Origin of the sequence: Scopulibacillus darangshiensis (genome assembly GCF_004341035.1) — a bacterium.
GTDB classification, from domain to species: Bacteria; Bacillota; Bacilli; order Bacillales; family Sporolactobacillaceae; genus Scopulibacillus; species Scopulibacillus darangshiensis.
In genome coordinates this window covers 57672-107567 of record NZ_SLXK01000012.1, presented here as the reverse complement: position 1 = coordinate 107567, position 49896 = coordinate 57672, and the positions used below count along the sequence as shown (strand labels likewise).

The following is a 49896-nucleotide window of genomic DNA, read 5'->3' as shown; positions in this document are numbered from 1 at the left end:
ACAGCACGTGTCTGAAGACCCCGCAGGAAGTGGTTTTCTTCCGAGGAGGCTGAAGCCGTGCCCGCGGAAAGCGAGTGCCAGTAGCGTAAATCACCCAACAATGTCATACATAACTTCAGAAGGCAAATAGACAACAACAGTCTTTAAAATTCAATTTGGAACCAAGGGGGTAGTATACCCAAAAACAGGTGATTTCAGGGTGCCTAATTATTGTATTCCTTCACCGCAGTGAATTTCGCAATCCTTTTCCCAATAGAGGAACGAAAAGTATGGTTTCGGACTTAAATCTCGTTTCATCTCGTAGGTATGAATAAATCAGGGGAATGATTATAACAAGACAAAGTTTTATTATTTTTATAGATATTTTATTTTCCATAATGCCACCTTGCTTTTTTAAGGGTTGATGGTTAATTAATAAGAGGGAAGGATATTGCCGCCAGTTCATCCATTCTTTTGTTATCCCTCTTTCTCTCATCCTTTTTGTACTCTAGCCATGCATGATCCTTCAGCTTTTCATATTTTTTGAGCTGAATGGTTTTCTCTGTCAGAGTCAATTGAAATTGTTCGAGGCGTTCCCTTGCTTGGGCATATTCTATCCTTTGTTCATCAATCATTCGTTCAAGTCTGCTGATGTCGTTTAATTGATTTTGGACGGCATCAATAGAAAGTGATGATTTAAGATTCTCCCGAAATGCCGCTTGGATTGATTCCTTTTGTTCCATTAATGAATACAATCGATTTGAAAGCGTTTCGTAGAATCCGAAGACAACTTGATATTCCGACTCCAGCTGTTTTTTTTCTTTATCAGCAATGTGTAAAATTTTCTGAAAGGAAAATTGAAAAGACATTTAACCACCACCCTTCCCAAACTGTTGAATTAGCTGCCTGACAGCATCCTCCTGTGTCACCACTTCGTCCTCACCCTGCTTTAAGTAGGCCTGAATAAGAGGATAATAGTGAATGGCATCATCAATGTCCTTTGACGTCCCCTTCTTATAAGCACCGATATGAATTAAATCTTCAGAATCCATGTATTTAGATAAATAAGTCCTGAATTTGACTGCTGCTTTTTGATGCTCCGGTGTGACGATGCTATTCATCACACGGCTCACACTCTTCAATACATTGACAGCAGGGTATTGGCCCTTTTGGGCAAGCTCCCTGTCAAGTACAATATGACCATCTAGTATTCCCCTCGCTGTATCTGAAATCGGCTCATCCAAATCATCACCATCAACCAGAACTGTATAAAATGCCGTTATAGTTCCAAATTCATCGGTTCCTGCCCGCTCCAAAAGCTGCGACAATAAGGAAAAGACTGAAGGGGGGTACCCTTTTGTTGTCGGGGGTTCACCCACTGCCAGACCAATTTCCCTTTGTGCCATGGCTACCCTTGTTAAGGAATCCATCATCAGCAGCACATCTTTTCCTATGGAGCGAAAATGTTCAGCTATAGCTGTCGCAGCCAATGCACCTTTGATTCGCATTAATGCCGGCTGATCCGATGTTGCCACGACAATGATCGACCTTGCAAGTCCTTCAGGTCCAAGACCCTTTTCCAAAAATTCCTTGACTTCGCGCCCTCGCTCGCCAATGAGTGCAATCACATTTAAATCAGCTGAAGTATGACGGGCGACCATTCCCATTAATGTACTTTTTCCCACACCGCTTCCAGCAAAGATCCCTACACGCTGACCTTTGCCAACTGTTAATAACCCATCGATCGATCTAATGCCAAGTTCAACAGCCTCTTGTATCCTTGGTCGGCTTAACGGATTTGGCGGCATCCCCGCTGCCTGAACCGCTGACAATCCTTTTGAAAAAATCGTTCCTGTCATTGGCTGGCCAAGGCTGTCACAGACCTTTCCCAACAATTCTGTACCGACTTTTATTTGCAATGGTTTCCCAGTTGTTTCGACCAAGCACCCGGGAGAAATGTGATTGACAGTTGTAAAAGGCATCAGCAGCACATGCTCATTTCGAAATCCGACAACTTCGGCCTTAACTGTGCAGGATTGTTTTTCCAAATGAATATGACACACATCACCAATTGACGTTGAGGGACCTTTCGATTCTATCAGCAAGCCGACAACTCTAACGATTTTCCCATACCGCTTATAAGTGTCGATGGTATTCATCCGTTTCAAAAGTTGGATTGCCTTCATTTAGTTTCCTCCAATAATTCAAGAAGCTTGGCTTTAAGCACTCTAAGTTGACTGTCTATACTGGCATCAATCTTTCCAAACGGTGTTTCAATATAGCACTTGTTTTCATTTAAATCTCCATCGACGAAGACAAGCAGCTGAGCCCCTTGAGCATAGGCTGCTAATTCCTCTCTTTGGTCATTGACGACAGGAAACCATACAGGGGGAACGATAATTTTTATCGTTTCCATTTCCCTCACTTCGCCTAATACCTTTTTTATTATTGGCAGCCATTGTTCTGGCTCCGAAGAAAGCGTCGTGTTCATAATCGTTTCGGCCGCCATGATAGCTAGGGACAGAATTTGCGGCTCAGCCTGCTGAAGATATTCCTTATAAGCTGTCTCAGCACGTCTAACGATACTGTTAGCCTCTTTAAGCTTATCGCAGCAGGAAGCAAGCCCTTCATCTTGGCCTTTTTTGAAACCATCTTGATAACCTAATGCGTGTTGTTCTTTATAAATGACGTCACTTTTCTCTATCAATTGTTCTTCTTGTCTTTTGATATCCTGCTGTTTGCGTTCATAATCAGCCTGTGCGCCTGCGATAATATCGTTCGCTTCATTCCGAGCCATCCTCACTCTCTCTGACAAAGTCAATTCAAGCCGGTCCGTCATGTTGTTATGTTCTTCTGCTCCATAAAGATGACGGGGATTGACGGAATGGATGTCTAACACCCTTTTTCTATACATTGACGCAGGTGCTTTAATAACGTTAGACAACGATATCATCCCCACCGCCGCGGGCAATCACAATTTCACCGGCATCTTCAAGATTCCTAATCGCGTTGACAATTCGGGATTGAGCTTCCTCCACATCACGAAGCCGAACAGGCCCCATAAACTCCATTTCCTCCTTTAATGTCTCGGCCATGCGCTCTGACATATTCCCAAATAACACGTCCCTGACTTCTTCGCTCGCTGTCTTTAATGACAACAGCAGATCTTCATTGTCCACCTCACGGATGACACGTTGTATCGCCCGGTTATCAAGGACAATAATATCTTCAAAGACAAACATACGTTTCTTAATTTCATTGGCAAGATCAGGGTCCTGGACAGCCAATTCATCCAGAATGGTTCGTTCTGTTGTTCGATCTACACCGTTAAGAACGCCAACAACCGCTTCAATACCGCCGGTTTGTGTATAATCCTGAGTAACAGTGGCAGACAGTTTTTTTTCGAGGATTCGTTCAACCTGATTAATAATTTCAGGTGATGTCCTATCCATAATAGCGATGCGTCTCGCCACATCTGACTGCAAATCATGCTGTAAGGCTGACAAAATTTGTGCTGACTGCTCTGAATCAAGATAAGATAGGACAAGAGCAATCGTTTGCGGGTGTTCATGCTGAATAAAATTTAAGATTTGCTGCGGATCTGTCCTTCTCATAAAATCAAAAGGTTTTACCTGCAGTGTTGATGTTAACCGGCCGATCACCTCTTTGGCTGTTTCGGTACCCAGTGCTTTTTCTAAAATCTGCTTTGCGTAGCCAATTCCGCCTTGTGAAATATATTCCTGAGCGAGTGCTGTCTGAAAAAACTCATCCACTACCCGGCCTTTTACATGTTTGTCTATTTTCCTGACATTTGAAATTTCTAGTGTCAGTTCCTCAATTTCATGCTCCGTTAAATGCTTGTACACCTCGGCCGAGACATCTGATCCAAGAGCAATTAATAATACAGCGGCCTTTTCTTTACCCGTTAACTTATTCGTTTGCATGACCATTACAAGCCCTCCCTAATCCTCAGAAAGCCACGACCGCAGTAACTTGACAAATTTGTCTGGCTTTTGTTTCGCCAGTTTTTCTAGCTGCTTGTATTTTTGCACTTCTGGTGATTTATTTTCCATTTCGTCTTCCAAGTCAGTTACACGTTGCGCTGACTGGTGGTATGTTATCTCAGACAAGAGATCTTCATTTGCTGCCTTTCGCCTTCTTAATAGCAACATAACTAAAACAATAATGATCAATAGAATTAAACCGCCGCCAATATACAACCATAACCGGGATGTTTTCTTCGATGTTGTTATTGCTTTAGGCTTTCCGTTAAATTTCTCAACGGTGACAATCGCTTTTTGATCGATTTCATTAGAACTTAACTGCTTACCCCCATTATCCGAGAGGGTCGTCCGAATAATTGTGTTAAGTATTTGTTTGATGTCGCTGATTCTTTGCGGCGACAACGATGCCCGCTTATTAGGATTAGGCGGTTCAACCATAACCTGAATGCCCAAATCTTTAATATCATAAGGGCTATTAACTATGTCTTTGTGAATCCGATTGAACTCATTGTTGATACGATCCTCAATATGCTTGTAAGACCCATCATTGTTGTCTGTGCTGGGATATTCGGGAATATCTGTATTTCCGGTACCAACTTTGCCTCCTGGGCCTCTACCTGAATAGGTTTCAGTTATATGTTCTGCACTTACCTGGAGCCCTTCCATAGTTTCTTTATCTACGGGTTTAACAAGATCTTCTTTTGATTTTTCCTTTGTAAAATCGATATCCGTTGTGACATTAACCATTACTTTCTCTTGCCCCATCATCATACCAAGCATTTGTTGAACTTTTCTTTGCAAATCCTTTTCAATATCTTGCTTGATTCCCTTTTGCTGTTCATAAACGGATAATGCCGAATCATTAGAACTGCTTTTTTTGTCATAGTAGTTAAAATACTGATCCATTATGACGATATTATCTTCAGGAAGATTCGGAACACTTTTAGAAATAAGATGATATAGCCCTTGAACCTGTGCATTATTTAATTGATAACCCGGCTCAAGCTCTAATACAACAGAGGCTGATGCGTCATTTTGCTTAGAATCGTCACTGACCCAGACGCTTCTTTCTGGTAAATTCAGCATGACTTTAGCGGATCTAACACCTTTAATTTGAGTTACCAGATTGGAAAGCTCCGTCTGCATGGCAGCACGTTCTAATACAGCAAATTCTTTGTCAGTCATACCGAAGCTGGCATTTTCACCAAAAAAAGAATAGTCAATTTGGCCGCTTTTGGGTACGCCTTCAGCCGCTAATTCAACTTTTAGCTGATCGACCTGTGCTTTAGGAACACTAATCGTTGACCCGTCATCTGATAATTTATAGACAATATTCTTCTTGTCTAACGTTTCTTTGATTTGCCCTGCTTCACTTGCGGACAAATGGCTATAAAGCGGCGTGAAATGCTTTATTGATGACAATGTTGTCATCAAAATGATAAGACAGACAGCAGCAGCGCTTAAGAAAATGATCCAACCCCTTTTTTTCTTGCTTAAACCTAACCACATGCCTTTTATTCTTTTATAACCGTTTGATAGCTTTTCTTTCATGATATCCTCCAATCGGTGCCGTTACGCTTTCTGTCTAAACCTGCATTCTCATAATTTCTTGATAGGCATCGATCACCTTGTTTCTTACCTCTACCGTCGTTTGCAGGAGAATATCCGATTTTTCCATTGCTATCATCACATTATGTAAATTTCCCGCCTTACCTGCGGCCATATCGGTTACCATTTGATTGGCTGTTTCCTCAGAAACATTCACATTGTCCAGGGCTTTTCCAAGCATATTCGAAAAGGAAACTTTTGATTTTGGTGACAAGTGCTTCATTTCCATTGCGGGCTTTAACCCCTGTAGGTCAATAGCTAAAGCTTTCATGCGTAACAACTCCTACCTTCCGATTTCTAAAGCTTTCATAAGCATATTTTTATTTGCATTAATCACTGTGACATTTGCTTCATATGACCTTGTGACACTCATTAAATCCACCATTTCCTTCAAAGGATCAACATTCGGCAATTTAACATAGCCCTCTTGATTGGCCTCAGGATTGTCAGGTTCATAGACCAGTTTAAAAGGTGTCTGGTCCTGGACAACTCTAGTCACCTTTACACCGCCTGCCTTCTGCGCTAGCGCCTGATCAAAATGAGTTTTAAAGCCGCCGTTCATTGGCGCCATCTCGACAATCTTTCTACGATATGGCTGCCATTCGCCATTAACCTTTTTTGCTCTAGTTGTATCGGCGTTAGCCATGTTGGCTGAGATGACATCCATTCGCAAGCGCCCTGCCGTTAGCGCTGATGCGGAAATATTAAGACCATCAAAAATCCCCAAACTAACGCCCTCCCCTTAAAACAAGCTTATATTGCTGAAATTTGTGGTTTAATGCACTGACAAGCGTTTGATATTCGATTTGGCTTTTCGCGAGTTTTGACATTTCTTTATCGATGTCAACGCTATTCCCATTGTTCTGCATTGCTGCTTCGTCGGTTTCGGTAACTCTATAACCGCTTTCTCCACCGAATGACATATGTCTGGACTCGGTCCTATGAGCTGAAATCGCCTGGTCTAGAGCGTCTCTGAATACAACCTTTTTTGCCTTGTAATGAGGTGTATCTACATTCGCAATGTTTTGGGATATTATCTTTTGGTTAAGCGAAGCGCCATTAAGCGCTTTTTCCAGTAATGGTACCGTTGTACGATTAAAAATGTCCATATAACCCCTCTTTAAATAAAATAGTTGAATTTCAATGCACATAGGAGTTTTTTACTAAAATTTCAGCACCAAAAACTTAAGTGATGCTATTTTACCAATCTTTCGACCTTTATCTATGCATTACTTTGCATAAAATCATAATTCGACAAGTAGATCCGATTTGCCTTTAGGTCTTTATTACTATTTTATTACACGTGGTTAAGAGTCTTTTTTACCATTAACACAGTCCATTAAATAGATTATCATAACAGCAGCCATCTTTCATCATAAATATTATAAAAATGTAAAAAATTTAAAAAGCCCCGCAGCAAATGCTGCGGGGCCCTATTATTTTAAGTATGTTATTCAGCTTTAAGACGATTCAATTCGTATAGGAACTTGTCGTTAAGAACCTTGATGTACGTCCCTTTCATACCAAGTGAACGGGATTCGATGACACCGGCACTTTCAAGCTTCCTCAGCGCGTTAACGATAACGGACCTGGTAATGCCGACACGGTCAGCAATTTTGCTTGCAACAAGAAGCCCTTCCTTGCCGTCAAGCTCTTCAAAAATATGCTCAATCGCTTCAAGTTCACTATAGGACAGAGAACTGATCGCCATTTGGACGACGGCCTTTTCCCGAGCCTCTTCCTCAATTTCCTCTGTTTTTTCTCGGAGAATTTCCATACCAACGACCGTTGCGCCATATTCGGCAAGCACAAGATCTTCATCGGCAAAAGTATCGTTCATTCTGGAAAGGACAAGTGTTCCCAAGCGCTCACCGCCGCCAACGATCGGTACGACAGTTGTCAATCCGCCGGTAAATAGTTCTTTATTTTCCACAGGAAAAATGGTAAAAGGACTGTTCACATCCAAATTAGGCGATGTTTCGGTAACAGTAAATAATCCTTGGGTATATTCTTCTGGAAGTTGTCTTTCTTCAAACATTTGCTTCATGCGTTGATTTTCAAATTCAAGCTTTAAAGCCATCCCCAAAAGTTTCCCGCGGCGGCTGACAACAAAAGTATTTGTCTCAATCACATCGCGTAGTGTTTCAGCCATTTCATTGAAGTTAACCGGTGTCTTTGCACCTTGAAGCATATTATTAATTTTCCTCGTTTTTTCCAAAAGTTTCATAAGGTCTAATTCCTCCTAAAATTTACTTTATAAAATGTATTGACTTAAATCTCTGTTTTTAACAATGTTTTCTAATTTCTCTTCAACGTATTCCGGTGTAATCGTGATGGTTTCCAAAGTGACTTCAGGTGCTTCAAATGATAGATCTTCCAAAAGCCTCTCCAAAATGGTATGTAGGCGTCTGGCCCCGATATTGTCGGTTTCCTGATTAACCTCGTACGCGATTGAAGCAATTTTACGAATAGCTTCGTCAGAAAATTCCACATTTATACCTTCAGTTTTTAACAAAGCTTGATATTGCTTAAGCAAAGCGTTGCTCGGCTCGACGAGTATATTTACAAAATCATCAACGGAAAGGCTGGATAATTCTACCCGAATCGGAAATCGCCCTTGCAGCTCTGGAATCAGATCAGATGGTTTCGCCATATGAAATGCACCCGCTGCAATAAACAAAACATGGTCGGTCTTCACTGATCCGTATTTCGTCATAATAGTTGACCCTTCAACGATTGGCAAAATATCCCTCTGGACACCTTCCCTTGAAACCTCTCCGGATTGTTGATTCTTGCCGGCGATTTTATCAATTTCATCAATAAAAATTATACCCGATTGCTCCGCTCTTGAAACAGCTTCCTGGGTCACTTCATCCATATCAATCAATTTTTGAGCTTCATCCTGTGTAAGAATCTTTCTTGCCTCATTAACTGTGAGCTTTCGCTTTTTTTTCTTTTTGGGTACCATGTTCCCTAAAAGGTCCTGCATATTCATGCCGAGCTGTTCCATTCCGGCACCCTGTAGCATATCAAACATACCGCTCTGCTGTTGTTCTTCCACCTCGACGGTAACCATGTGGTCTTCCAATTCACCCATATCAAGAAGGTGCCGGGTTTTTTTGCGTTGATCCTTTAAAGATTGCTCCTCATCTTCGGTGTCACCTGAATCTTGCTGCGGTTGATTTTGTCCTCCAAACAGCATTTCAAAGGGATTCTTAGATGGAGCTGACTTCTTTTTGGATGGGACCAAGAGTGAAACAAGCCGGTCATTGGCCAGTTCTTCTGCCTTAACTTGAACACTTGCCATTTTCTCCTCTTTAACAAGCCGAATCGATGTTTCCACCAGGTCACGGACCATTGATTCCACATCCCGGCCTACATAGCCGACTTCTGTGAATTTGGTTGCCTCAAGTTTAATAAAGGGTGCTCCAACAAGTTTTGCCAGACGGCGGGCAATTTCAGTTTTCCCCACGCCGGTCGGTCCAATCATCAATATATTTTTTGGGACGATTTCGTCGCGGATCTTCTCGTCTAACAACGAGCGGCGGTAACGATTACGAAGGGCAATTGCCACTGATTTCTTTGCCTTTTCTTGACCGATAATATATTGATTAAGCCTCTCGACAATTTGTCTTGGTGTCAACGCATTTGTCATTTAGACAGCCTCCCTTTCACCTTTACAGCTCTTCAACAGCAATATGGTCATTGGTAAACACACATATTTCACCTGCAATGCCTAAAGCCTTTTCAGCAATCTCCTTCGCTGACAATTCATGGCCGAATCGCTTAAGGGCCCTGCCTGCCGCAAGCGCATAATTGCCGCCGGAGCCGATCGCAAGAATCCCGTCATCCGGTTCAATCACCTCACCGGTTCCTGATACAAGCAATAAATGCGATTCATTCATGACTATGAGCATGGCTTCAAGTTGTCTGAGCATTTTATCGCTCCGCCACTCTTTGGCAAGCTCTACCGCCGCTCTTTGCAAATTCCCATTAAATTCTTCCAATCTGCCTTCGAACTTCTCATATAAAGTGAAGGCATCCGCAACCGATCCTGCAAACCCCGCAATGACCTTGCCATCATATAGTTTACGAACTTTCCGGGCAGAATGTTTCATTACAACGGATTGCCCTAGAGTAACCTGACCGTCTCCAGCCATGGCGCTATGGCCATTATGCTGCACTGCAAAAATTGTTGTCGCATGGAATTGGCCCATGTCATTCACTCCTTCCCTTTGCACGAGGATGGTGGTTCATATATGTTTCTCGAAGTCTTTCCTTAGTTACGTGGGTATATATTTGTGTTGTTGAAAGCTCAGCATGCCCTAATAACTCTTGAACTGTGCGCAAATCAGCACCTGCATTGATTAAATGGGTGGCAAAAGTATGCCGAAGGACGTGCGGGCTGATTTTTACGGTCAGCGAAGCCTTTTCAATCTGCCTATTTAGTATGGTTCGAACGCTTCTGTCCGAAAGCTGTCCGCCGCGATAGTTCAAAAACAAAGAGTTTTGTTTATTGTCACTTTTGACAAGCTTATGCCTGCCATCATTTATATATCGATCTAGTGCGTCATGAGCGTAACTTCCAATAGGTATGTATCTTTCTTTCCTGCCTTTTCCCTTAACTAACACAACATCCAAATCAAGATCCAAATTATCCATGGTCATACCAACACATTCACTTACCCTGACTCCCGATCCATAAAGGACTTCCAAAATCGCCTGATTTCTTTGTCCTAGCGGCGTCGTTATATCCTCCACATCAAACAGTTTCCCCAATTCCTCTTCATATAAAAACTTTGGCAGCCGATATTCTTGTTTTGGAAGACTCGCAAGCGCAAAAGGATTCTCGGTGGCAAGTTCTTCTCTAATACAATATCGGAAAAAACTACGCAGACTGGAAATTTTGCGTGCTAATGTCCGGCGCGAATGACCCTTATTAAGCTGTTCGGTCAAGAACACCCTGACAGAGGCATAAGAAACAGCAGCAATGTCATTTAATGCTTGCTGCTTCATGAAGATAAAGAAATCCTCAATATCTTTGGTGTAATTCAAAATGGTATGTTCTGAAACGTGCTTCTCAATCTCTAAATAGCGAAGAAACATCTCTAAATATTGTCCCATCATGATCACCTACAACTAACAAGGCTTCTAAATGTTATCACAGTTCAGAAGCCTTGACAATAGATTTTACAATTTTGTAACAAAATTCTGAATTGTTTTCAATGCTCGTTCAGCATACTTTTCGTTGCGTTCTTTTTTATTCTTAATTTTCTTGTCAAGAGGCGGCAGCAAACCGAAATTCGCATTCATCGGCTGAAAATTATCTTGATTGGCTGTTGTAATGTAATGAGCCATACTGCCGATAGCTGTTTCCTCAGGAAAGACGACGGGCTCTTTCCCTTCAGCAAGCCTTGCAGCATTAATACCAGCTATAAGACCTGCTGCTGCAGATTCCACATAACCTTCAACACCTGTCATCTGCCCGGCAAAAAACAAATCATCCCGCTCCTTGTATTGATAAGTCGGCTTTATTAACTTAGGGGAGTTGACGAAAGTGTTTCGATGCATGACGCCATAGCGGACAACCTCTGCGTTTTCCAAGCCAGGGATCATCCGTATGACTTCTTTTTGGGCTCCCCACTTTAAGTGGGTTTGGAAACCGACGATGTTAAATAAAGTGCCCGACGTGTTGTCCTGCCGGAGCTGAACAACAGCATAGGGACGCAGACCGGTTTTGGGGTCTTCTAGCCCAACCGGTTTCATCGGTCCGAAGAGCATCGTTTTCTTCCCTCTTTTTGCCATGACTTCAATCGGCATACAGCCTTCAAAAAAAATTTCTTTTTCAAAATCCTTTAATGTTACCGTTTCAGCATTAACGAGTGCCTCATAAAACCGGTCAAATTGTTCCTCAGTCATCGGGCAATTTAAATAAGCAGCCTCACCCTTGTCATAACGTGACTTCAGATAAACTTTGTCACGGTCTATGCTGTCGGTTTCTATAATCGGTGCCGCAGCATCATAAAAGTATAAATAATCCTCACCCGTTAATGATTGAAGCGCTTGTGACAGGCTGTCTGAAGTAAGCGGCCCTGTCGCAATAATTACCGGACCTTCAGGTATGCCTTCAACCTCTTCAGTTACCACTTCCACTAAGGGGTGCCCTTTAACCCTCTCGGTTACATTTGCGGCAAACTCATGACGGTCTACGGCGAGGGCACCTCCTGCTGGAACCGAAGAAGCGTCAGCAGCAGAAATAATCACCGAATCTAACCTTCGCATTTCTTCTTTTAAAACCCCCACTGCATTCGTCAGAGCGTTTGAACGAAGTGAATTCGTACAGACAAGCTCGGCAAATTTATCAGTATGATGCGCCGGGGTTTGTTTTACAGGTCTCATTTCATATAATCTCACTGGAATGCCGCGTTTGGCCAATTGCCAAGCTGCCTCGCTTCCTGCTAACCCCGCCCCAACGACGGTAACCGCTTGTGTTGCCATGTTCTTTACCTCCGTTATTGCTGTTCTTCTTTATACATATCTTAATTAATTTTCTCTCGATGATAGTATAAGTGCGACTAAGCTTCTGGCTTCGCTTTCAGCTCGCCAATCAGCTAGTCTTCTTTATACATATCTTAATTAATTTTCTCTCGATGATAGTATAAGTGCGACTAAGCTTCTGGCTTCGCTTTCAGCTCGCCAATCAGCTAGTCTTCTTTAAAATCACAATTCGAGCATTGGACGACCTTGCCCTTTTTCGTTTTCTTTTCAACAAGGTATTCGCCGCATTTCGGACAATTTCTAGGGATCGGTTTATCCCATGATACAAAATCACAATCAGGGTACCGGTCACACCCATAGAAAATTCGGCGCTTTTTGCTGCGGCGTTCGACGATGTCACCCTTTTCACACTTTGGACAGGTCACACCAACTTTTTTCAAAATTGGTTTGGTGTTTCGGCAGTCTGGGAAATTTGAACAAGCTAGGAACTTGCCGTATCTTCCCATTTTATATACCATTTCATGACCGCACTTATCACAGTCAATGCCTGCTGGTTCATCCTTTATTTCGACTTCTTTCATTTCAATTTCAGCTTTTTCTAGGTGCTTTTCAAAATCCTTGTAGAAGTCCGCAATGATTTTTACCCAATCCACATCGCCTTCTTCCACTGAATCCAAGTCACCTTCCATTTTCGCGGTAAAATCAACATCAATGATTTCCGGGAAAAATTCAACGATTAATTCAAGCACCACTTCACCGAGTTCCGTCGGCACAAACTTTTTATCGTCAATGACGACATAGCCGCGTCTCTGGATCGTATCCAATGTCGGCGCATAAGTCGACGGCCGTCCGATGCCTATTTCCTCCATTGTCCGAACGAGGCGGGCTTCGGAATACCGCGGCGGCGGCTGGGTAAAATGTTGTTTTGGATCGAGCTTTTCCTTTTTGACAGTCATGCCCTCTTCAAGTTCAGGAAGGAAGTTCTCGTCATCTTTCTTTTTGCTGTCGTCGCTGCCTTCGGTATAAACTTTCATAAAGCCAGGGAATTTAATTTTTGAACCGGTTGCACGGAACGTCACGCCAGCTTGAACGAGATCGGCTCTTACAGTATCCATGACAGCTGGAGCCATTTGGCTGGCTACAAACCGTTCCCAAATCAACTTGTATAAGCGGAATTGGTCGCGGCTCAAATATTGTTTCATTTCTTTTGGCTGACGGATGACCGATGTCGGTCTGATCGCTTCGTGAGCATCTTGAGTATTATCATTTTGTTTTTTCTTTTTTGGCTTGTATTGACCGGCATAAGAAGAGCCATAAGCTTGTGTAATATGATCCTTCGCTTCCGCTTTGGCCACATCAGATATTCGAGTTGAATCCGTTCTCATGTAAGTGATCAGACCTGTCGTTCCTTGCTTGCCTATTTCAATACCTTCATATAACTGCTGAGCGACCATCATCGTCTTCTTTGCCCTAAAATTCAGCTTTCGGGCGGCTTCTTGTTGCAATGATGATGTAATAAATGGTGCAACAGGGTATCTGAGCCGTTCTTTCTTTTGAACCTGTTTTACCTCAAACTGATTATTTTCCAGCTTTCCCAGGACCCCATCGACATCCTCTTTATTTTTCAATTCTGTTTTTTTGTTGTCGATCCCGTAAAAAGCAGCTTCAAATGTTTCTTCCCGAACTTTAAATATACCTTTAATTGACCAGTACTCTTCGGGGATAAATTCTTTAATTTCTTTTTCCCGTTCAATAATCAGTTTTAGGGCAACCGATTGAACACGGCCGGCACTTAAGCCCTTTTTTACTTTTTTCCAAAGCAATGGGCTGATATTGTAACCAACTAACCGGTCCAATATCCGGCGCGCCTGCTGTGCATCCACAAGATTCATATTTATTTCACGGGGGGTTTTAAAGGCATCTTTAATCGCCTGTTTGGTAATTTCATTAAAAACAACCCGGCATTTGGATGATTCATCAATATCCAAACTATGAGCTAAATGCCATGCAATTGCTTCCCCTTCTCGGTCGGGGTCAGCTGCGAGATAGACTTTTTTTGCCTTTTTTGCGGCGCTTTTAAGCTCCTTAAGAACAGGACCTTTGCCGCGAATTGTTATATATCTTGGTTCAAAATGATTGTCTACATCAACGCCCATTTGACTCTTCGGCAAGTCACGGACGTGTCCCATAGAGGCCTTTACGTCATATTTCTTTCCGAGATACCTCTTAATTGTCTTGGCTTTAGCGGGAGATTCAACGATAACAAGATATTCTTCCATACTTGTTCTCCCCTTTTCTAGGTAATAATCAAATCCTCACTAATATTAATGATAGAATAAGGCTTTGTCAAACAAGAAGGGTAACATTTTTTCGTATTTTTAATGTTTTTTCAGTTGAATGATGCTTATATCAGGGCATTTCTATTCAGCTCATTTAGTATATCATTAGCGTCAATCACAAGCTTTGCCCCTTGCTGGATCAGACGATTTGTCCCAGCAGCATTTGGTTCCAGAATCATACCAGGAACGGCAAAAACCTCCCGCCCTTGGTCAAGAGCCTGATCGGCTGTAATGAGCGAGCCGCTTCTTTCTTTGGCTTCCACAACAATGGTCCCCTGAGATAGCCCGCTTATGATTCGATTCCTTTCAGGGAATTGCCATTTTTGCGGAGGGATATTTGGGGGATATTCGCTGATCACTAGATGGTTCGCAATCATTCGCTGGAATAAATCATGATGTTTCCTCGGATAAGGATGGTAAAGACCCGATGCTAAGACAGCTATAGTTTGGAACTTGAGCGCAATGTGATGGGCATAACCATCGATGCCAAGAGCCATTCCGCTGACAATCGTCCACCCATCTTCTATAAGGGGCAATAACAGCTTTTCCATGCTAAGCCGAGCGGTTTGAGTTGGCTGCCTGGTTCCAACGACACTAATCAACTTGGAACTATTTAACAATGACTTGTCACCTTTTCCAAATAAGACCCAAGGCGGATCATAGATATTTCTTAATTGAGATGGATACGCGGCATCATCAATCGTCATGACAAAAATATTATTTTTATTATAAGAATGAATGTATTTTTCGAGGGCAAAGCTATGTAGGTCATAATAAAAGCGATTAGCATGTTCGCGTTTCATTTTCAGATAATGACAAAGATCGTTCGCTGACATGTCATCGATGTGCTTTAATTCAGGATCTAAATCCAATAACTTTTTGACAGTTTTCCATCCCGCTCCCCGACAATGGTGAATACGAATCAGCTTATCCCGTTTTTCCAACGATCATAACCCTCATTCCATCTAATTTTTTGAAAAAAAGCCCCCGCGAGCACGGGAGCTTTTCGCCATTATCTTATTTAATTAGACATTTTTCGTATAAACCCTTTTCTTTGAGGACAGAAATTAATGTTTCACCCATAACAGCCGGCGTTTCAGCAACTTTAACACCACAAGCATTCAGTGTCTTGATTTTCTCATCAGCTGTTCCTTTGCCTCCGGAAATAATAGCACCGGCATGACCCATGCGTTTCCCTGGAGGGGCTGTTTGACCGCCAATAAAGCCGACAACTGGTTTCGACATATTCGCTTTGATCCACTCTGCCGCTTCTTCCTCTGCTGTACCGCCAATTTCACCGATCATAATGACAGCATATGTTTCATCATCTTCGTTAAATGCTTTAAGAACATCAATGAAATCTGTGCCATTGACAGGGTCTCCGCCGATACCGACAGCGGTTGTTTGACCGATGTCTGCTTGTGAGAGCTGATGAACAGCTTCATATGTCAAGGTGCCGGAGCGGGAGACAACGCCGACATGGCCTTTACGGTGAATGTAGCCAGGCATGATGCCAATCTTACATTCGTCAGGTGTGATCACGCCGGGACAGTTTGGCCCAACCAAGCGGGTTTTCTTACCTTTCATGTAACGTTTCACCTTGATCATATCAATTACTGGAATATGCTCAGTGATCGTAATGACAAGGTCAAGTTCAGCATCGACTGCTTCCACTATAGCGTCCGCAGCAAATGCAGGAGGAACATATACAACCGATGCATTCGCCCCTGTTGCTTTAACCGCTTCTTCAACCGTATTGAATACAGGTACACCTTCAACTTCTTGTCCGGCTTTACCTGGTGTGACACCGGCGACAATTTTCGTGCCGTATTCAAGCATTTGCTTTGTATGGAAGAGAGCGGTTGAACCTGTAATCCCTTGTACGATTACTTTTGTATCTTTATTTACAAATACGCTCATCTTAATTGCCCACCTTTCCTATTTTACTAATGAAACGATTTTCTCTGCACCATCTGCCATGGATTCTGCAGCGACGATATTCAATCCTGATTCATTCAGCATTTTCTTGCCGATTTCGACATTTGTTCCTTCAAGACGAACAACGAGAGGAAGCTTTAAGCCGACTTGCTTAGTCGCTTCGATGACACCTTCAGCGATAACATCACATTTCATAATCCCGCCGAAAATATTGACAAAGATGCCTTGTACATTTTTATCGGAAAGAATAATTTTAAAGGCTTCTGTAACCTTTTCGGCTGTCGCACCGCCCCCAACATCAAGAAAGTTGGCCGGGTCGCCGCCATAATGCTTAATAATGTCCATTGTTGACATCGCAAGACCAGCACCATTAACCATACAGCCGATGTTGCCGTCTAGAGCAATATAGCTGAGGTCGTACTTAGATGCTTCGATTTCTTTTTCATCTTCTTCATCAAGATCGCGAAGCTCTAAGATGTCTTTATGACGGTAAAGCGCATTATCATCAAAATTCAGTTTTGCATCGAGCGCCATAACTTGTCCGTCTCCAGTTGTTACAAGAGGGTTAATTTCGGCAATTGAGCAATCATTTTCGACAAACACATTGTAAAGACCGATCATGAATTTTACCGCTTTATTGACAAGGTTCACCGGAATGTTGATATTAAATGCCAGACGTCTTGCTTGATATGGCATAAGACCAACAACAGGATCGACTGTTTCCCTGAAAATCTTTTCAGGAGTGTTAGCCGCAACTTCTTCAATTTCGGTTCCGCCTTCTTCGGACCCCATCATCACTATACGTGACGTCGCACGGTCCAATACAAGACCGATGTAAAACTCGCTCTGGATATCGCTTCCTTCTTCAATGAGTAAGCGCTTTACTTCTTTTCCTTCAGGGCCGGTTTGGTGTGTGACAAGGGTTTTGCCAAGTAATTCTTCAGCATATGTACGCACCTCATCAAGCGACTTTGCAAGTTTAACGCCGCCAGCTTTTCCTCGGCCGCCCGCGTGGATTTGAGCTTTAACAACTTTTACTGTTGAATTTAAAGTTTCGGCTGCTTTAACTGCTTCTTCAGGTGTAAATGCCACTTTACCATCCGGAACAGCAACGCCGTACTTTCTCAAGAGTTCTTTACCTTGATACTCATGAATATTCACTATTGCAACCTCCTATCGTTAGTTAAGTGAAAGCAACTGCCTTACCTATTGTATAAAAAACCGACTTAATTTGTCTACTATGAAAACTAAGGCTTTGTCGAAATAACACCAAACCTGAGGAATGGCGTTGGTTTTGATCTAAAAGATAAATAAATGTAAATATTTCGACTAAAAGACTAACCAAGCTGGTTCCTCATAAATTGGTATATTATGAGCATTTGCCATTTCAATCGTAATTATTTATGCAGCGGAGCAAATGACATCCGATGCTCTGGACATGGACCATGTTCATCCAATGCTTGAAGATGCGCCTTTGTCCCGTAACCCATATGACTGGAAAATTGGTATTCTGGGTATGTTTGGCCAAGCTCTGTCATGATCCGGTCTCTTGTTTCCTTGGCGATGATTGATGCTGCGGCTATAGATATACTTCTCGTGTCACCCTTAATTAAGGAGGTCTGGGGGACTTCAAGTGGCAGCTTCATTGCATCGATGAGCAGGTGATCAGGTTCAATGTCTAACTCTTGTACGGCCTTAATCATGGCCTGCTTTGCAGCCTGATAGATATTCACCTCATCTATTATCTTGGCATGGACAATCCCGACACCAATAGCCACAGCCTTTTGGTGAATGACCTTAAAAAATTGTTCGCGTCTTGATTTCGACAACTGTTTGGAATCATTTATGCCATAAAGGGCTGCATCCGGCTTGAGGATGACTGCAGCCGCTACAACGGGACCGGCAATTGGTCCGCGCCCGGCTTCATCTATCCCTGCAATATATAAATCACCTTTTTTATAGAGCCCGTGCTCATACTGACTCATTTGAAGATATTTCTCGACAATCGCTTGCTTTTTGGCATGGCGTTCATCCCATCGTTTAAGAAGGGCTTGAACCCCCTTACGCGAATCGTCTTCAAGCTGATGCCTCACTTCCGAGGATATATTTTCCAATTGAAAAAGGCTTTGTTCAATCTCTTTAATAGATTTGTCTCGCATGTTATGTATGTCTCGCTTTCAGGGGGTCTGACCCCAAAGGGTCAGACCCCCTTTTTTTGATTAAGGTCTTTCCAATGTCAAACGGCCGAGCTTTTGGCTGCGGTAATCACGAACAATAATTTCAGCCGTCCTATCATAATCGATATGGCCGCCTCCTGCGACACAGCCGCGCCTTTTGCCGATTACATCGAACAATTCAACAATTTCTTCTATGGCAGGTTCTGCTTCAATTGGCGGCAAATCCGATATCCCATACCTGTCACTTAAAGTCTCGGGGTATGACATCCATAGCGTCTTCAATAGAAAAACAGCGATATCCTGGAAGTCAACCAATTCATCTTTAATGGCACCCGTAGCCGCAAGTCTCAACCCAACATCGGGATCCTCGAATTTCGGCCAGAGGATTCCGGGGGTATCCAGAAGCTCCATTGTTTTACCGACTTTGATCCATTGTTGCGCTTTCGTCACACCTGGCCGGTCGCCGATTTTAGCGATCTTTTTGTTTGCTAACCGATTGATCAATGTCGACTTACCAACATTTGGAATACCTAAAATAAGAGCTCGATCGGCCCGGGCATTAAAACCTTTACTTTCCAGCTTTTCTCTCTTTTTTAAGGTCAACTGATGAACCAAATCTGGAATAGCCTTTGTTCCTTCTCCAGTTTGGGAGTTAACAGAATGTACACTGTATCCCTTTTGCTTAAATGTATCCTTCCAGGCTGAGGTAACATGGGGATCAGCCATATCCGCTTTATTAAGAATCAATAACCTTGGCTTATCAGCAGCAATCTCGTCAACAAGCGGGTTTCTTGAGGATTCAGGGATACGTGAGTCTACCAGTTCAATCACAACATCGATCAGTTTAATTTTTTCGATCATTTGGCGTTTCGCTTTAGCCATATGACCCGGATACCATTGAATTGTCAATAAAGTCACCTACTTTACAACTTGAAAATCGGAAAACGGCCAAAATGTTACTTCAGCCTTCCCGGTAATTTTTGTTAAAGGAATGGGGCCGATGATCCGGCTGTCTCGGCTGTTACGCCGATTGTCCCCCATAACGAAGACCGTTCCTTGGGGGACCTCGGCAATAAAGTTATATGTCAACCAGCCCTTGACTGACCTCTTTTTATCATCCAGAAATGGCTCATCAACCTTTTGACCATCAACATATAATGTGTCATTTTCATACTTAATCGTTTCACCCGGAAGCCCAATCACTCGTTTGATATAGTCAGATTCTTTCGTTGCGTGAAAAATAACAATATCAAACCGGTGAGGCTTGCCAATATCATAACTCAGTTTATTTACTATCATATGGTCATGGTCATGCAATGTCGGCATCATAGAGTGCCCATCAACAACAATATGCCCGAATATAAAATAGCGTATGAGAACAGCTAATACAACCGCAATGATTAAAGGCTTCAGGATCCCCAACGATTTATGCTGTTTTGCCATCACCTTTAGCCCTCCGTAAGTAGAAAAATAATAAAATTTGGCGTTTTAAAGTTAAAGAAAACTTGCCGATTGGCAAGCCTTTAATGGGCGCAGCCAGAGGCTTAGTTGCACTTATGTGCGTAAGAAAGTTTATACTTTCTTATTAACTAAAAAAGGAGCTTGTATAACAAGCTCCTTTTTTCGGACATTTATCGGCTTTTAATACGAGCTGCTTTACCGCGTAGGTTGCGTAGATAGTAAAGTTTCGCACGACGAACTTTACCGCGGCGTACAACATCGATCTTTTCAATCTTTGGTGAGTGAACCGGGAACGCTCTTTCAACACCTACACCGTAAGATATCTTGCGAACCGTAAATGTTTCGCTGATACCGCCGCCGTGGCGCTTGATAACAACACCTTCAAAGATCTGAATACGCTCACGTGAACCTTCAACAACCTTAACGTGTACTTTTACCGTATCACCTGCGCGAAATTCTGGCAGATCAGTTTTCAACTGTTCTTTTGTAATTTCAGCTAAAATATTTTGCATAAATGCCCCTCCTTCCCTACAAATGCTCTTACAACCCTAGGTTGAAGCGGAACATCGTATTCACTTCACTGGCATTTGCCACAAAATTTATCATACCACAACACCACCCGCCATGCAATATAAGACTCCCTCTCATTAAATGGTTATCAAGGAATAATGATTGACCTAGTAGTACAAATTAAAAACTATAAGAATAATAAAAGGTGGTTTAACATGAATAAACAGCGCGCACAAGAGATTGCTTCTTCACCGGTAATGGCAAATGTATCTTATAAAGGAGATGCAATCTATATTCAGCATGTAGATGACAAAAATGAGACAGCCAGAATTTATGCCCTTGATCAACCGGAGAATGAACAAGAGGTTTCCTTGAACGACCTAAAAGAAGATTATCGCTAGCCGCCAATAAATCGGGCCTTCTAAAAATTCTTTTTAGCGGGCCCTTTTTATAATCCCACCATGGCGCATGCGGAACATCATTAATTTCTTTTGGCACGGCCGGCCAATGCCACGGTTGTTGCCAAGGGATGTTTTGTTCCGTACTTCTTGCTTTACCTTTGATGAAAGGTTATTTACGAAATTGCTCCATAAGCTAATCATTCTACCTTTTCTATTCAAACCCTTCTATTTCGTCTAAAATATACCACTTTTTACCATAAAGCCTAAATATAGAAAAAGACACGAAAGCCTTTGTTAACCGGGGATATTCCCCTATTCAAAACCTTTCTGATCTTCATAGGATGTATAAGATGCACATTTCACAAACAGGGGAGGGTAAAAAATGTCAGGACAAAATTTTTATGAACTCTGTCAGAAATACATGAATCAATCCGTTGAAATCCGCTGTCAGGATGGCACCGTGCATCGGGGGACTATAACAAAAGTTGACGGCTCACATGTATACCTTCAACCCATAGATGGCGGGGATGGGGTAGATGGCCCGGGTGTCTATTATTTTGGCTACGGATTCGGCTTTCCGATCGCGTTAGCGGCCATTGCCTCCATCGCCCTTTGGCCATTTTTCTTTTGGTAAAATAATTTGTATTTAATAAGCTAACCTTCTCTAAGGTTAGCTTATTATTATTATTATTATTCGATTTTCCCCGTGAAAAAAGGACACAGTAATGTGCCCTTTTAGTATGCTTACATTTAATTTTAAATTCTAGTATACATAAGCTGCTCCAACGATAATCAATAGAATGAAAAGGACGACAATTAACGCAAAGTTATTGCCGTAGCCACCACCGTAACTCATTTATCAATCACCACCTTATCTTGATTCTTTATATTCTATGAAGCGGCAAGGAATTATGATAGGGACAACTGATAAATCAAACGATTGCTGAGTTCAAATCTAGTTTTCCTACGGGTCCGCTGTTGAATCGTCAAATGGGTGGCTTCCAATGACATCTCATTTGCTGCCTGGCGCGGTATAGCCGTGATTTCACAGTGCCTTTGGATAATCCCAGTTTGGCGGCGATTTCATTTTCCTTTAAGCCCTTAAAGCACTTCAATAGGATAATTTCCCGAAATTCTGGCTTTAGCTGATTAATATCTGCCTGTACCTCTTGTTCAAACAATAATGATTCAACATCCCTTTCGACATCGCAAGCTTCCATAAGCATGTCCTTCTTGAACATTGCAATGCTATCCAATGACAAGGCACGTTTCCTCTTTTCTTTCCTAAGCGTATCAATTGCCGTTCTGGAAGCTATCGTTAAGAGCCACGGGCCGATCTTTTGGTGATCAGCAAGGGTGTCTAGTTTTTTTATAGCTTTAATAAATGTTTCTTGAATAATATCTTCCGCGAGGTACGGATCCCGGCAAATCACCATGGCTGCCCTATATACCCTTTGATAAAACGTCTGATACAATTCTTCCAGATCCGTTTCACTTGCCTTTCTCTTGTGTAAAGCTAAAGACATCGCATGCCACCTCATTTCCCATTAAAATATTGCTCGACAAAGGCGGGAGTGTGTTTCCCATCAAAAATACCTGAATCCATGTTCCCGTTTTTATAGTTAAAAACAACGTCATATCGACTTTTCACCGATCCCCAGCTAAAGTTATCAAGGCACATTTCGATTTTATCTTTATTGGTCACTTTAAGCGCCTGGCCTTTATTTAGCATTTTTTTGATCCATGCTTTATTCGTAAGTGACGTTTTATAAGAGCTATGATTATTTTTCCTGATGACAATAGCTGAGCTGATATCATTGGCGTTAACCACGGCATTTTTAAGTTGGCCTTTTGCCTTTAACCATTTTTTTAAATTAGAATAGGATGGTTTAAAATCTAGGTGCATCCTTTTATCATTTTTCAATAAAATTTCAACATTTGAATCAGCACCATGTTCAAACGTCATATCCTCATATGTTTCATTTTCGATATCATCCTTAAGGTTGCTGATCGCGGCAATAATATCCTTAGGATCAACGAAAGAAACACTTCTTGTGACACGACCATTTGTGGAAATGGTGATTTTATCTACCATATCCACATTTACACTCAATAATTTGTAATGGGCTTGTTTGTATTCATTCGATTCATACAACGGTTTTAAATAGGCAATGTACCTGTCTTTGTCCTGCAAGCGATACTCACGCATTACCTTATCGCCATTTTTTAATTTATAGACAAAGAATAACGGGTCCCCATATTTGCTCGTTTTTCCTGCTGTCCCCTGACTTCCTATTATTTTTTCATGCAAATTGCGAACGAGCTCGATGTTTTGCGGTTCTTCAAAAAACTTCTTCCCTCTAGGATGATTATTTAAATAGACACTTTCTATATTGGCAACTTTCGGGACACGCTTTTCATAGCCTGTTATGTCAAATTGGAATAATCCGAAGACTACCGCAAAAATGACCGCGTAAATGACATATCCTTTTAACCGGGTTAATACCCTCCAGGTCTTGTGCAAAATCATTTCTGCAATAAGATAACCAATAAGTGACCCTATGATATAGCCGAAGATGATCCAAAAGAAGCCGCCCTGGAATCCCCCAAAGTAAAAACCGCCAAGCAGCATGAAGCAAAATGTCATACTGTATTTAAATACCGGTCTTAATTGTGAAAAGGCAATGGCCTGTGACACAGCTTCGAGCTTTCGTTTTTTATAGATCATTATTGAACCAAAGTAAAAAACGACTGCCAAAATTAGATAGATAATGATTTCTATCACCGACATTGGACTTTTCATATTAGGAAAATTTAGCGCCTGCGATATCGGTGAGATCTTGTCAAAACTTTTATCCGTAAAATAATCATAGGGAAAACCTGTTAACAAAAATTTTAAGTTATATGAAATAAGAACACCTATCCCAGCCGGAAACAACAGCAAGACATAGGTTAATCCTCCTTGTACAGCTGAAAGGCCTGTTATCATGGCAACCAGCACACCGGACATGAAAATCAAAAGATCGGTTATTATAGTGTCAAGCAGCCAATATAGTACATCTTTTAAGGAATAATAATCGGTCACATCCATCACTGAATGCAAGATTAATAGGGTGATGCCAGTCAAAACCACTGGAATAATTAACATGAGGATACCCATGATGAGATATTGGTTAAAAATTCTTGTCCGCTTAATCGGCAGACTATGGATGAGGTCTGACGCGTTCTTGACTTGCAGGTAGCGAAATAAAAAAATGCTTAATAAAACCGGGATCACGCAGGTCAAAAACCATTGCAAATCAGCATTGAAGGAAAAGAGATTCTCAAATCTTACAAAATATTGGTTATCATCGGTAGCAAGCATGATAATTTTCAGTGGAACAGCAAAAAGCAACCCTGCCAAATAAACAAAGCCGACCCAGCCTACTGTTCTGAGGTTTTGAAATGCTATCTCTTTACTAAACCAAGATGTTTTTGATGGCATAGCCCGCATCCCCCATTTCATAAATAAATATTTCCTCAAGTGTGAGTGGCAGCATGTCATAAATTACAGGGTTGGACCTCGTAAAATGCTCGGTTAACATCTCCTGATCTCCAGCCACAATACACAACAGAACACTTCCTCTTTCCTCTTTATAAAGAACCCTAAGATTACCGAATAAATTTTCTGGTGTTTTACCTTTAAAAGCGACTTGAATCTTATGGATATCCGATTTCAAATCATCCAAATCCTTTTCAAGGATCATCTCACCCTTATGTAAAATCCCAATATGATCACAGATGTCTTCAATTTCCCTAAGGTTATGAGAGGATATTAGTACGGTCATACCCCTGTCCGCCACATCTTGGACAATTAAATTCTTTATCTTTCTCCTCATCACTGGATCCAAACCGTCAATCGGTTCATCTAAAACAAGAATCTCAGGCATAGCTGAGAATGACAGCCAAAAGGCGACTTGTCTTTGCATCCCTTTTGAGAACTTTTGCACTTTTTTACTTTCATCAATTTCAAAAACATCTTTCAATTTTTCATAGCGCTTTTCATCCCAGGTTGAGTAAACACTTCTATAAAAATTGGCCATTTGTTTGACCGTGTATTGAGGGAAGTAATATAGTGTATCAGCGATAAAAACGATACGGTTTTTCACCGGCGGATTTTCGAACACTGACTGGTGAGAAATTAAGATGTCTCCCTCATCCTGAAGCAGGATCCCCGTTACCAATTTTAATAATGTGGTTTTGCCGGCACCGTTTGAACCAAGCAGCCCATAGATCGACCCTCTTTTAACTGCAAAATTGACATTAGTTAAAACATCCATATTGTCTAAAGTTTTACTGACATTCTTGACTTCAATCATCTATATGACCTCCCCCAACAGACTTTTCTATCTCCAAAATGAATGCGTGCAATTCCTTAACTGTCATCCCTAAATACAAAGCCTCTGATAACAATTTTTCCAAATCCTTTTTTATCCTTTTAAGTTTTTCGGAATTGGCCGCATCCGGTGATTCATTCACAAAACTTCCTTTGCCTTTTATAGAATAGATATATCCTTGCATTTCTAACTCCCTGTACGCTTTTTGGATGGTATTGGGGTTTATTGTCAGCTGCCCGGCAAGTGTCCTGACAGAAGGAAGCTGCTCACCAATTTGCAGCACATCATTAATGATTAGTTCTTTAAACTTATCTACTAGTTGTTCATAAATAGGCTTTCTGCTTCTAAGATCCAGATCAAACATTTTTAACCTCCAATCCGTATTAACTGTATTATTATTATTAGTACAGTTATGATTATATACCGATAATGAACAATTTGAAATGATTTTATTTAAAATACCTGTAAATAAAAAAATAAGAGAAGCGAAATCTCTTATTTTACACACCATATTTAGTTCAAGGAATTATCGATTTGCTCAAATTCCACACAAAAGACCTCTTGAATGACTGAATAACGGAACCACAGTCCAATACGCTCATAAAACATAGCATTTTGTCACAGATAGAGGAACGACAGTCCGATAAAAATCCTAACAATATGAAATGTCTACTTCTTGGCGAGGCGCAAGGTGGTCGGGTCCATTTTGTAAGAGGTGTAATTCCCTATTTGGGTAAAAGTAAAAAATTACGGACAAAGCCCCGAAAGTAACAATATGTTATACACAAGGCGACTATTTTATTAGTTTACATAACATCATTATTGTAAATTTAAATCACCGACTTTTCCAGATAACTTTTAAAATCAGCAACACTGCCAAACTGATGATCAGGTTCAACCGTAAATTCCGGTGCTTGATAATTAGGAAGCCATTGGACCCCAATAGTCGTTACATCTGCGTCCTTACCAGCCTTTATATCTGCATCACTGTCACCGATAAAAAAAAGCCCAGTTCCTTCATGGAAATGGACTTTCGAATGATGCATATATCCCGTGGGCGCGCATAACCTAGCCACCCGCTGTTATTCCTCAGATTCCCTCTTAAATTCCTCCAGCCACTTGGCTTCTTGCTCAGTTATATCTCGATCGCTTAACAAATCCGGGCGGCGGAGATATGTTCTACGCAGTGATTCCTTATGACGCCATTCGTCTACCAACGCGTGATTCCCTGAAATTAATGCATCGGGCACCTTCAAACCGCGGAAGTCGGCGGGTCTGGTATACTGGGGATGCTCTAATAAACCGTTAGAAAAGGAATCCGTGTGTGCGCTTGTCTCGTTCCCCAACACACCTGGCAGCAGACGGACAACACTGTCGATGACCACCATCGATGCCAGCTCACCGCCGGTCAAGACGTAGTCCCCTATAGAAATTTCATCAGTGACTAATTGTTCCCGGATCCGCTCATCAAAGCCTTCATAATGACCGCAAAGGAAAATCAGATGATCTTCTTTTGCGAGGTTTTCCGCATGCCGCTGCTGATACCGTTCTCCCTGTGGTGTCATCATAACGATTCTTGGTTTACTATCGCTTCTCTTCCGCAGTGCAGCGACCGCATCAAAGATCGGCTGGGCCATGAGTAACATGCCTGCTCCGCCGCCATAAAGATAATCATCGACGCGCTGGTGTTTATTTTCGGCGTAGTCCCTGAAATTGGTGACATCATAGGAAACCGAACCGCTGTCCGCTGCTTTTTTCAATATCGATTGTTCGAATACAGCTTTGAACATTTCCGGAAACAACGACAAGACATCAATTCTCATCATCAACCAGCCCGGCCATCAAGTGTACAGTCACCTTTTTATCCGCGATATCCACATGCTTCACCACGTCTTCAATGTATGGAAGCAGAATATCTTTTCCTTTTGTTTTCACGACCCAGACATCATTCGCTCCAGGCGATAAAATTTCTTTAATCTTTCCAAGGGAATTCCCGTCCTCAGTAACGACCTCACAGCCTATAATTTCATGGTAATAGAAAGCATTGTCTTCCAAGGGAGAGAGCTGCTCTTTCGGAATGAATAAAAATGAGCCTTTAAAAGCCTCAACATCATTTATATTGTTCAGCCCTTCGAATTTTAAAAGGTCGAATTGTTTGTGCCTTCGATAACTCTCTACAATCAGCGGCTCATATCTGCTTCCCTTCAATCGGCTGAGATAAAGCTTTTCTCCCGAAGCATACCGGTCCTCCGTAAAATCCGTATCACTAATAACCCGTACTTCGCCTTTTATGCCATGAGTATTAACAATTTTTCCAACGTAAAACCATTCGGTCATGCGCTTCATTCCTTTATCTTTAATTATGTAAAAAAAGAGAGGAAACAAATGCTCCCCTCCCCTTTTTATTCACGTATAGACAATTGAACGTCTTGATGCTGAGCTCTACCTGCTGCATGAACGATTGTCCTTATCGCACCGGCAATCCGGCCCTTTTTGCCAATGACCTTGCCCATATCTTCCTTGTTAACGGTAAGAATGTAAGTTATGCCGTCTTCGCTGTTTTCACTGGATACTTGAATATCTTCAGGAAAATTGACTAGTGGCTTAACAATGGCTGCAATCAGCTCATCCATACAGACTTCACCCTCTATTATTTTTGGTTTTTGGCGTTATGAAATTTCTCCATAAGACCTTCTTTTGAGAAAAGGTTGCGTACAGTATCAGACGGCTGTGCACCTTTTGTCAACCAGTCAAGAGCTTTGTTTTCGTCAATGTTGACGATTGCTGGGTTTGCAACCGGATTATAAGTGCCGATCTCCTCGATAAAACGGCCGTCACGCGGTGAACGGGAATCAGCTACAACAACACGGTAAAATGGGTGTTTCTTTGCTCCCATACGCTTCAAACGAATTTTTACTGCCATAATTAAACACCTTCCTAATATAAAATATATGTTTTTTAAATTTATGATAAGAGTCATCCGATGAGGTGACGCCTGATCACATAAAAGGTAAATTAAACGGATTCTTTTTCTTCTTTCCTTTGCCTGAACCCATCATCTGCTTCATCATCTTCTTCATATCCTTAAACTGCTTAAGCAGTCTGTTAACTTCCTGAATCGATGTGCCGCTCCCAACCGCAATCCGTTTCTTTCGGCTGGCATTAATGATATCCGGTTCCGCCTTTTCCTTAGGTGTCATCGATCGGATGATGGCCTCAATTTGACCGATTTTTTTATCGTCAACTTGAAGGTTCTTCATCCCTTTCATCTTGTTCGCGCCGGGCATCATGGCAAGCAAATCCTCCAATGGGCCCATCGTGCGGACTTGACCAAGCTGTTCAAGAAAGTCATCGAACGTAAAGCTCATTGTCCGCATTTTCTTTTCCATTTCTTTAGCTTTATCCTCATCAACAGTTGCCTGCGCTTTCTCAATCAGAGTAAGCACATCGCCCATACCAAGAATCCGGGAAGCCATCCGTTCTGGATGAAAAGCTTCGAGAGCATCAAGCTTCTCGCCAAGACCAACGAATTTAATTGGCGTCCCGGTCACCGCCTTAACAGACAGTGCCGCACCGCCTCGGGTGTCCCCGTCAAGCTTCGTTAGAATCACACCTGTTAAACCTAAGTGCTCATTAAAGCTTTCAGCCACATTGACAGCATCTTGACCTGTCATGGCGTCAACGACCAGGAAGATTTCATCAGGCTTGGTCACAGATTTGATCTGTTCCAGCTCTTCCATAAGATTCTCGTCAACATGAAGACGGCCGGCCGTATCGATGAAGACGATGTCATTGTGATCTTCCTTCGCCTTGGCCACAGCCTCTTTAGCAATCGTCACTGGGCTTTCTTTGTCACCCATTGAGAAAACCGGCATGGTGAGCTGCTGACCAAGTGTTTCGAGCTGTTTGATCGCAGCGGGACGGTATACGTCACCTGCAACCAGAAGCGGACATTTGTTATGTTGTTTACGAACAAAGTTGGCCAGTTTTCCCGTTGTTGTTGTTTTACCGGCGCCTTGAAGACCGACAAGCATCACAACGGTTGGTGGCTTAGGAGATAAATTGATTTTACTCTGTTCACCGCCCATTAGCTCAGTCAGTTCTTCTTGCACAACTTTGATAACCTGTTGCCCAGGTGTCAGGCTTTTTAACACTTCCTGGCCAATAGCACGTTCCTTAATGCGATTAATTAAGTCTTTAACAACTTTAAAGTTAACGTCGGCTTCCAGTAAAGCGAGACGGACTTCTCTTGTCATTTGTTTGACATCTGCTTCAGAAACTTTACCTTTACCGCGTATTTTCTTAATTGTTTCTTGGAGCCTGTCGGCTAAACTTTCGAATGCCATGCTCATGCCCCCTAATCTAAATTCTCAAGCTTCTTAAGAATGCCGGCCGTTTCCCCGTTCGGATCCGCCAGTTGAATGGCCGACTTCAGCTCGGAAAACAGCTTGAGCCGCTCTTGATATTTCTTAAATAACGCCAATTTATCTTCAAAAGCCTCAAGCATGACTTCGGTCCGCTTTAAGTTATCATAGACAGCCTGCCTGCTAACGTCACAAACTTCCGCAATTTCTCCCAATGAATAATCATTAAGATAGTAGAGCGTCATATACTCTTGCTGTTTTGGCGTTAGCAATAATTGATAAAAATCATATAAGGCATTGACCCTCATTGTTTTTTCCAACATAAAAGATCCCCTTGTAAAGTCTTTAACCTTTACACAATGTAATATTAAAGGCAATCAACCCGCTTGTCAAGTTTTTTTCTTAACAGCTAATCCGCTTCCTCTTCCTGAGGCTGGAACATTTCTGCAAAAAGGCCATAGACGAATGCATCAGAATCAAACGGTTGAAGGTCGTGGATGCCTTCGCCTAATCCGATAAACTTCACCGGCAAATCAAGTTCATGGCGGATTGCAAGAACAATCCCTCCTTTAGCGGTCCCATCAAGTTTGGTTAAAATAATGCCGGTGACATCTGTCGCATCCCGAAAGATCTTGGCTTGATTTAATGCGTTTTGACCTGTTGTCGCATCAAGGACTAACAGCACCTCATGAGGAGCATCCGGCAGTTCCCTCGTTATCACACGTTTGACTTTTTCAAGCTCTTTCATTAAATTAACTTTATTCTGCAGCCGTCCCGCCGTATCACAAATCAACACATCCGCTTTTCTTGATTTTGCTGATGTGATGGCATCATATACAACAGCTGCCGGGTCAGATCCTTCGCTGTGTTTGATGACATCTACACTCGCTCGCTCTCCCCAAACTTCCAGCTGATCTATTGCCCCGGCGCGGAATGTATCACCTGCGGCAAGCATAACTGACTTGCCTTCTTCCTTAAATTTATAAGCTAATTTACCGATTGTTGTCGTTTTCCCCACACCATTAACGCCGACGACTAGAATAACAGTCATGCCATTGTCATTCATTCGAAGAGCAGTGTCACCTTCCGATGCTGTCAGCATCCCCGATAGAACTTCGACAATGACCTCCTTAAGGTCTTCTGTTTCTTTAATGTTCCTTGTCCTGGCTTCATCCTTTAACCTTTCAATTAGATCCATGACAGTATTGACACCAACGTCAGCGCCGATAAGGATCTCTTCAAGCTCTTCGAAAAAGTCCTCATCTACTTTGCGATATCTTTTCACAAGATTGTTGACTTTGCTTGAAAAGGATTGCCTTGTCTTTGACAGGCCATCCCGGAATTTCCCTGTTACGCTGTCTGTTTGACCCGTGATTTTTGTTTTTAACTTTTTAAAAAAGCTCATCCCATTAACTCCTTTATCTTGTTTCAACAAGCTCTTTTGTTTCTTCCAGTCTGACAGAAACGAGCTTGGATACCCCTGATTCCTGCATGGTGACACCATAAAGGACATCGGCGTTCTCCATCGTTCCTTTTCGATGTGTCACAACAATGAATTGCGTTTCCTTGCTAAATGCCTTAAGGTAGCCCGCATACCTGTCAACATTGGCGTCATCAAGAGCCGCTTCCACCTCATCAAGGACACAAAATGGTACAGGGCGCACTTTCAAAATCGCAAACAATAATGCAATGGCTGTGAGAGCACGCTCCCCTCCGGACAATAAAGATAAATGCTGCAGTTTCTTACCCGGCGGCTGTGCAAGAATCTCAACACCGCTGTATAGCAAATCCTCCGGATCCGTCAGGCATAGATCTGCTTTTCCCCCGCCAAACAATGCTTTGAAAATATCCTGAAAATGCTCCCTAACGCTATAAAACGTCTCGGTAAACCTTTTGCGCACCTCTTCATCCATTTCGTTCATTACGTTAACTAATGTTGCTTTTGCATTAAGCAAATCTTGACGCTGCTCTGTTAAAAAGTTTAGTCTGCTTGAAACTCTTTCATACTCATCAATTGATCCAATATTAACCGTCCCAAGCTCATCAATGGCCTTCTTGATTAATTTCACTTGCTTTCTAGCCACATCCGGTGCCATTGTAAGCGGAAAATGTTCTTTTGCATATTCAAAGCTCATTTCGTAGTCAGCTCTTAGGGCATTTAATAAATTGTCAAGCTCGACATCAAGCCTGCCAAGGGCAATTTCATGAGTCCTGAGTTCTTCAGAAAGCGCCTGGAGCTTGCGTTTTTCTGCTTTAATAGCGGTTTCTTCGCAAGATATATCCTCCTGAAGCACAATGCGGCGGTCCTTTCTCTCCTTTAGCCATAATGTGAGTGCCTGCTTGTCCTTACGACAGCTATTGATTTTATCATCGATTGTATCCTGATCCAAAGCCTGATTTGTCAAACTATCTCCCAAATGTTCCACAGCCCGCTTCGCTTCATTCAAATCACTATTAATCGAATCAAGCTGCTCCTTCATTCGTTCAGTTTTGTCCTTTTGATGGCTCACAATTTGTTGATGCCTGGCGGTTTTAACTTTAAGCTCGGTCACTTCGGACTGCAGTTCATCTTTGGACACTTCCTGATGTTTTTTTTGCTTTGCCATGCTTTCAATTTCTTTGTTTAACTCTACTTCTTTTTCTTTATTTAATTTTTGCTGTTTGCCAAGCTCCTGAATGCGTTTCGTGATACCTTCTAATTCCTGATTAAAATCCGACTTTTCGCGTTTAAGCAGCTGGCCGCGCTCCATGATATTTTTCTCTTCTATGACGATTTCCCTTAATGAACTTTCGCGTTTCTGATTGTCAATGGAAAGTTCCTGTATGGATTCGCGCAAGGCATCTATTTCCAGCTCCAGATCAATGATCACCGCTTTTAGTTCGGATACGGCTTTATCTAATTCGTGCTTTTTATCCTTCATTTCCTCGATTTGAGAGGCTAATTGATCAATCTCGCGCTGCCGGCCCAGCAAACTCGTGCTTTTTTGCTTTTGGCTTCCACCGGACATCGCACCGCCTGGACTGACAACATCACCTTCCAAAGTTACGATGCGGTAACGATAGCCCAGCTGTTTGGCAAGCTCGTTTGCTCCCTTCAGATCCTTCGCAACGATGATTGACCCAAGCAAATGGTGAATAATAGGTTTATATACATCATTAGATTCTACAAGAGAGGCAGCCGCTCCAACCAATGACGGGTGCTGTGAAACCCTGTTGATATCCCGCTGCGGGATCACCTTGGGTTTGACAACGGACAACGGCAAGAAAGTTGCCCGGCCAGCCTGCTGTTGTTTCAAGAAATGAATAGCCTGGCGAGCATGCCGTTCTTCTGATACGACAACATGCTGCATGGCGCCCCCTAAAGCTGTTTCTATGGCTGTTTCGTAAGATCTCTTGACATGAGCCAATTCGGCTACAGCACCATGAATGCCGTCAAGTCCCTTTCCTCTCGCCTTTAATACTTTTTTGACACCGTGGAAAAATCCGGCGTAATCATCATTCAACGCTTCCAACATGTCTTTTCGTGAGAGGGCTTGCTGTATAAATTGGGAAATTTTATTTAGTGCATCTATTTGTTTTTTATAATCTTGTTGCTTGGCTTCTATCGTATGTTTCAATTCTTTGTATGATGTCTTTTGAGAATTGAGCTCTTCTATCTTTTGTTTTCGTTCAGATTCTGCAGCCTTTTTCCGATTCGTCACATCGTCAATCATCTGCTGAATATCATTTGCAGAGTGGAGCAAACGATCGGATTTTCGTTCAATTTGTGCCTTTTGCTCTTTAAGGTAACGACACTCATTGCCAATCGATGTTTGCTCATTAAGAACATCAAAATAATCCGATTTTAACCGATCAATCATCTGATCTAAATCCTGATTGTAGTAGTTGTATTGTTTGACCTTCTCGCCAAGTTGTCTTTGAAGATTCTTCCAAGTATTGTTTTCTTCTTTCAAAAGCTTATTTTCAGCTTTTAAAGCCTCGGCACCATCACGGCTCTTCTTTTCTAGCATGTCCATCCGCTTTTCTATATCATCGGCATTTTCCCTGGCATGCTTTTGCCGTTCATGGAGAACATTTTTTTGGCCTTCATATTTTTCAAGCATTTCGCTTGATAGCATTAATGCTTCCTGAAGTTCTTCAATCGATTCATCAAGTGCCTTAAGTTCGGAACGCTTGACATCATGGACAGCATCCTTGTTCCGAATGCCTTCAGACCACTCATTTTGCTCATCTGTCAAATTTTCTACTGATTTAGAGCGTTTTTCCCATTCGTCATGCGCCTCTTCTATATCATGGGCAAGCAAAGCCACTTCAACCTGTTCAAGCAGTTCCTTTTTTTCCAAAAAGTCTTTGGCAATTGATGCTTGTTCTTCGAGAGGACCTGCCTGTTCACCAAGCTCGTGAAGGATATCCTCGACACGATTTAAATGATCCTCTGATTCATTAAGCTTTTTTTCTGCCGATTGCTTTCTTGTTTTATACTTTAATACCCCAGCTGCCTCTTCGAAAATTTTCCTTTTATCATCCGCTTTGCTATTTAGAATGTCATCTATTTTTCCTTGGCTGATAATTGAATAGGCTTCACGGCCCAAACCGGAATCCATAAACAATTCAACAATATCCTTTAGCCGGCATGTTTGACCATTAAGCAAATATTCACTGTCACCTGACCGAAAAACCCGTCTCGTCACACTAATTTCACTGAAATCATAGGCCAAATATTGGTCGTTATTATCCAATGTTAACGTAACCTCAGCCATATTAAGCGGCTTACTGCCGTCACTGCCAGCAAAAATAATATCTTCCATTTTGGACCCACGCAGCGTTTTTGCCGATTGCTCGCCAAGCACCCATTTGATCGCATCGGTTATATTGCTCTTTCCGCTGCCGTTTGGACCGACAACAGCCGTCACCCCAGGTACGAATTCGACCGATACCTTTTTGGCAAACGATTTAAAACCGATGACCTCTAATTGTTTGAGGAACATCCTTCATCCTCCCTGTTTCTAATAACCTTTAACTTATTTATTTTAACATATATTTCACGCGAAAAAGACAGGTATTATCAGCTTTTTGGCAGCTTTTCAATTGATATTGTTTATTTTAAAAAAATGATTTCAGTCTGCTTCGGAATTTTGTTAAAATAAATAAGGACATGTCTAGCATTTAGGGAGGAAAGCGATGGATTTAACTGTTAAAAGCAACGAAAACATTGAATACATGCTTGATGTTATTAAGAAAAAATTACAGCTGGTCAATCAGGATGTTCTTAAACCTGATGCATTTTCAACGGAATTTTACGAGGAATTGCACGACATTTATCAGCTCGTCCAAAAGCAATCAACTTTTAGCATCCGCGAGATGGAAGCTATATTGGACGAATTGAAAACGATTCGGCAAACGACAGCTTAAAGAAAACTCGCCGATTGGCGAGCCTTTGGTGAAGACAGAGGCGTAGTTGCACTTATGTGCGTCAGAAAGTTATACTTTCTGATTAACTAAAAAAACGGTGTCAATCCCCAAAAATAATCTTTGGGAAATTGACACCGTTTTTAATTTTAGTTATTTTAGTTGTTCTAAAGCCTGCTGGGCTGCATGCTGTTCGGATTCTTTTTTGGAACGGCCAGTCCCGCTCCCAATTACAGTGCCGTTCAACATCGCGTTTGAAACAAACTCGCGATGATGCGCTGGACCACTTTCTGAAACCACTTCATAATTCATATGTCCAAGATTCTTTCTTTGTACGGTTTCCTGCAGCTGACTTTTAAAATCCATCACATGGGAAAAGGCACCATCATTAATTTTGGGATACACAACTTTATCCAAAAGGCCATTAACGCTGTCAAGTCCTTGATCAAGGTATAATGCACCAATGAAGGCTTCAAATACATCCGCGAGTAACGCCGGACGCTTCCTTCCCCCTGTTGCCTCTTCACCTCTGCCAAGGAAGATCATCTCTCCAAATGAAAGGGATTGGGCAAATTGAACAAGAGAAGGCTCACAGACAATGGCTGCCCGAAGTTTTGTCATATCTCCCTCATTCATTGTTGGGTAAAGTTTATAGAGATATTGGGAAATTAATAATTCAAGGACCGCATCACCCAAAAATTCCAAGCGTTCATTATCTTCAGGGATTTGATGACGATGCTCATTCACATAAGATGAATGGGTGAATGCCGTTTTTAACAAAGTTTCATTAGTAAAATTCAAGGACATGTCCTTTAAAAAATGATAAAGTTTAGTTAACTTATCCTGCTCATATTGCCGTGTTTTATTGGCTTTAGGCATGCCTCTTTCCTCCGATCAAGCAATAAAATATAAATCGAAAGTCCCGCATCGCGGGCGGGACTTTACAATTATTATTGATGGCTCTTTATGTAATCGAGCACATTACCAACAGTTAGAATTTTTTCCGCATCCTCATCGGAAATTTCCAAACCGAATTCATCTTCTAATTCCATGACTAACTCCACTACATCAAGGGAGTCTGCATCAAGATCTTCTTTAAAAGAAGCTTCCGGCTTAACATCAGCTTCATCAACGCCAAGGCGTTCAGAAACGATCTTTTGCACTCGTGCTAAAATATCTTCTGCCATGTCTTTCACCTCCCCTCAAGCAAGTGCCATAATTAATGATATCAATATTATAACCCAGGCTTTTTGTTTTGCTCAATACTGAAAAATTTCCTATATCGACATTGTTCATTCGCCATCGGGTCTAAACGGGTGATTCGCTTTTCTTATTGCATCACCATGCCGCCGTCAACTCGGAAAACTTGACCTGTCATATAACTGCTGTCGTCGCTAGCGAGAAACCGAACGACAGAAGCGATATCTTCCGGTCTGCCCATTCGGCCGAGCGGAATTTGTTTCAGCATATCAGCTTTGATATCCTCGGGAAGTTTGTCGGTCATATCTGTTGTAATAAATCCCGGTGCAACCGCATTTACTGTGATATTTCTTGCAGCAAGCTCCCTTGCTGTCGATTTTGTCAGGCCGATGACTCCGGCTTTCGCGGCAACATAGTTTGCCTGTCCGGCGTTTCCGATGACGCCGACGACCGACGCCATATTAATGATCCGGCCGCTTTTTTGCTTCATCATTTGCCGGGTAACTGCCTTGGTTGTATTGAAAACACCCTTCAGATTTGTGTTGATTACCGCATCCCAATCATCCTCTTTCATTCGCATGATCAAGGTGTCACGGGTAATTCCGGCATTATTCACAAGGATATCCAGCCTGCCAAATGTTGATACAACTGTCTTTACCAAATCCTGTGCTGCTTCTGAGTCAGAAACATCACATTGAAAAGCCTCAGCTTCTGCACCGAATGCTTTAATTTCTGCAACAACCTCATTTGCCAATGATTCGTTCCCGGCAAAATTGACGGCGACGCTCGCTCCCTGTTTTCCAAGTTCAATGGCGGCTGCGCGGCCAATCCCTCTGGAGGCCCCTGTCACCAAAGCGACCTTACCTTTTAACATTATGACCTCTCCTTTAAAGCTTGAATAGTAGAATGACATGTTTCAACACTGCCCACTTGGTAGATCGCTGCCTTGCGGTCGACCTTTTTCACAAGGCCTGACAGAACATTGCCTGGACCGACTTCAATATACGTATCAACCCCAAGCTCCTTTAGCCTTTCGACTGTTTCAACCCAGCGAACCGGTGAATATAATTGTTCGATAAGCCGCTCATAAATGAGACCGCCTTCTTGAACAATATCAGCTGTTACGTTAGCAATGACAGGGATATCCGCATCGTGTATGTCCATGTCACTAAGGACCGCCCGTAACTTTTCCGCCGCGGGCTTCATAAGATCAGAATGAAATGGCCCGCTGACATTAAGAGGAACCACGCGTTTCGCCCCTTCTTCTCTTGCAAGAGCAGAAGCCTTCTCGACACCCTCTTTGGTTCCTGATATAACAATCTGGCTTGAGCTGTTAAGGTTAGCGAGCTGAACGGTATCACCGCCAGCTGTCACGCGCTGGCACACATCTGTTAACTTGTCCGCTTTCATCCCAAGGACGGCTGCCATCGTGCCCATTCCTGCAGGAACAGCTTCTTCCATGAAAAGTCCGCGCTGTCTGACAGCATAAACGGCATTTTCAAAACTCATAGCTTTGCTGGCGACGAGTGCACTGTATTCTCCCAGGCTGTGTCCGGCGGTATAATCCGGAGTAATCCCCTCTTTTTCAAGGAGTTTTAATAAAGCAACACTCACAGTCAGTATGCCCGGCTGTGTATTTTCCGTTAAGGTAAGCTGCTCGTCGGGACCCTCCAGAATAACTTTTGATAAAGGATAGTCCAATCTTTGATCAGCTGCTGCAAAAATTTTCGCTGCTTCAGGATACTCATTAATGACATCCTGTCCCATACCGACATACTGTGATCCTTGTCCCGGAAATAGAAAAGCTATTTTTCCCATGTTAAACCTCCTATTTTGCCCATTGATCCCTTTTTTCCAATATCGTTTCTTCTATGGTATTGACAACATTCTTCTCAACAAGCAGCCTCGCTTGTTGAATGGTCGTATAGGTTGCATGGGCATTTGATGAACCATGCGCTTTGATAACCGGCGCCGCCAGTCCAAAAAGACACGCTCCGCCATATGCTGCATAATCCATCGTATTTTTTATACCTTTCAACTTCGGATACAATAACCCTGCAAGAACTTTTGAAAAGAATGAACTTGTTAATTCCTCTTTAATAAGAGAAAAAAAAGACATAGCCGAACCTTCTATGGCTTTTAATACAAGATTACCTGAAAAACCATCACAGACTACAACATCTGCGGCGCCCTGTAACAGCTCTCTGGATTCCACGTTGCCAACGAAATTAAGCGGGGCATCCTTTAAAAGGCTATATGCTGCTTTACTCAATTCATTGCCCTTTCCCGGTTCCTCGCCGACATTCAGCAAACCGATCCTGGGCTTTGGTTTATTTAATACTTTTTCTGTATAAATAGAACCCATAATCGCGTATTGGAGTAAATGCTCAGGCTTCGCATCCATGTTGGAGCCAACATCCAAGAAGAGAAAACCCTCATTCTTTTTTACTGTAGGAAAGGTTGGCGCCAGTGCAGGACGATCAATCCCTTTTATTCTGCCGACACCAAAAAGGCCAGCCGCCATTAAAGCCCCGGTATTCCCAGCCGAAATGGCTGCATCAGCCCGCCCCTCCTTGACCGCATGAATGGCCAGGACCATTGAAGCGTCCTTCTTCTTTCTAACTGCCTTTACAGGGGAATCCGTCGCTTCAATCTTTTCAGTTGTATGTAATATCTCAAACTGCGGATGGCTATTTAACATTGGCTCAATTTTAGTTTGATCCCCAACTAAAGTAATTTTTAGATCAGAGTATGTTTTTGCAGCTTGAATAGCGCCCTTTACGATCTCCTGCGGTGCATGATCACCGCCCATTGCATCAATAGCTAGTTTCATCACTTTCGTTTCCCCCTTCCAAATGGGAGCGATACATTGTAAACCTTCCCCGGAATACACGTTCCTGGCCAACAAAACTATTGACTTCAACAACCGTGCGATCACTCTTAACGAGGATAACCTTTGCCTTTGCAATGACACGTTCTCCCACTCTTACCTGTCTAGTAAAATTCAATTGGGATCTGGCTGTCAGAGCTAATTCATCATCGATCACAGCAACCGCCAGTGAGTTAGCCTGAGCAAAAAGATGATGTCCTCTGGCGATGCCTGTTCGAGAGAAGACATGCTCTTCTTGAATATCCAGTATGGAAATCGCACTGTCATCAAGCTGCAAATCAACGATTTCACCGATGACTTCATCCATCGGAAGCGCTTTGACCTCATCCAACTGCTTCTGGGCCACATACTTAATGCGCTCCCTTAATTCTGGTATCGATAACTCCAAACGGTCAAGTCTGATCGTCTGAATGCTTACTTGAAATATTTCAGCTAGTTCTTCATCTGTAACAAAAGGGCTGTCCTTTATAGTTTCCTCAAGCTGCTTTTGTCGATCCCGTTTATTCTTTCTCATTCCTGACACCGCCAATTTATGACTAGGTACTAATAGTAGTATATAAGTTTACAAAAACCTTTTCAAGACCTAATCAAGGCGTTCCTTGTTAAATACTCCATTTTGCTCCAAATAATGGCGTAAAGCTGTGTAAGAATCATCTTTCCAAAATGCTTCCGCATGCATCAATGCCGCGGCATCATCTCTGGCAACGGAAAGTGTCCGATAATCATGAACAACATCGGCCATTTTAAATTCAGGCAGGCCGCTTTGTTTTTTTCCAAAAAAGTCACCCGGCCCTCTTAGCTTTAGGTCATGTTCTGACAGCTTAAACCCATCCCCTGTCTCTGTCATGATCCGCATTCGTTCCTGACTGACTTCCGACTTGGCATCCGCAATAAGAACACAATAGGATTGGTCGCTGCCGCGGCCGACTCTGCCGCGCAGCTGATGCAGCTGGGATAACCCAAATCTCTCAGCATCATAGATGACCATTACCGTTGCATTGGGCACATTGACGCCAACCTCAACAACTGTTGTCGATACGAGAATCTGGGTGTGATTTTCTTTAAATCCAACCATCACCTCTTCTTTTTCTTGTGGTGACAAACGCCCGTGCATCAAGCCTACATTGTATTTTTGGAAATAATGCTGCAGCTGTCCGTGCACATCAATGGCATTTTGGACATCCAGTTGATCGGACTCTTCTATTAGAGGACAGATGACATAGGCTTGTCTGCCTTTTTGAAGCTCAGCATCAACAAATGTTAAAACACGCTCTAACATATCGTGCTTCGCCCAAAATGTTCTAATTTCCTTTCGTCCTGCCGGCAGCTCATCAATCGTGGATACATCCATATCCCCGAATGCAGAGATCGCCAAAGTTCTTGGTATAGGCGTCGCAGTCATATGAAGAACATCGGGGTTATTTCCCTTTGCGCTTAACGTCCGGCGCTGCACCACACCAAATCGATGCTGTTCGTCGGTTATGACCAAACCCAGATTGTGAAAGGCCACATCATCCTGAATCAAAGCATGCGTCCCTACTAGCACATCAATCTCACCATTTTTGAGGCTTTCAGTCAACTCCCGTCTCCTTTTACCCTTTACCGTGCTCGTTAAAAGCGCCACTTTAACCTGCTCATGCTCAAGCAATGCTTTGAGGCTCACCTCGTGCTGTTCGGCGAGAATCTCAGTTGGTACCATTAACGCGCCTTGAAAGCCGGCTTTTGCCACGGCAAATAAAGCGATGGCCGCAACCACCGTTTTTCCTGAACCAACATCCCCTTGAAGCAGCCGGTTCATATGGTATGGTTTTTTCAAATCCGATAGAATCTCATTCATGACACGCTGCTGTGCTTGCGTGAGCGGAAATGGCAGCTTGCTGATAAATGAAGCTGCATCCTCTTTTTTCACAGGAATAGGGGACCCTTTGCCCTCGCGGCGCTGCAGCATTTTAAAAGCCTGCATCCTAAGCTGGAACAACAGCAGTTCCTCGTATACAAGCCGTCTTCGCGCTTGTTTGACCTGCCTGAAATCCAACGGAAAGTGAATGGCTTTTAAGGCGTCCACCCTATCCATTAGTTTATATTGTGTGCGCAGCTGTTCCGGGAGTGCATCAACAATTTGGGTGGCATATTGTGCAAATGCAGCGGACATAATTTTTCGCAATTGCTTGACTCCAACATTTCCTTTAACAGCGTAGACCGGCTCGATAACCCTTGAGCGTTTTTCTTTCCCTTTCTTAATTTCGGCCACGGCAATGGAAGCACGATGCTGATCCCACTTACCGGTAATAGTCACCGTCTCACCAATTTGAAGCTGTTTTTTAAGGTAAGAGCGGTTAAAAATAACAGCAGTGATAAGATAGCGGTCAATAAAAACTCTGACGGTAAGCCTCGATTTTTTCCTGTTAAAAAACGTGAGAGAAGGCTCGCTATGAACCTTCCCTTCTACGGTGATTTTCTCATCATGTTTAACAGTTGAAAGATCTCTAACTTCATAGTTTTCATACCGATAAGGAAAATGTTCAAAAAGGTCTTCTACAGTTGCGATCTGAAGCCCTTCCAGGTCTTTGGCTGTTTCCGGGCCCACACCTTTAATTTCTATGATCGGTATCTCCATCGTCATGACCTTTCTTTTGCTAGCGCCGCACCAAATATTTTGGCTTCTAGTGCTCTGGCAGTAGGTGTAGCTGCTAATCCTCCCTCAGCGGTTTCTTTAAATGCTGAAGGCATCCTCTGCCCAATTTCGTACATGGCATCAATGACTTCATCGCAAGGGATTCGGCTCGTAATACCCGCTAGTGACATATCGGCTGCAACGACGGCGGTTGAGGCACCGATAGCATTTCTTTTAACACAAGGAACTTCTACCAGCCCAGCCACAGGGTCGCACACTAATCCCAGCATATTTTTTAGAGCAATTGCCATGGCATGAGCTGACTGGTCAGGGGTTCCTCCAGCCAATTCAACGATAGCTGCTGCCGCCATGCCTGTCGCAGATCCCACTTCAGCCTGGCAACCGCCGGCAGCCCCTGAGATCGAAGCATTGTTTGCCACAACATAACCGAATGCTCCAGACGTAAAAAGAAAGCGGACCATTTGTTCCTTTGTTGGGTTAAGCTTTTCTTTTAAACCGAATAATGTCCCTGGTACAACACCAGCGGAACCGGCCGTAGGTGTTGCACAAATGGTTCCCATAGCTGCATTCACTTCATTCGTTGCAACAGCTTTGCTGACAGCGTCAAGCAATGTCGTTCCGGAAAGGGATTTTCCTGATTCAATATATTTCTGAAGCAAGACAGCATCACCGCCGGTTAACCCAGAGTGAGATTTGACATCCTCTTTGATCCCGCGAAGGACGGCGGCTTCCATAACCTCTAGATTTTTCCCCATTTGGGCAAAGATCTCTTCACGGCTTTTGCCTGTTTCTTCAATTTCTTTTAAAATCATTACCTCTGAAATAGGTATATTCTTTGATTTTGTTATATCTATTAATTCTGCAACTGTTCTAAACATGCTGCGTTAACCTCCTTCTCAATGTCCATTATGCAAGCACGGCAACATTAAGCATGTTAGGACGGGCTAGACAATCCGTTGCTATTGCTTGACTTACTTCCTGATCCGTTTCAATGACCATTAAAGCAACTTGTCCTTTTAATTTACGGGACACTTCCATATGGGAAATATTCACTTCATGTTCCGCTAAAATACTTGCCACTGTTGCCACGGCACCGTAACGATCTTGATGGACAACTAACAATGCCGGATGGCTGCCTGATAATGAAATTTCAAATCCGTTAAGTTCAGTTATTTCTATTTTTCCTCCGCCTACCGAGACGCCGACAATGTCCAGCTCATCCTCATTATCCTTCAAATGCAGCCGGACCGTGTTGGGGTGATCGGTATGTTCATCCTCTTCAATGAACTCAACAGCCATACCTGTTTCTTCGGCAAGCCTTACCGCTTGTACGATACGCTCATCAAACGTATCAAAATCCAATAGACCTCCAATTAAAGCAACATCTGTCCCGTGTCCTTTATATGTCTTTGCAAAAGAACCATACAAACGGATTGTTACCGTTTTTGGCGCCTTTCCAAATAACTGTCTCGCAACACGGCCAATTCTCGCAGCACCGGCGGTATGAGAGCTCGACGGTCCGATCATTACTGGGCCAATAATATCAAAAACACTGCGATATTTCATGGCATTCACCTCATTTCAGGAATTATTCTACAGAAATAAAATAGTCATAAATAGGCTGCAATCCCTCTTGCAACTCAACTTCAATATCTTCATATTTTTCACTAATCATTTTTCTGGCTTTTTGCGCTTCTCTTTTTGTCACGTTTTCACCAAAAATAAGCGTTACAATCTCATTATCATTCTCTATCATGCCGGAAACAAGGGTGTTAACCGCTTCCATTCGATCGCTGGCTGATACGATAATTTTGCCTTCAGCGATGCCAATGAAGTCGTTCTTACGGATGGGAACCCCATCAACTGCCGCATCTCGGATAGCTGTTGTGACTTGGCCTGACTTGACTTGCCTTAAGGCAGAGTCCATCACTTGCCTATTATTCTCGTCCGACGCTTCAGGATTGAAGCTGAGCAGCGCAGATAACCCTTGGGCGATTGTTTTGGACCGAAGGACGTGTACAACAGAGTCTGAAACTTTAGCGGCCTGTTCAGCGGCCATGACAATGTTCGAGTTATTAGGAAGAACAAACACCGTTTCGGCGTTTGCCTTATCAATAGCCTTTAAAAGATCTTCGGTGCTGGGATTCATAGTTTGACCGCCCTCAATAACAACCGTAGCTCCAATGCTTTCAAAAAGTGCCTTAACACCCTGACCCATTGCTACCGTCACCACGCCAAAACGGCGTTTCCTGCTGCTTGGGCTTGGTTTGTGTGAAACCTGTGGCTGGTCGTCCTCTTGCAAAATACCCGAATGCTGTTCACGCATGTTATCAACCTTAATTTTAACAAGCTCTCCAAAGTTTTGACCAAGGGTCAGCATATCCCCGGGCTTTTCGGTATGAACATGGACCTTTAAAAGGTCATCATCTGATACGACAACAAGAGAATCTCCCGCTTTGGCAAGACGTTCCTTAAGATCAGCTTCATCCAGATCTTTCGTCTTGTTTAAACGAACCATAAATTCGGTGCAATAGCCGTATTTAATATCTTCCGTTTTCATATGCCCTTGAGCACCCCTATGATGTTCAGCATGGATGAGATCATCCATCTTCGGCAGCTCCTCCGATTCAAAAGGTATTGCCTCACCAGTTAGTCCAGAAAAGAAACCCTGATAAATCATAACAAGTCCCTGTCCCCCCGAGTCCACTACGCCAACCTCTTTCAAAACAGGCAAGAGCTCAGGGGTTCTTTGCAGCGAACGCTTTGCTTCAACAAGTGCAGCTTCCACCACTAAAGACAAATCCTTTGTTTTTCTAGCTTTTTTGACAGCAGCCTTGGCCGAGTCTTTGGCAACGGTTAAAATGGTGCCTTCCACAGGTTTCATAACCGCTTTATATGCTGTTTCTACACCGGCATCCAGTGCTTTGGAAAAAAGGTCTGCTGTCATGTAGTCATGAGGTTCAAGTGTTTTCGAAAAGCCGCGGAAAAGCTGGGACAATATAACACCTGAGTTCCCACGGGCACCCATTAACAGACCTCTAGCAAATTGGGTCGCAGCACCGCCTACCACCCCTGAATTCCCTTTGACCAAATGATCGATCCCGGATTTCATTGTTAAAGTCATGTTCGTACCCGTATCACCATCCGGAACAGGAAAAACATTTAAAGTATTTATGGTTTTTGCATGCTCTGAAAGCTTATTCGCTCCTTCTTTCAGCATTTGCATAAAACGTTGGCAATTTATGGTTTCGATCGTCACACCATTTCCTCCTAAAGTTATGTGTTCGTCATCCTGACACCTTGGACGAAAATATTAATGGCATCAACATCGACGCCGAGCATTTGATCAAGTGTGTATTTCACCTTTGTCTGGACGTTATGAGCTACTTCAGAAATTCGGGTCCCATAACTCACAATGGTATACATATCAATGACCAAATCGTCACCATCGTAACGAACAATAACACCACGGGCGAAATTATCTCTTCCCAAAAGTTCGGTGAGCCCGTCTTTCAACTGCCTTTGAGATGCCATCCCGACAATACCGTAGCAATCTACCGCGGCTCCTCCGGCAATTGTGGCAATAACATCATTGGTTACATCTATTTGGCCGTAATTGGCATTCATTTCTATGGTCATATGAAATCCCCCTTTATCGTTCACTTTAACTAATGCTATTTTACTACATTTACGCACCTTTTAAAAGATTAACCAAAGCAGGCTGCAATTGAACCATATGAAATAATAACTTATAGACACAATAACATCACTGATTGCCACTGGCAAGGAAGCCTCTTGCAGTGAGGTGAAAGACATGATAAAATTATGTCGTATTTGCATATTTGCAAGGCAAGGAGGTACAAATCATGGGACGCAAATGTTATGTAACTGGAAAAACGACGACATTCGGACAAAACCGTTCTTTTGCTGAAAATAAGTCAAAACGTAAATTTAAGGCTAACCTTCAAAAAGTACGCATTATGGTTGACGGTAAACCAAAACGTGTATACGTTTCTGCTAAAGCTCTTAAAGCGGGGAAAGTTGAACGCGTTTAATCGTCATAAAGGAACAACAAAAAAGCACCCGCCGCGGTGCTTTTTTGTTATCCTTTGCGAAATGAACCCAGAACAGCTCTAACAAACCCGCCAAGGAATTTCGGTAATTTAATCGTGTAAAATTTCATACTCCTCCTCCTTGCCTTTCGATCGCCATTCTTCTATAAACCTATAAATAACATTAGTCTTGTTACTAGTATATTCACGAATTCTAAAATAGTACCCGATTATCCAAATCTTTAACGCCAAACTTAGTCGGTGCTTCTTACCGACAGTAAAAGACCGTAATCAAAAGTAACTTTAGCACAGCTGTCAATTAGCTCATTACTGATGCACAAAGAAGAGCCAATCATTAATTCGGCCTTTGTCAACGGATATTTAACACCTTCAAGGGTTAACCCTGACACACTTTCGGAAAAAGCCACAAATGAAAGGTACGGAAAATCATGCCGCCTGCTTACATGATATGTTCCGGGCTTAAGTAATGTGACCATATTTTTTGAATCCATTAAAATAAATTCTGTTTTTGAATGATGGCCCTTATGCAGCAGTTGAATATTGATGAGTGTGTGATCAAGCCTCCCGCCTGTAGCACCAAGGATGTAGCAGCGCTTTGGTTCCTTCTGGATGACCCAATCTACCGCAAGCTCTAGATCAGTCATATCTTTTTCAGACGGATACATTAACAGATCTATGTCCTGGTTTTGAATCCGTGCCATTTCGTCAGCTGTGATGGAATCAAAATCACCGAAGGCCTTAATAGGGTGGATCCCTTTTTGGAATAATATATAAGTCCCCCGGTCAACGCCAATCCAGCTGCAATCCTTAAGATCGGAGGCACCAAGTGATGGGAGAAGGTCAGATGGACCACCTGCAAGAATAGCCATATACTTCATCGGCGCTGCCTCTCAACAAAGCGCGGTGCTGTAATCATAAACAAAATTAATATAATAAGAACAAAGATATATGACGGCGCGAGATACCCGATATTATAAACGAATGAATAAAGTGCCACAGGCTGGCCTTCCGGTGCATTTGAGCCATAAAAAACAATGCCCGAAACGAAATGACTGAGAAACCGGGCAAAAACAGCGATCGTCGTTGCCAAGAAAACAAGAATGATTTTCTTTCCCCGGGATTGTTTCTCCCTGACAAGGAAGATGCCTGCCAAACCGAGCAAGCCAAATGGCACCGGATAATCCAGAAGCAGCTGAACCGGGTGCATATAAAAGGGGTGAAATAAGAAATCCAGTATACCGTAAATGACACCGGCAGCTCCCCCCCACTTCATACCACGGCGCAGACTAAATAGGATTAAAGGCACCATTTCCAGTGATACCGATCCTCCTGCTATCCATGGCCCCCGAATTTGTATAAATCCAAGCAAAACAGCAAGCGCTGTCATTAACGCAGCTTCTGTCAGAACTTTCGTATTAGCTTTTCTTTCAGCCATACTTCTTTCCCCTCTCATTTATTAAAAAAGTAAAAGCTGTATACCTTGAAGAAGGCATACAGCTGACTCGTGTGTTTTCAAGAGCCCAATCCCTACGCAGGCAGTGTCCTCACGTATTATACACCACGAAGTTTATCAATAGCAATGGAGCGATTGCTTTGTCCGAAAATGCTTGAACCGGCAACAAACAACTCGGCACCTGCTTTCCGGCATAATCCCAGGGTATCCTCATTAATGCCGCCGTCAACCTCGATGGCGATTTCGAGCCCCCGTTCATCTATCAGCGATTTAGCCTTTCGAATTTTCCCAAGCATTGATTCAATAAAAACCTGGCCGCCGAATCCCGGATTCACCGTCATAATTAATATAAAATCCAGATCTTGAATAATCGGTTCAATGATTTCAATAGGTGTAGCAGGATTTAACGCCACGCCTGCTTTAATGTTCTTCTCTTTGATTAGCTGAATCGTTCTGTGCAAATGAGGACAAGTCTCAACATGTACGGAGATCATATCTGCCCCCGCATCGGCAAAATCTGAAATATATTGATCAGGATTTTCGATCATGAGGTGGACATCTAGCTCGCAGTCCGTTAAAGGGCGCAGAGCCCCGACAACATTCGATCCCATTGTTATGTTTGGGACGAAATGACCATCCATGACATCGATATGCAATAAATCGATGTCCGATGCTTCTACATCCTTTATCTCACTTTCAAGATTCGCAAAATCCGCGGCAAGTATCGAAGGTGCTATGCGCATGTTTAATAACGCCTCTTTCTGCTTTTTATTTCATCATAAAATTGTTTGTAATGGCTGTATCTTGACTTGCTGACGGTGCCATCCTGAAGCCCAGCTTTCACCGCACACCCCGGCTCTGTTAAATGGGTACAGCCTCTAAATTTACACTCTGAACTGAGCCTGTCCATTTCACGGAAACAACCAGCCAATTCATCAGCTTCAATTTTGGAAAATTCAAGAGAACTAAAACCCGGCGTATCGGCAACATAACCTGTTCCAACGGGAAGCAGCTCAACATGTCTTGTCGTATGCTTCCCCCTGCCTAGACTTGATGAAATGCTGTCGGTAAGAATGTTGAAGGTTGTATCAAGGGCATTAAGCAGTGAAGATTTGCCGACGCCGGACTGCCCGGCGACAACGCTGATATGCTCATCAAGGAATGGCCTCAGCACATTTATGCCCTCGCCTGTTTCACTTGATGTCAACAAGACAGTATAGCCTATGCGCCGGTATAAATCGGCATGGGCTAGAATCATATTTTTTTCCTCTTCATTCACCAGATCAAGTTTGGTTATACAAATTAAAGGATTAATCGCATGTGATTCAATATGAACGAGAAATCGATCCAATAAAAGATCATCAAAATTAGGTTCCAATGATGAAAAAACCAAAATGGCCTGATCCACATTCGCAATCGGCGGACGATTGAGTTCATTTCTTCGCTCTCCGATGCTAAGAATATAACCGTCAGTCGGATTTTCCGCTTCATATGTGACCTTATCGCCAACCAATGGGGAGATTTTCTTTTTTCGAAAATTGCCCCTTCCCCTGCACTGGTATACCTCATCGCCGGTTTTCACATAATAAAACCCGCTCAAAGCTTTAATAATACGCCCTTCCGTCATAACATCATCCTTACATGTCTTATGATTGGTCATAATTCACCGTTTCTTCCTGCTGCGTCTGGCCATCGACAATGACCTTATAATGCGCGCTTTCTTTCGGGTTAATTGTCATTTTCAAATCATATGTTTTCGTTTCCGTGATATCCTCTTCAACAAATGTATCATGATCATGTGAGGCATCACTATAGACGATTTGAACATGGACTGGACTCGGCTGCCTATCGGGACCTTTCATTCTTCCATGGCCCTTTCCGCGGTCATTTCCCGGGGGCTCTTGTCTTTGATTATCGACCTTGACCGTGATAGACTTTGTAACCTCTTTCGGTTTAAGCTTCTTACCTTTTGAAAGGTAAACCGTAACGGATGACCCTTGTTGGACAGTATCACCATTGGCTGGACTTTGTTTTAAAACATGATCTTTTTCAACATCATCAGAATAGTCGCCTTCTTTAAAATCGGCATTGAGCCCAACGTCCTTTAAAGCAGATTCGGCTTCATCCTTGGTCATCCCTGTTAAATCAGGCACTGTTGATTTAGGAGGGCCGGCGCTGTATGTCAGCTCCAACACCGTCTCAGATGGCACAACCTCAGATCCCGCATCCGGCTTCTGCTTCATAATTTCACCTGGTGCAACATCGCTTGACGTTTCCTCACGATAGACAACTTTTTTATAATCATTACCATCCAAGAGACTTTTAACAGTATCTTTGTCATATCCGACATAATCGTCAACCTTAACCTTCTCCGGTCCAGTGCTGACATAGAGTGTTATTGTTGCATTTTCTTTCACATTCGTCTTGCCTTTAGGATCCTGTTTAATAACATCATTCTCTTTAACATCCTTATCTGGTCTTTCTTTTCGATCGACATATAAATGGTGCTCTTTTAGAATATCCGTCGCATCGTCATACGATTTGCCAGTGACATCAGGTACTGTGACGTTGTTAACATAAA

The 49896-nt window shown here is 42.6% G+C and carries 56 protein-coding genes (1 of these 56 cut by a window edge); 4 read left to right on the top strand and 52 right to left on the bottom strand.

From position 1 onward, the window contains the following. Positions 1-407 precede the first annotated feature (407 nt). From fliJ to rplS, 21 genes are all read right to left on the bottom strand, one after another. A complete protein-coding gene (gene fliJ, locus EV207_RS10290) occupies positions 408-848 on the bottom strand; it encodes a flagellar export protein FliJ (RefSeq protein WP_132746074.1) in 441 nt (146 codons plus the stop codon). Beyond that, positions 849-2165 (bottom strand): flagellar protein export ATPase FliI, encoded by a 1317-nt coding sequence (gene fliI, locus EV207_RS10285; protein ID WP_132746073.1) that lies wholly within the window; start codon positions 2163-2165, stop codon positions 849-851. It abuts the gene before it with no gap. Next, positions 2162-2923: a flagellar assembly protein FliH gene (gene fliH / locus EV207_RS10280; RefSeq protein WP_165886902.1), complete on the bottom strand. Its 762-nt coding sequence runs from the start codon at positions 2921-2923 to the stop codon at positions 2162-2164. The genes fliI and fliH overlap by 4 nt, the downstream gene beginning before the upstream one ends. Next, the gene (gene fliG / locus EV207_RS10275; RefSeq protein ID WP_132746071.1) at positions 2916-3929 is read right to left on the bottom strand and encodes a flagellar motor switch protein FliG; all 1014 of its coding nucleotides are present in this window, start codon (positions 3927-3929) and stop codon (positions 2916-2918) included. Before fliG ends, fliH begins: the two co-directional genes overlap by 8 nt. Positions 3930-3941: 12 nt before the next feature. Continuing rightward, positions 3942-5534 carry a flagellar basal-body MS-ring/collar protein FliF gene (gene fliF / locus EV207_RS10270; protein ID WP_132746070.1) on the bottom strand — a complete coding sequence of 531 codons (1593 nt, stop codon included), beginning with the start codon at positions 5532-5534 and terminating at the stop codon, positions 3942-3944. 34 nt (positions 5535-5568) lie between these two features. Next, entirely contained in the window at positions 5569-5862 is a 294-nt protein-coding gene (fliE, locus tag EV207_RS10265; RefSeq protein ID WP_132746069.1) for a flagellar hook-basal body complex protein FliE, read from the bottom strand. A gap of 12 nt (positions 5863-5874) precedes the next feature. Next, on the bottom strand, positions 5875-6318 hold the full coding sequence (flgC, locus tag EV207_RS10260; RefSeq protein WP_424511360.1) for a flagellar basal body rod protein FlgC: 444 nt from the start codon (positions 6316-6318) through the stop codon (positions 5875-5877). 1 nt (position 6319) lies between these two features. Then, positions 6320-6700, bottom strand: coding sequence for a flagellar basal body rod protein FlgB (gene flgB / locus EV207_RS10255; RefSeq protein ID WP_132746068.1), 381 nt, complete (start codon positions 6698-6700; stop codon positions 6320-6322). A gap of 341 nt (positions 6701-7041) precedes the next feature. Further along, positions 7042-7818, bottom strand: coding sequence for a GTP-sensing pleiotropic transcriptional regulator CodY (gene codY, locus EV207_RS10250; RefSeq protein WP_132746067.1), 777 nt, complete (start codon positions 7816-7818; stop codon positions 7042-7044). A 27-nt stretch (positions 7819-7845) separates the two neighbouring features. After that, entirely contained in the window at positions 7846-9246 is a 1401-nt protein-coding gene (gene hslU / locus EV207_RS10245) for an HslU--HslV peptidase ATPase subunit (protein ID WP_132746066.1), read from the bottom strand. A gap of 22 nt (positions 9247-9268) precedes the next feature. Then, complete coding sequence (gene hslV / locus EV207_RS10240; RefSeq protein ID WP_132746065.1) at positions 9269-9808, bottom strand: ATP-dependent protease subunit HslV; 540 nt, start codon at positions 9806-9808, stop codon at positions 9269-9271. Position 9809: 1 nt separating this feature from the next. After that, positions 9810-10718, bottom strand: a complete 909-nt coding sequence (gene xerC / locus EV207_RS10235; protein WP_132746064.1) for a tyrosine recombinase XerC — start codon at positions 10716-10718, stop codon at positions 9810-9812. Positions 10719-10781: 63 nt separating this feature from the next. Next, a complete protein-coding gene (gene trmFO, locus EV207_RS10230) occupies positions 10782-12089 on the bottom strand; it encodes an FADH(2)-oxidizing methylenetetrahydrofolate--tRNA-(uracil(54)-C(5))-methyltransferase TrmFO (RefSeq protein ID WP_132746063.1) in 1308 nt (435 codons plus the stop codon). Positions 12090-12295: 206 nt separating this feature from the next. Next, positions 12296-14368: a type I DNA topoisomerase gene (gene topA / locus EV207_RS10225; protein ID WP_132746062.1), complete on the bottom strand. Its 2073-nt coding sequence runs from the start codon at positions 14366-14368 to the stop codon at positions 12296-12298. Between the two features lie 125 nt (positions 14369-14493). Then, positions 14494-15372 (bottom strand): DNA-processing protein DprA, encoded by an 879-nt coding sequence (gene dprA / locus EV207_RS10220; RefSeq protein WP_132746061.1) that lies wholly within the window; start codon positions 15370-15372, stop codon positions 14494-14496. Between the two features lie 73 nt (positions 15373-15445). Further along, positions 15446-16348, bottom strand: a complete 903-nt coding sequence (gene sucD / locus EV207_RS10215) for a succinate--CoA ligase subunit alpha (RefSeq protein ID WP_132746060.1) — start codon at positions 16346-16348, stop codon at positions 15446-15448. 18 nt (positions 16349-16366) lie between these two features. Continuing rightward, positions 16367-17527 (bottom strand): ADP-forming succinate--CoA ligase subunit beta, encoded by a 1161-nt coding sequence (gene sucC, locus EV207_RS10210; protein ID WP_132746059.1) that lies wholly within the window; start codon positions 17525-17527, stop codon positions 16367-16369. Positions 17528-17763: 236 nt separating this feature from the next. Next, positions 17764-18525, bottom strand: a complete 762-nt coding sequence (locus tag EV207_RS10205; RefSeq protein WP_132746058.1) for a ribonuclease HII — start codon at positions 18523-18525, stop codon at positions 17764-17766. 60 nt (positions 18526-18585) lie between these two features. Next, positions 18586-19452 (bottom strand): ribosome biogenesis GTPase YlqF, encoded by an 867-nt coding sequence (ylqF, locus tag EV207_RS10200; protein ID WP_132746057.1) that lies wholly within the window; start codon positions 19450-19452, stop codon positions 18586-18588. Between the two features lie 9 nt (positions 19453-19461). Continuing rightward, complete coding sequence (gene lepB / locus EV207_RS10195; RefSeq protein ID WP_132746056.1) at positions 19462-19986, bottom strand: signal peptidase I; 525 nt, start codon at positions 19984-19986, stop codon at positions 19462-19464. A 188-nt stretch (positions 19987-20174) separates the two neighbouring features. Next, positions 20175-20516, bottom strand: a complete 342-nt coding sequence (gene rplS, locus EV207_RS10190; protein WP_132746055.1) for a 50S ribosomal protein L19 — start codon at positions 20514-20516, stop codon at positions 20175-20177. A 213-nt stretch (positions 20517-20729) separates the two neighbouring features. Here rplS and EV207_RS10185 point away from each other — a divergent pair, with 213 nt between their 5' ends. Together EV207_RS10185 and EV207_RS10180 are read left to right on the top strand one after the other, a co-directional pair. Next, positions 20730-20915 carry a small acid-soluble spore protein H gene (locus tag EV207_RS10185; RefSeq protein ID WP_132746054.1) on the top strand — a complete coding sequence of 62 codons (186 nt, stop codon included), beginning with the start codon at positions 20730-20732 and terminating at the stop codon, positions 20913-20915. Between the two features lie 382 nt (positions 20916-21297). Continuing rightward, complete coding sequence (locus EV207_RS10180; protein ID WP_132746053.1) at positions 21298-21549, top strand: hypothetical protein; 252 nt, start codon at positions 21298-21300, stop codon at positions 21547-21549. A gap of 129 nt (positions 21550-21678) precedes the next feature. Here the strand turns inward: EV207_RS10180 and EV207_RS10175 are convergent, their stop codons facing one another. From EV207_RS10175 to smc, 14 genes are all read right to left on the bottom strand, one after another. Then, the gene (locus EV207_RS10175) at positions 21679-21771 is read right to left on the bottom strand and encodes a YjcZ family sporulation protein (RefSeq protein ID WP_132746052.1); all 93 of its coding nucleotides are present in this window, start codon (positions 21769-21771) and stop codon (positions 21679-21681) included. Positions 21772-21901: 130 nt separating this feature from the next. Next, positions 21902-22441, bottom strand: coding sequence for an RNA polymerase sigma factor (locus EV207_RS10170; protein WP_165886901.1), 540 nt, complete (start codon positions 22439-22441; stop codon positions 21902-21904). An 11-nt stretch (positions 22442-22452) separates the two neighbouring features. Next, entirely contained in the window at positions 22453-24399 is a 1947-nt protein-coding gene (locus tag EV207_RS10165; protein ID WP_132746050.1) for a DUF6449 domain-containing protein, read from the bottom strand. Beyond that, entirely contained in the window at positions 24374-25273 is a 900-nt protein-coding gene (locus EV207_RS10160; RefSeq protein ID WP_132746049.1) for an ABC transporter ATP-binding protein, read from the bottom strand. Before EV207_RS10160 ends, EV207_RS10165 begins: the two co-directional genes overlap by 26 nt. Further along, positions 25266-25655, bottom strand: a complete 390-nt coding sequence (locus tag EV207_RS10155) for a GntR family transcriptional regulator (protein ID WP_132746048.1) — start codon at positions 25653-25655, stop codon at positions 25266-25268. Before EV207_RS10155 ends, EV207_RS10160 begins: the two co-directional genes overlap by 8 nt. A gap of 466 nt (positions 25656-26121) precedes the next feature. Next, positions 26122-26367, bottom strand: coding sequence for an HAD family hydrolase (locus EV207_RS10150; RefSeq protein ID WP_424511359.1), 246 nt, complete (start codon positions 26365-26367; stop codon positions 26122-26124). Between the two features lie 6 nt (positions 26368-26373). Then, on the bottom strand, positions 26374-27114 hold the full coding sequence (gene trmD, locus EV207_RS10145; RefSeq protein ID WP_132746084.1) for a tRNA (guanosine(37)-N1)-methyltransferase TrmD: 741 nt from the start codon (positions 27112-27114) through the stop codon (positions 26374-26376). Then, a complete protein-coding gene (gene rimM, locus EV207_RS10140; RefSeq protein WP_132746047.1) occupies positions 27104-27628 on the bottom strand; it encodes a ribosome maturation factor RimM in 525 nt (174 codons plus the stop codon). Before rimM ends, trmD begins: the two co-directional genes overlap by 11 nt. Positions 27629-27693: 65 nt before the next feature. Beyond that, entirely contained in the window at positions 27694-27924 is a 231-nt protein-coding gene (locus EV207_RS10135) for a KH domain-containing protein (RefSeq protein WP_132746046.1), read from the bottom strand. A gap of 17 nt (positions 27925-27941) precedes the next feature. Next, the gene (gene rpsP / locus EV207_RS10130) at positions 27942-28214 is read right to left on the bottom strand and encodes a 30S ribosomal protein S16 (RefSeq protein WP_132746045.1); all 273 of its coding nucleotides are present in this window, start codon (positions 28212-28214) and stop codon (positions 27942-27944) included. A gap of 76 nt (positions 28215-28290) precedes the next feature. Further along, positions 28291-29637, bottom strand: coding sequence for a signal recognition particle protein (gene ffh / locus EV207_RS10125; RefSeq protein ID WP_132746044.1), 1347 nt, complete (start codon positions 29635-29637; stop codon positions 28291-28293). Positions 29638-29648: 11 nt separating this feature from the next. Then, positions 29649-29978 (bottom strand): putative DNA-binding protein, encoded by a 330-nt coding sequence (locus EV207_RS10120; RefSeq protein WP_132746043.1) that lies wholly within the window; start codon positions 29976-29978, stop codon positions 29649-29651. Between the two features lie 86 nt (positions 29979-30064). Beyond that, positions 30065-31060, bottom strand: a complete 996-nt coding sequence (ftsY, locus tag EV207_RS10115) for a signal recognition particle-docking protein FtsY (protein ID WP_132746042.1) — start codon at positions 31058-31060, stop codon at positions 30065-30067. A 13-nt stretch (positions 31061-31073) separates the two neighbouring features. Beyond that, positions 31074-34643 (bottom strand): chromosome segregation protein SMC, encoded by a 3570-nt coding sequence (gene smc, locus EV207_RS10110; RefSeq protein ID WP_132746041.1) that lies wholly within the window; start codon positions 34641-34643, stop codon positions 31074-31076. A gap of 193 nt (positions 34644-34836) precedes the next feature. Here smc and EV207_RS10105 point away from each other — a divergent pair, with 193 nt between their 5' ends. Then, positions 34837-35067 carry a DUF1128 domain-containing protein gene (locus EV207_RS10105; RefSeq protein WP_132746040.1) on the top strand — a complete coding sequence of 77 codons (231 nt, stop codon included), beginning with the start codon at positions 34837-34839 and terminating at the stop codon, positions 35065-35067. A 150-nt stretch (positions 35068-35217) separates the two neighbouring features. On the opposite strand, the gene rnc is transcribed toward EV207_RS10105, so the two are convergent. The 11 genes from rnc to EV207_RS10050 all read right to left on the bottom strand — a co-directional run bounded on the left by rnc (position 35218) and on the right by EV207_RS10050 (position 45428). Then, positions 35218-35943, bottom strand: coding sequence for a ribonuclease III (gene rnc, locus EV207_RS10100; protein ID WP_132746039.1), 726 nt, complete (start codon positions 35941-35943; stop codon positions 35218-35220). A 71-nt stretch (positions 35944-36014) separates the two neighbouring features. Continuing rightward, positions 36015-36251 (bottom strand): acyl carrier protein, encoded by a 237-nt coding sequence (gene acpP, locus EV207_RS10095; protein WP_132746038.1) that lies wholly within the window; start codon positions 36249-36251, stop codon positions 36015-36017. Between the two features lie 143 nt (positions 36252-36394). Beyond that, a complete protein-coding gene (fabG, locus tag EV207_RS10090) occupies positions 36395-37138 on the bottom strand; it encodes a 3-oxoacyl-[acyl-carrier-protein] reductase (RefSeq protein ID WP_132746037.1) in 744 nt (247 codons plus the stop codon). Then, positions 37138-38082 carry an ACP S-malonyltransferase gene (gene fabD, locus EV207_RS10085; RefSeq protein WP_132746036.1) on the bottom strand — a complete coding sequence of 315 codons (945 nt, stop codon included), beginning with the start codon at positions 38080-38082 and terminating at the stop codon, positions 37138-37140. The genes fabG and fabD overlap by 1 nt, the downstream gene beginning before the upstream one ends. A 10-nt stretch (positions 38083-38092) precedes the next feature. Next, entirely contained in the window at positions 38093-39097 is a 1005-nt protein-coding gene (gene plsX, locus EV207_RS10080; protein WP_132746083.1) for a phosphate acyltransferase PlsX, read from the bottom strand. Further along, complete coding sequence (gene fapR, locus EV207_RS10075; RefSeq protein ID WP_132746035.1) at positions 39081-39668, bottom strand: transcription factor FapR; 588 nt, start codon at positions 39666-39668, stop codon at positions 39081-39083. The genes plsX and fapR overlap by 17 nt, the downstream gene beginning before the upstream one ends. A 69-nt stretch (positions 39669-39737) precedes the next feature. Further along, the gene (recG, locus tag EV207_RS10070) at positions 39738-41777 is read right to left on the bottom strand and encodes an ATP-dependent DNA helicase RecG (protein ID WP_132746034.1); all 2040 of its coding nucleotides are present in this window, start codon (positions 41775-41777) and stop codon (positions 39738-39740) included. Further along, positions 41774-42667, bottom strand: coding sequence for an L-serine ammonia-lyase, iron-sulfur-dependent, subunit alpha (gene sdaAA / locus EV207_RS10065; protein WP_132746033.1), 894 nt, complete (start codon positions 42665-42667; stop codon positions 41774-41776). Before sdaAA ends, recG begins: the two co-directional genes overlap by 4 nt. A 28-nt stretch (positions 42668-42695) precedes the next feature. Then, complete coding sequence (sdaAB, locus tag EV207_RS10060; RefSeq protein WP_132746032.1) at positions 42696-43355, bottom strand: L-serine ammonia-lyase, iron-sulfur-dependent subunit beta; 660 nt, start codon at positions 43353-43355, stop codon at positions 42696-42698. Positions 43356-43377: 22 nt separating this feature from the next. Next, entirely contained in the window at positions 43378-45048 is a 1671-nt protein-coding gene (locus EV207_RS10055; RefSeq protein ID WP_132746031.1) for a DAK2 domain-containing protein, read from the bottom strand. 17 nt (positions 45049-45065) lie between these two features. Next, a complete protein-coding gene (locus EV207_RS10050; protein WP_132746030.1) occupies positions 45066-45428 on the bottom strand; it encodes an Asp23/Gls24 family envelope stress response protein in 363 nt (120 codons plus the stop codon). A gap of 227 nt (positions 45429-45655) precedes the next feature. Here EV207_RS10050 and rpmB point away from each other — a divergent pair, with 227 nt between their 5' ends. Further along, positions 45656-45844, top strand: coding sequence for a 50S ribosomal protein L28 (gene rpmB, locus EV207_RS10045; protein WP_132746029.1), 189 nt, complete (start codon positions 45656-45658; stop codon positions 45842-45844). Between the two features lie 47 nt (positions 45845-45891). Here the strand turns inward: rpmB and spoVM are convergent, their stop codons facing one another. The 6 genes from spoVM to pknB form a co-directional block, all read right to left on the bottom strand. After that, positions 45892-45972, bottom strand: a complete 81-nt coding sequence (gene spoVM / locus EV207_RS10040) for a stage V sporulation protein SpoVM (protein ID WP_132746082.1) — start codon at positions 45970-45972, stop codon at positions 45892-45894. A gap of 123 nt (positions 45973-46095) precedes the next feature. Continuing rightward, the gene (locus tag EV207_RS10035) at positions 46096-46740 is read right to left on the bottom strand and encodes a thiamine diphosphokinase (protein WP_132746028.1); all 645 of its coding nucleotides are present in this window, start codon (positions 46738-46740) and stop codon (positions 46096-46098) included. Then, positions 46737-47297, bottom strand: coding sequence for an energy-coupled thiamine transporter ThiT (gene thiT / locus EV207_RS10030; RefSeq protein WP_165886900.1), 561 nt, complete (start codon positions 47295-47297; stop codon positions 46737-46739). The genes EV207_RS10035 and thiT overlap by 4 nt, the downstream gene beginning before the upstream one ends. A gap of 116 nt (positions 47298-47413) precedes the next feature. Continuing rightward, positions 47414-48058, bottom strand: coding sequence for a ribulose-phosphate 3-epimerase (gene rpe, locus EV207_RS10025; protein WP_132746026.1), 645 nt, complete (start codon positions 48056-48058; stop codon positions 47414-47416). A gap of 2 nt (positions 48059-48060) precedes the next feature. Next, the gene (gene rsgA, locus EV207_RS10020) at positions 48061-48942 is read right to left on the bottom strand and encodes a ribosome small subunit-dependent GTPase A (RefSeq protein WP_132746081.1); all 882 of its coding nucleotides are present in this window, start codon (positions 48940-48942) and stop codon (positions 48061-48063) included. A 19-nt stretch (positions 48943-48961) separates the two neighbouring features. Beyond that, a protein-coding gene (gene pknB, locus EV207_RS10015; RefSeq protein ID WP_132746025.1) for a Stk1 family PASTA domain-containing Ser/Thr kinase crosses the window boundary here: on the bottom strand, positions 48962-49896 show its final stretch. 1111 nt of this gene lie beyond the right edge of the window; the window shows 935 of its 2046 coding nt (coding positions 1112-2046); its start codon lies off the right edge, out of view; it ends in the stop codon at positions 48962-48964.

Excerpts from the sequence above, each read along its gene's own strand:
- hslU (WP_132746066.1), bottom strand. The coding sequence starts at position 9,246 with ATGACAAATGCGTTGACACCAAGACAAATTGTCGAGAGGCTTAATCAA.
- EV207_RS10175 (WP_132746052.1), bottom strand. The coding sequence starts at position 21,771 with ATGAGTTACGGTGGTGGCTACGGCAATAACTTTGCGTTAATTGTCGTC.
- EV207_RS10180 (WP_132746053.1), top strand. The coding sequence starts at position 21,298 with ATGTCAGGACAAAATTTTTATGAACTCTGTCAGAAATACATGAATCAA.
- flgB (WP_132746068.1), bottom strand. The coding sequence starts at position 6,700 with ATGGACATTTTTAATCGTACAACGGTACCATTACTGGAAAAAGCGCTT.
- fabD (WP_132746036.1), bottom strand. The coding sequence starts at position 38,082 with ATGGGAAAAATAGCTTTTCTATTTCCGGGACAAGGATCACAGTATGTC.
- lepB (WP_132746056.1), bottom strand. The coding sequence starts at position 19,986 with ATGGCAAAACAGCATAAATCGTTGGGGATCCTGAAGCCTTTAATCATT.
- rpmB (WP_132746029.1), top strand. The coding sequence starts at position 45,656 with ATGGGACGCAAATGTTATGTAACTGGAAAAACGACGACATTCGGACAA.
- EV207_RS10160 (WP_132746049.1), bottom strand. The coding sequence starts at position 25,273 with ATGATTGAAGTCAAGAATGTCAGTAAAACTTTAGACAATATGGATGTT.
- rimM (WP_132746047.1), bottom strand. The coding sequence starts at position 27,628 with ATGACCGAATGGTTTTACGTTGGAAAAATTGTTAATACTCATGGCATA.
- EV207_RS10050 (WP_132746030.1), bottom strand. The coding sequence starts at position 45,428 with ATGACCATAGAAATGAATGCCAATTACGGCCAAATAGATGTAACCAAT.
- fliJ (WP_132746074.1), bottom strand. The coding sequence starts at position 848 with ATGTCTTTTCAATTTTCCTTTCAGAAAATTTTACACATTGCTGATAAA.
- EV207_RS10205 (WP_132746058.1), bottom strand. The coding sequence starts at position 18,525 with ATGCGAGACAAATCTATTAAAGAGATTGAACAAAGCCTTTTTCAATTG.
- acpP (WP_132746038.1), bottom strand. The coding sequence starts at position 36,251 with ATGGCAGAAGATATTTTAGCACGAGTGCAAAAGATCGTTTCTGAACGC.
- ffh (WP_132746044.1), bottom strand. The coding sequence starts at position 29,637 with ATGGCATTCGAAAGTTTAGCCGACAGGCTCCAAGAAACAATTAAGAAA.
- fliF (WP_132746070.1), bottom strand. The coding sequence starts at position 5,534 with ATGAAAGAAAAGCTATCAAACGGTTATAAAAGAATAAAAGGCATGTGG.
- trmD (WP_132746084.1), bottom strand. The coding sequence starts at position 27,114 with ATGAGAATTGATGTCTTGTCGTTGTTTCCGGAAATGTTCAAAGCTGTA.
- EV207_RS10185 (WP_132746054.1), top strand. The coding sequence starts at position 20,730 with ATGAATAAACAGCGCGCACAAGAGATTGCTTCTTCACCGGTAATGGCA.
- sucD (WP_132746060.1), bottom strand. The coding sequence starts at position 16,348 with ATGAGCGTATTTGTAAATAAAGATACAAAAGTAATCGTACAAGGGATT.
- ftsY (WP_132746042.1), bottom strand. The coding sequence starts at position 31,060 with ATGAGCTTTTTTAAAAAGTTAAAAACAAAAATCACGGGTCAAACAGAC.
- fapR (WP_132746035.1), bottom strand. The coding sequence starts at position 39,668 with ATGAGAAAGAATAAACGGGATCGACAAAAGCAGCTTGAGGAAACTATA.
- fliI (WP_132746073.1), bottom strand. The coding sequence starts at position 2,165 with ATGAAGGCAATCCAACTTTTGAAACGGATGAATACCATCGACACTTAT.
- EV207_RS10170 (WP_165886901.1), bottom strand. The coding sequence starts at position 22,441 with ATGTCTTTAGCTTTACACAAGAGAAAGGCAAGTGAAACGGATCTGGAA.
- plsX (WP_132746083.1), bottom strand. The coding sequence starts at position 39,097 with ATGAAACTAGCTATTGATGCAATGGGCGGTGATCATGCACCGCAGGAG.
- fabG (WP_132746037.1), bottom strand. The coding sequence starts at position 37,138 with ATGTTAAAAGGTAAGGTCGCTTTGGTGACAGGGGCCTCCAGAGGGATT.
- rplS (WP_132746055.1), bottom strand. The coding sequence starts at position 20,516 with ATGCAAAATATTTTAGCTGAAATTACAAAAGAACAGTTGAAAACTGAT.
- xerC (WP_132746064.1), bottom strand. The coding sequence starts at position 10,718 with ATGATGGGACAATATTTAGAGATGTTTCTTCGCTATTTAGAGATTGAG.
- codY (WP_132746067.1), bottom strand. The coding sequence starts at position 7,818 with ATGAAACTTTTGGAAAAAACGAGGAAAATTAATAATATGCTTCAAGGT.
- EV207_RS10035 (WP_132746028.1), bottom strand. The coding sequence starts at position 46,740 with ATGAAGTATATGGCTATTCTTGCAGGTGGTCCATCTGACCTTCTCCCA.
- EV207_RS10105 (WP_132746040.1), top strand. The coding sequence starts at position 34,837 with ATGGATTTAACTGTTAAAAGCAACGAAAACATTGAATACATGCTTGAT.
- sdaAB (WP_132746032.1), bottom strand. The coding sequence starts at position 43,355 with ATGAAATATCGCAGTGTTTTTGATATTATTGGCCCAGTAATGATCGGA.
- rpe (WP_132746026.1), bottom strand. The coding sequence starts at position 48,058 with ATGCGCATAGCACCTTCGATACTTGCCGCGGATTTTGCGAATCTTGAA.
- EV207_RS10120 (WP_132746043.1), bottom strand. The coding sequence starts at position 29,978 with ATGTTGGAAAAAACAATGAGGGTCAATGCCTTATATGATTTTTATCAA.
- smc (WP_132746041.1), bottom strand. The coding sequence starts at position 34,643 with ATGTTCCTCAAACAATTAGAGGTCATCGGTTTTAAATCGTTTGCCAAA.
- thiT (WP_165886900.1), bottom strand. The coding sequence starts at position 47,297 with ATGGCTGAAAGAAAAGCTAATACGAAAGTTCTGACAGAAGCTGCGTTA.
- rnc (WP_132746039.1), bottom strand. The coding sequence starts at position 35,943 with ATGCCTAAAGCCAATAAAACACGGCAATATGAGCAGGATAAGTTAACT.
- fliE (WP_132746069.1), bottom strand. The coding sequence starts at position 5,862 with ATGAAAGCTTTAGCTATTGACCTACAGGGGTTAAAGCCCGCAATGGAA.
- sdaAA (WP_132746033.1), bottom strand. The coding sequence starts at position 42,667 with ATGTTTAGAACAGTTGCAGAATTAATAGATATAACAAAATCAAAGAAT.
- spoVM (WP_132746082.1), bottom strand. The coding sequence starts at position 45,972 with ATGAAATTTTACACGATTAAATTACCGAAATTCCTTGGCGGGTTTGTT.
- topA (WP_132746062.1), bottom strand. The coding sequence starts at position 14,368 with ATGGAAGAATATCTTGTTATCGTTGAATCTCCCGCTAAAGCCAAGACA.
- recG (WP_132746034.1), bottom strand. The coding sequence starts at position 41,777 with ATGACGATGGAGATACCGATCATAGAAATTAAAGGTGTGGGCCCGGAA.
- EV207_RS10135 (WP_132746046.1), bottom strand. The coding sequence starts at position 27,924 with ATGGATGAGCTGATTGCAGCCATTGTTAAGCCACTAGTCAATTTTCCT.
- trmFO (WP_132746063.1), bottom strand. The coding sequence starts at position 12,089 with ATGGCAACACAAGCGGTTACCGTCGTTGGGGCGGGGTTAGCAGGAAGC.
- rpsP (WP_132746045.1), bottom strand. The coding sequence starts at position 28,214 with ATGGCAGTAAAAATTCGTTTGAAGCGTATGGGAGCAAAGAAACACCCA.
- fliG (WP_132746071.1), bottom strand. The coding sequence starts at position 3,929 with ATGGTCATGCAAACGAATAAGTTAACGGGTAAAGAAAAGGCCGCTGTA.
- rsgA (WP_132746081.1), bottom strand. The coding sequence starts at position 48,942 with ATGACGGAAGGGCGTATTATTAAAGCTTTGAGCGGGTTTTATTATGTG.
- hslV (WP_132746065.1), bottom strand. The coding sequence starts at position 9,808 with ATGGGCCAATTCCATGCGACAACAATTTTTGCAGTGCAGCATAATGGC.
- EV207_RS10165 (WP_132746050.1), bottom strand. The coding sequence starts at position 24,399 with ATGCCATCAAAAACATCTTGGTTTAGTAAAGAGATAGCATTTCAAAAC.
- EV207_RS10155 (WP_132746048.1), bottom strand. The coding sequence starts at position 25,655 with ATGTTTGATCTGGATCTTAGAAGCAGAAAGCCTATTTATGAACAACTA.